The organism is Phycicoccus sp. M110.8 (assembly GCF_032464895.1).
GTDB lineage: Bacteria > Actinomycetota > Actinomycetes > Actinomycetales > Dermatophilaceae > Pedococcus.
Window position 1 is genome coordinate 455,052 of record NZ_JAWDIC010000001.1, and the last position, 55,084, is coordinate 510,135.

Genomic DNA, 55,084 nt, shown 5'->3' on the forward strand with positions numbered 1-55,084 from the left:
ATCGTCCAGGTGCGCGTCCATCCCGACCGCCAGGCCGGTGAAGTGCTCGATCCCGTCGACCCCCGCCGACAGCGCGTACTCCATCGCCAGGAGCGAGTGGGCGTGGGCGACCAGGGGCAGACCGGCACGGTGCGCCTCATCCGTCAGAGCCGACAGCTGGTCCGCGGTGAACTGGGCACCTAGCTGGTCGGAGTCCGGGGTGGCGAAGCCGCCGGACGCCATCACCTTGACGACGTCGACACCTCTCTCCGCCCGCTCCACGACAGCCGCGCGAAGGTCGCTCTCCGTCGTACCCCGAACGGCACCCCCGAGGAAGTGGCAGTGGCCCGCCGGGATGGTGATCGGCGGCCCGGCCACCACGACCCGGGGCAGCCCCGGGACCTCACGGAACGCCAGCGTCCGGTACCCGACGTCGCCCAGGTCCCGCACCGTCGTGACTCCCGAGGCGAGGTGTGCCCGTAGGGAGGCGAGAACGACGGCGTCGACCTCCTCGCCGGTCATCACCCCCGCACGCTCCAGGCCGCCCATCGTGCAGTCCGCCACGAGGTGGGTGTGGCAGTCGATGAGGCCGGGCAGCAAAGTTCCCCAGTGCTCCTCGACCCCCACCCCGGTCGGGACGACGTAGTCGAACGGCTCCACCGCCACGATCCGCCCCGCCTCCACCAGCACGGTCGCTCCGCCCGGCAGGAACCGCTCACCGTCGAAGGCGTGCACCGCGCGCACAGCGAACATGCGCCCATCGTCCTCCCGTGAACCGGCGGTGGCCAGAGCCTTCTGTCCACGCCACGGCCCCCCGGGGCTGCAAGATGCCGCAGTCACTCACACCCGTTTCCAAGCGCGCATGAGGGAGCCCACAACCCATTGCACTCAGCCGCGCGTCAGCGCACCTCTTCCTGCCGGGAGTGGATACCGACGAGGCGCGCCATATAGAAGCCGGCGGCACGGAGCACCCAGAGGAGGAGCAGCACCCAGACTCCGGCGTGCCCCACCAGTTCTTCGTAGTGATTCCGACAACGAGACCCAAGACGCCCACCCCGAGGACGAGCGGGTAGGAGAGGCGTCGCCCCAAGAGCCGAGTGGTCCCCGGAGACTAGGACCCGGCGACCTCGAGAATCGCAAATTCCCGTGGGACGGACGCGTCCTTCCGCCGCTTGACGGCGCTATGCCTGCTGATCAGGGCTCCAGCAGTTTGACCACAGACTCTCGACCAAACTTGACCAAGCTCCTGCTCAGACGCCCCGGCTGTCTCGCACCCGAGGAGGTGCCGCTCTTGTTGTGGACAGCCTGCGTCTACGACGCAGGGTGATGGTCTCGGATCTTCAGACAGGCTTCCGGGCGCCGGCCACGAGGCGTGCAGTAAGAAACCAGACGACTGTCCAGGCAATCGCTGCGACGCCCCACACGCGGCCGCCGCTCGACGGAACTTCGGGGTTGATGATCGACGCCACCCCGAACAGAAGCACAGCGACGGCCACGGACAGCGCCGAGATGCTTCGGTGGTTCGTGCGCTGAGTGGCTGCCAAGAGTGCGATCACGCCTGAAGCCAGCAGCATCGCTGTGACGACGGACCAGTGAGAAGGGACGAACGCGAACGAGTCGCGTGGTGGGAGGTCGTCTCGCCCGTGAGCTGCGTTCACTGCGGCGGCCGCCCACGCCGGCACGACGAGCACGAGCGCACAGCCCAGCATCCAACGACTGCCGCCCGCGCCCCACCCCCCTCGACGGAGGAGGAGGCTCCTCCGATTCGGGTGAAGAGCCCACAGGAGAGCAAGGGGCACAACCACGCCCAGGGCACCCATGACCCCGACGACCTCGGCGGTCGACACGGACGCGAACAGAAGTGCCAGGGCGAAGATCACCAGCTGGGCAAACGCCATGGCAGCGTCCGGGCCCCCGCGTGCCAGACGGGCGAAGGCCGGGCAGAGGAGGACTAAGCCGAGCACACCGAAGACCACGTCGCTCATTGCCGAACTCGTGGCTGCCCCCTCCCCCGCCGGCATGAGCCCCCCGACCAGGTCCAGCAACGCCAAGGACGGCACGCAGAACACGAACGCGCAGAGTGCCGCCACCCACTGAAAGGGCCGCCCGCGAACACGCATCAGAGGGAGAAGCCGCCGTCGCCAAGGTCATGGGGCGACGTCACATTCGGTGGGCGGTCACCGATCGTGGATCCACTGATGCTGTGCCGGCGATCCCACAACCACGCCCCAACCACAAGCAGCAGTAACACGATGCCCGCGATGCTCCAGAAACACATGGCAGGTCCCTTCCGCCACCCATGCGCCCGCTCCTTCCCCATCGTCCCACCGCCTCGACCGGCTGCCGACGATGTTCCATCGAGGTGCGAGCGGGCGCGCCCCGCGCTCGACCCTAGAGCTGGATGCGCCAGATCTCGCCATCCAGGGTGGTGACGTAACCGCTCCTTCCGATGAGCTCCAGCGACGTCGGACGGTCGAGCGCCGTGGCCACCGGTCGCATCGACCCGTCAGGCGCGACTTGCTGCAGGGTACCGGTGTCCGGCAGCGCCGGTGAGCCCGCCGGATCCCCGGAGTAGTCACCCTGGGACAACGCGTAAAGGCGATGTCCGGACCGTTCGACATCGACAAGAAGCGGAGCCCCCGAGGCGACGACCGACGCGGGATCCGTCTGACTGCGGAAGGCGAGCACGCGACCGTCCTGGGGCTGGTGCGGGACCGGCCCGGCCTGCGCCATCAGGATGGTGCCGCCCTGTCGTTCCAAACCGGTAGGCACCACGTTGGGGAAGGCCCGGTACTCGGTTACGGTCCCGTCGAGGCGGACATCCAGGAGGCGGTTGTGGTGCCCGTCGGTCACCAGGAAGCCGCCCCTCCACGGCTCCATGGCGTACAGCACCCCGGTGGGGACGTCGAACGGTGTAGCGGGTGGATGCGTCAGCGCCCATGCGCCGATGTCGGCAACCAGTACCGGCGGGCGCCCCGGCGTGATCCGGTACAGGCCGTCAGCGGAGGAGCCTCCCACCAACGGGTCCACCAGGGTGACGATCGCGTAGGCCGTGCCATCGAGGAACGCGACGTCCATCGCACCACCGATGCCGATGGCGGGATTCATGACAGGCAGGCCGCTGGCGAACGTCGAGACCGCCCCACTGTGCGGGTCGACCCGGGTCACCCTGCCGACAGCGCTCTCGGTGACGTAGAGCATGCCGTCGGGGCCAACGGTGCTGCCGAAGCCGTTGCTCAGCCCGGAGGTGAGGAGGGACCGCGCTCCGCGGTGCTCCGTGGTTTGGGTGGTCCCCCCGAAAGCTGGTCCGGCCGCGGCCGACAGCACAGCGAGCCCGGCGGCCAGAGCAACAAGAAGTCGTCGTGCAGTCATTGCTCCTCCAACAGATCAGTGCGGATGTCTGTGTGAGTCGCGGCCAGTGACCGCGAGGGCCCTGCACTCCAACCGGCCACACTAGCCATGGCCGTTTCCGAGCGCCTCGGGCAACAGTCGTACTCCCCTGGTGGCCCGCTGCGGGGCCACAGCTGCCCAACCTGCTGTCGTGAGCCACTGACCACGCTCAGGGCCGAAGTCCGCTGGTGCCGTGAACTCCTGCACGACCGCCTCCGCCAGCCACAGCACGGAACCCCCGCCCGAACACGACGACAGTGAGGACTGCCAGCGCTGGCACGCCTCAGTGCACAGTGCGGACGGCAACGCCCCTGGCATGAGCGGCTCCTACGGCGGCGGCGCATGATCGGAGTGCTTCGGCTCTGGCTCTGTGGCTTGAGAGCTGAGAGCCGGCAAGGGACGCGCCGGCGAGGGCGCGTCCTTCCGCCGCCTGTAGGCGGACCGATGCGTGGCGAAAGGCGATCAGACACCGTGACCGCTCACCTTCGGGCCCGTGCCATTGCGCTCGGCGAGTTCGGTTCCGAGGGGATCCGTGAGGCTCGGGGGCCGGCCGCCATGGCTCTCGGCCCGTCCTCGCCTCAGAGGTCGAACGGCACGCCCGTGAGCTCCTCGCTGACGGTCCACAGTCGACGGGCGAGGTCCGGGTCGGTCGCCAGCGAGCTGAGCTTCGCTGGGCCCACCTTGCCGCGGACCTCGCCGGGCCCTTGGGGCCCGCTGTACGAGCCCGGGGCTGCTGCAGTCGCGGCATACAGGATCGCTTCGGCTCCGCCCTCGGATCCCGGGAGCACGAGGCGCATGAGGGGCGGTGCGAAGGTGCGTACGATCCACCGCGCACCCATGCCGTCGCGACTCGCGACGAGGTTGGTGACGGCCACCCCCGGGTGGGCCGCTGTCGACGTCAGTGGCGACCCCGCGGCCGTGGCCCGGCGGTGGAGCTCCAGGGCGAACAGGAGGTTGGCCAGCTTCGTGCGACCGTACGAGACCCTCGGGTCGTAGTTTTCCGGAGGGTTGCCGTCGACGACCCGGGCGTCACCCTGGTGGTGTGCCAGCGAGGCCACGGTCGTCACTCGCGGCGAGGGAGCCGCCAGCAGTGCGGGCAGCAGCCGGGCCGTCAGCGCGAAGTGCCCGAGATGGTTCGTCCCGAACTGGAGCTCGTACCCGTCCACGGTGGTCCGGCGCGTCGGGGGCGCCATCACGCCGGCGTTGTTCACGAGCAGGTCGACCGGGCCGTCGATCCGCGCTGCGAACTCGCGCACCGACTCCTGGGACGCCAGGTCCAGAGCTACGACGGCGGTGCTGCCGTTGATCCTTGCGGCGGCCGCGCGGCCCGCGTCGAGGTTGCGGACCGCGAGGATGACGTGAGCGCCGTGTTCGGCCAGGGTCCGGGCTTCCACGAACCCGATTCCGGAGTTGGCGCCGGTGACGATGGCGGTCGTACCGCTCAGGTCGGCGATCTCGGTGGGCTTCCAAGCCATGGTCCACTCCTGCGGGTCGTCGGCGCCCGCGCGTGATCGCCGGCCCCAGCAGCGTATGCCGGGCGGTGGTCAGGGCTCGTCGCCACCTCCCGAAGGCATGTGGTGTGGACCCGTTCACCACCACCGGCCTGCCCGCTCACGAGGCGTCGGTGGAGACGCTTCAGGCGGGGAACACGCCGCTGGAGAGGTAGCGGTCGCCGCGGTCGCAGACCACGAAGACGATCGTCGCCCCCTCGACCTCCTTGGCAACCTGCAGGGCGGTCCAGCACGCGCCGGCCGCGGAGATGCCGCCGAAGATGCCCTCCTCGCGGGCCAGCCGGCGGGCCATCTCCTCGGCGTCGGCCTGGGTGACCTCCACGGTCCGGTCCACCGCCGACGGGTCGAAGATCTTCGGCACGTACTCCGGTGGCCAGGCGCGGATCCCGGGGATCTTCGATCCCTCCGCGGGCTGCGCCCCGACGATCTGGACGCCGGGGTTGCGCGACTTCAGGAACCGCGAGACCCCGGTGATCGTGCCGGTCGTGCCCATCGCGGATACGAAGTGCGTGATCCGGCCCTCGGTCTGCTGCCACAGCTCTGGGCCGGTGCCCTGCTCGTGGGCGCGCGGGTTGTCCGGGTTGCCGAACTGGTCCAGGACCCGGCCGCGGCCCTCCCGCTCCATCCGCGTCACGACGTCGCGGGCCTCCTCCATGCCGCCCTCTGCCGAGGTGAGGACCAGCTCGGCTCCGTACGCCTTCATCGTCTGGATCCGCTCGGTGGAGGCGTCCTCGGGCATCACGATGACCAGCGGGTAGCCGCTGATCGCCGCCGCCATCGCCAAGCCGATCCCGGTGTTCCCGGACGTGGCTTCCAGCAGGGTGTCGCCGGGAGAGATCTCCCCTCGCGCCTCGGCGCCGCGGATCATGCTGATCGCCGGTCGGTCCTTCACCGAGCCGGCCGGGTTGTTCCCTTCCAGCTTGGCGAGCAGCACGTTGCCGCGGCGTTCGTTCTCCGGCCCCGGCAGGCGCTGCAGACGCACCAGCGGGGTACCGCCGATGACGTCCTCCATCGTGGGGTATGCCGGGGGGTTGCTCACCCGCCGGAGTCTATGGCGGCGGTCGCCCAAGACTCGCAGCGGCCTCATCGACCTCCACCCATCGCTCGAGCACGAGGAGGCCCGAGTGGACGACGTCGGTCCGGGAGGCGCTGTCGGTCGCGTCGTGGCCCCCGGTCGGCCTACTCCAACGCTTCGGCCTACTCCAACGCTCGCAATCGTGCGAGCACACGCGATCTCAGGGTTTGGAGTCGCCTCGAAGCCAGCGCGCGGCCCGGCCCCCGAAGCTCTCGGGCGCTGGCCGGGCTGGCGACGGGGGCGCCTGCGGACCAGGTCGACCACCCTGCTCGTAGTAGCGGAGGGTCTCGACCACCTGGTCCAGGAAGTCGTCCACCTCGCGCTCGTCGTACCTACGGCGCAGCGAAGTCGGAGTGAAACTGCGGGTCATCACTTCGTGCGACGTGAGCATGGTCACCATGATGACGCTTCTCCGATCCCCTGATCCCGGAACGGGTGGATTTGTCGGAGATGCGGTGCGCGGCCGCCCGTGTCTAGCGTCTCAGCGTGCCGCGCGTCTTCGGAGGCAGCTCCGAGTACGCGACAGCGAAAGCGAGCAGCGCAATGACGAGGTTGACGGGGCCGGCGATGTACCACTCGGCGTCCATCTGCCCGGCGAAGCCGAGGACGGCCCCGCCAAGCCCTCCCCAGGCAACCCACTTCGCCCCGGTGCTCCCGACCTCGAACGGCACCCGCTCGCGCAGGTAGCCGACTCGGATGAGGAGCACGACGGCGGCAACGACGGCCAGGACACCCACGCCGACGGCGAAGACGAGGGACCTTGCCGGAGGTGGACCGTCACTCCCGACCGCGCGCAGCACTGCGTAGAACTGGACAGCGGCGACCGCGACCATGATCGCCGTCGCTGCCCAGGCGGCGGCACGAGCGTGACTCCAAGCGACCATCAGGCCTCCCCCGACAGTGTCAGGGTGATCCCCTGCTGGCTTCGTCGGTAAGGACGGAAGTCCTTGACGGCATGGGGCACGTGCGGGAGTGAAGACCTGGAGGGGCAAGGAGCACGTCGCCGCGAGCCCGAAGCATGCGTGTCCGCTGCTTCTCAGCCTCTGACGGTGACGACGACCTTCCCGGAGGCAGAACCGCTCTCGACGAGGGCGTGCGCGTCCATCACGGTCGCCAGGTCGTAGCCGTCCGGGTGCAGGATCGGGCGCAGCTGCCCTGCCTCGGCGAGGGCTGCGGCCGCACGCAGGATCTCGCCGTGGTGCGCGCGCCCCACGCCGGTGAGCAGCGGCAGCAGGGTGAAGACGCCCGAGTAGGTCGCACCGCGGAAGCTGAGCGGCGCCAGGCTGTGGGTGCCCCACCCGAGGATGCTCACGACGTGCCCGGTGTAGCGGCGTACGGCTGCGAAGGAGGCGTCGAGGGTCGCGCCACCGAGGGTGTCGAAGATGACGTCGAACCCCTCGCCGCCCGTGGCCTCCGCGACGTACTGCTCCACGGTGGTGGTGCGGTAGTCGATCGGCTCGGCGCCGAGCCGGCGGATGCGGTCGAGGTCGGCTCCGCTGCCCGTGGCATACACCGTGGCACCGCGCGCTGCCGCGAGCTGGACGGCGATGTGGCCGACTCCGCCGGCCCCTCCGTGGACGAGGACGGTCTGTCCCTCGTGCACGGCGGCCCGGTCGACGAGTCCCTCCCACGCGGTCACGACGGACAGCGGGAGTGCCGCGGCCTCCGCCATGGTGAGCGACGCGGGCTTGAGCGCGAGGAGCTCGGCGTCCACGGCGGCATACTCCGCCAGGGAGCCCTGGACGTCGCCCACTCCCCCGGTCAGTCCGAACACCTCGTCGCCCGCGCGGAAGGCCTCGACGCCCTCGCCGACCTCCTCGACGACGCCGGCCAGGTCGAGACCGAGCACGGCGGGTGGGCTGACGCGGGCATGTGCTGCACTGCCAGCGCGGATCTTGGTGTCGAGCGGGTTGACCCCGCTGGCGGCCACGCGCACGACCACCGTGCCGGGGGACGCCGAGGGCCGGGCGAGGCTGCGAACGGTCAGCTGCGCGCCGAACTCCTCGAGCACTGCGGCGGCCATCGTCGCCGGGCTTGCGTTGATGTTCTGGGGGTCCGTCATGGTGGCTCCTGGTGGGGGATCGCGGGGTATGCCGTTCGGTGCGGCCGCTCCCCTCATGGTCCGGCGGCTCGAGGCGGCACAACATCAGTCGATCGACGGTCCTGGGGAGGGAGAACCGAGCCGCCGTCCGGCAGCGGGATCGCGGCCTCGGCAGCCGCGACGCCGTCCGACAGCGTCGTCGTGGCGTCAGTGGCCGCGCGCCGTGAGGGCGTCCCGCAGCGCGGCCCTGGACGTGATCCCCAGCTTCGGGAAGACCCGGTAGAGATGGGCTCCGACGGTGCGGGGCGACAGGAACAGCTGCAGGCCGATCTCGCGGTTGCTCAGGCCGGTCGCGGCCAGGCGGGCGATCTGCAGCTCCTGGGGGGTGAGCTCGGTGGCCTGCTCGGCCCCGACCCGGCGGGTGGGGCCGGTTGCGGCCAGCATGGAGTCGGCCCGCTCGCACCACGGGGCAGCGCCGAGCAGCGAGAACCGCTGGCGGGCACGGCTCAGGATGGGACGAGCCTGCCGCATGGCACGGGCGCGTCTGAGGCGTTCCCCGTAGGCGAGCTCGAGCCGGCCGAGGTGGAACGGCCACCGCGTGGACGCCGGGTCCTCGAGGAGGGCGTCGAAGAGCTGCGGGTAGTCGGCGTCGTCGGCCGCGAGGGCTTGGGCTCCGCGCCAGAGGAAGTTGGACCGAGGCGACAGTGCCGGTATGCCGGCGTCGGCGGCGGCGCGCACGTGCAGTCGCGCGGCCTCGAGCTCGCCGCAGCGCACGGCGGCCTCGACAAGGTCCATGACCATCCTCGGCGCCTGCTGCCCATGGGGGGAAAAGTCCCGGCGGGGCTGATGGAGCCGTAGGCGTCGAATGCGTCCCGGTAGCGCGCCTGACCCAGGGCCGCCAGACCGTCCGCTTCAGCGGTGGAGGTGCGAACGGCCAGGGCGTTGCGTGGCAGGGCCCACTGTTGCGCACGGCTGCGGGCCTCGGCGAGGTGGGCGAGGTCCCCGCGCGCGGCGGCGAGCAGCATCCCGGGGAAGCGGGCACGCCACAACAGCATCGCGAAGCCGCGCTCCTCGCAGAGGCGGACGGCCTCCTCGGCGTGCGCGGCAGCCTCGTCCCATGCCCCGGCGAAGAAGTGGTCCACGGCGAGCATGAGGAGTGCTCGCACCGACTGCGCCTCGGTGTCATCGAGGCGGCCGGCTTCGACGAGCCGCTCGAGAGGCCCGCGCGGCAGGTCACCGATGTACCACCGTGCCTGAGCGACCTGGACCACGCGCAGCGGGCTCGTCGCCTCGTCGAGGGACTCGACCATCCGGTCCAGCTCCCTCAGCATCTCCGGGGTGGACCGGACCGGGTCAGCGTACGTCGTGGTCGCCACCCGCACCGGTGCCGACAGGACGTCGCTGAAGCGTGCGACGACCGCGTCGAACGCGGTCCAGAGCTGCGGCCGGCCGCCGAAGGAGCACACCGCCATCAGGGTCAGCACGGCATTCTCGATGGCCCGGACGTCGGTCTCTCCGTCCGTCGCAGAGACGGATGCCTGGTTCAAGGCGCCCACGAGGATCCCGTGGGTGGTGTCGACGTCTCCCTCGTTGTTGAGCAGGCGGGAGGCCGCGGCGACCGCGACCTGCAGGGTCCCTGTGGCGTCGGGGTCTTCTGCGCGGGCGCGGTCCAGGAGCGCCGCCGCGCCGCTCAGCGTGCCGGTGACGTGGGCACCGACGAACACCGCCTGCGCGAGCCGTCGAGCCCGTTGCGCCGGTGCCGGGCTCAGCTCGGCGGCACGCAGCAGCAGGGCGCTGGCGCGCACGCCGTCACCGCGGTCCAGGGTCCTGGTGGCGAGATCCTCCAGGAGGCCGGCCACGGTCTCGTCGGGCGCCAGGGCGCCGTCGGCGCGGTGGAGCGACCGGACGTCGTCGTCCTCGGCCAGCTCGGCCAGGCGCCGGTGCGCGGACCGCCTCTCGTTGGCCGAGGCCAGGTCGACGACGGCGGCGCGGACCAGCGGATGGGCGAAGACAACCCGGTTCCCGCCGCGGTCAACCGTGACGAGGCCGCTGGACTAGGCGGGCTCGAGGTCGGCCTCGGAGGCGGCGACCACTCGCATCAGGGCCGCCCCGGCCCCGTGGTCCAGGGCAGCGAGCAGGAGCAACCGCCGGGTCGGTGCCGGTAGTGCCGTCACCCGGTCGGCGAAGAGGCGGCGCAAGCGCACGGTGAGCGGCAGCGAGGCGGGCAGCGCGTCGGCTCCGGAGCGTTGGTCGGCGGTCAGTGCGCGCAGCAGCTCGAGGATGGCCAGGGGGTTGCCTCCGGCCTCGGCGACGATGCGGTGCCGGACCGCCGTGTGCAGGTCGGGGCGGGTCTCCCGGAGCAGGGCGGCAGCGGTCTCGTCGTCCAAGGGCGACACCCTGAGCTCGGGGATCGTGGAGCGGTCGAAGAAGCTCTCCTCGGTGTCACGCTGGGCCAGCAGCATGCCGGTTCGCGTGCCCTGCAGTCGACGCGCCACGAGGCTGAGGACGCCTGCCGTTGCGCGGTCCATCCAGTGGACGTCGTCGAGGACGAGCAGCACGGGGGCCGCCGCCGACAACTGTTGGAGCAGCGCCAGGATCGCGCTCGTGAGCAGGAGCCGCTCCGGGGGTGCGCCGGTGCGCAGGCCCAGCGCCGTCTCCAGGGCAGTGCGGTGCGGCGCGGACAGCGACGAGAGGTCCGCGGCATCGGCCATGAGCAGCTGGTGCAGTCCCGCGTAGCTGAGGTCGGCCTCGAACTCGGCTCCGGCGACGTGGCGAACGAGCGCTCCGCGGTCCTGATCAGCCCGGCGGGCGGCGAGCGCCAGCAGTGCGGACTTGCCGATGCCTGCCTCACCGGTGACGACCAGAGCCGCGCCGTCGGTCGCAGCCTGCTCCAGGAAGGCGTCGACGACCGCCATCTCGGCCGAACGGCCGGCGAGCGGCGGCGAGGGAGGTGCGGCCTCACCGGGTGCGAGCACCCGACCAGCGTGCCGCGTCCGCGGGCATCTGTGAAGCCGGCGGCCCACCAGCTGGCAGGCCGCCGGCGTGGCGGGTCAGGCCTTGATGAAGTCCAGCAGGGCGGGGTTCACGACCTCCGAATGGGTCCAGGCGATGTTGTGCGGACCTCCTGCGACGGTGACCACCTGCAGGTCGGCGATCATGCCCGGCAGCCGGGCAGCCGTCGCCTCGTAGGGCAGGATGCGATCCGCGTCGCCGTGGATGAGCAGGGTCGGGACGTCGATCTTCCCGACGTCCTCCCGGAAGTCGGTCAGCCACGTGTCGACACACGCCCACGTGGCATACGGACCGGCTGCCAGCGCCATCGCGAACGCGGCCTGCCACGCGGGCTCGCTGATCCGCGTCCCTCCGAGCACGTCGACGTTGAAGAAGTCGTCGAGGAACGCCTTGAAGTAGGCCGGGCGGTCCTCCACGATCGCCGCCTTGATCCCCTCGAAGACCGACCCGTCGACGCCTTCAGGGTTGTCGTCGGTCTTGAGCAGGAACGGCGGCACGGAAGCCATCAGGACGGCCTTCGCGACGCGGTCGGAGCCGTGCGTGCCCAGGTACCGGGTCACCTCGCCGGTGCCCATGGAGAACCCGACGAGCACGACGTCGCGCAGGTCGAGGTGGTCCAGCAGCGCGGCGAGGTCGTTGGCGAAGGTGTCGTAGTCGAACCCGACCGTTGCGTTGCTCGACTTGCCGAAGCCGCGCCGGTCGTAGGAGACCACGCGGTAGCCGGCGTCGAGCAGGACGCGCGCCTGCTTGTCCCAGGAGCGCCCGTCGAGCGGGAACCCGTGGATGAGCACCACGGGTTGGCCGGTCCCGTGGTCCTCGTAGTAGAGCTCGATGGCGTGGTCGTTCTCGTGGCCGACGGTGACGGTGGGCATGGGGACCTCCTGGGGAGCGATGTCGGCGGCGAGTAGATGAACCCTCGCCGGGGTCCGGACAGGACGGGCACCGACCGGTGCCGACCTGGACCTGCCTCCGACTGTGCAGCCGACCGGTGAAGGCGGTCATCAGTCACCTGACTGCATCGCGCGACTCCGACAGCGCGACTCGGACAGCGCGGCTCCGACTGCGCGACGCCCACACGGGAAGGGGTGCGTCCTGTCTGCGAGTTGGGGAGTGCGCAAGGCGGGACTCGAACCCGCACGCCCGAAGGCACCAGATCCTAAGTCTGGCGCGTATACCTGTTTCGCCACTTGCGCGCGGTGTGGATTGTATGCGCGCGGCGCTGGGTCACTGATGCACTGAGCGCATCAGTGACCCAGCGTGGCGCCACGACCGAGGGCCCGGCAACCGGCGACAAGCCAGGATGCCGGCCACCCGGGCGGGTATCGCCTCGCCGGGCTCAGCCCAGGAGCTCACGCAGGTGCGGCACCATCGCGCGGAACGCCTTGCCGCGGTGGGAGATCGCGTTCTTCTCCTCCGGGCTCAGCTCGGCCGCGGTGCGCGTGTCGCCCTCGACGACGAGCAGCGGGTCATAGCCGAACCCGTTGGCACCACGGGGCTCCCGGGCCAGCGTCCCGCGGAAGTGGCCCTCCGCCGACCGCAGCGTTCCGTCGGGCAGCGCCAGCACCGCCGCGCAGACGAAGCCAGCCGCACGGTGCTCATCCTTGACGTCGGCGAGCTGGTCGAGGAGCAGCTGCAGGTTGGCGAGGTCGTCGCCGTGCCGCCCAGCCCAGCGGGCCGAGAAGATGCCCGGCGCACCGCCGAGCACGTCGACCGCCAGGCCGGAGTCGTCCGCCAGCGCCGGCAGCCCGGTGTGCCGAGCCAGGGCGACCGCCTTGAGCCGCGCGTTTCCCTCGAACGTGACCTCGTCCTCGACCACGTCCGGCGCGCCCTCGAACTCCGAGGCACCGACGATCTCGAGCCCGAGCTCCTCGACCACGTCGGAAAGGATGTGCCGCAGCTCGACGACCTTGTGCTGGTTGCGGGTGGCGAGGACGACGCGGGTCACGGTCGCGCTCACAGCTCGCGCGTGCGCGGCGTCGCGGCGAGTGCGGCCTGCTGGGCGGCCGTGAGCGCGGCGCACCCGGCCGTCGCCTTGTCGAGCAGCGCGTCGAGCATGGCCCGGTCGAAGGCGCCGTTCTCGGCGGTGCCCTGCACCTCCACGAACCGGCCGTCGCCCGTCATCACGACGTTCATGTCGGTCTCGGCGGTCGAGTCCTCCGGGTAGTCCAGGTCGATCACCGGCTGCCCGTTGACGATGCCGACCGACACGGCCGCGACCGACCCGGTCAGCGGCTTCGCGTCCTTGGCGATGAGCCCCTTGGCCCGCGCGTCTTCGATCGCGTCGACGAGGGCGACGTACGCACCGGTGATCGACGCCGTGCGCGTGCCGCCGTCGGCCTGCAGCACGTCGCAGTCGAGCACGATCGTGTTCTCCCCCAGCGCCTTCGTGTCGATGATCGCGCGCAGCGACCGGCCGACCAGGCGGCTGATCTCGTGGGTCCGCCCACCGACCTTGCCCTTGCGCGACTCACGGTCCGAGCGCGTGTTGGTCGAGCGCGGCAGCATCTCGTACTCCGCCGTCACCCAGCCGGTCCCCTTGCCCTTGAGCCAGCGCGGCACGCCCTCGGTGAAGGACGCCGCGCACAGCACGCGGGTGCGCCCGAACTCCACGAGCACGCTCCCCTCGGCGTGGTCGAGCCAGTTGCGGGTGATCCGCACCTCCCGGGTCTCGTCGGGGGTGCGCCCGTCGTGGCGGGCCTGCTGCGTGGTCGTGTCAGTCACACGGCCAAGGCTAGCCGCGTCGGTGGGCCGCCCTAGGCTGGCCCCATGGCAGCCACGACCGTCCGCATGGGAGCCCACGTCGACTCGACCGACCCGGTCGCCGCCGCCCAGGAGCGCGGAGCTGGGCTCAGCCAGTTCTTCCTCGGCAACCCGCAGAGCTACAAGGGCCCGGTCGTGGAGTATGCCGGGGGCGCAGCTGCCCTGCGCGAGGCCGCCGAGGCGGCCGGCGTCGACCTCTACGTCCACGCCCCCTACCTGATCAACGTCGCCTCGACGAACAACCGCATCCGCATCCCGAGCCGCAAGCTGCTCCAGCAGTTCATCGACGCCGCGGCCGAGGTCGGCGCCAAGGGCCTCATCGTCCACGGCGGCCACGTCGAGTCCGAGGCCGACGTCGAGAAGGGCTTCGACAACTGGCGCAAGGCGGTCGACGCCACGGACCTCAAGGTGCCGCTGCTGCTGGAGAACACCGCCGGCGGCGACAACGCCATGGCGCGCACGCTCGACCGCATCGCCCGCACCTGGGAGGCGATCTCCGCGGCCGAGGGCGCGGAGAACGTCGGGTTCTGCCTCGACACCTGCCACGCGCACGCGGGCGGCATACCCCTGGCCACGGCCGCCGAGCAGGTCCGCGCGATCACCGGCCGCATCGACCTCGTGCACTGCAACGACAGCCGCGACGAGTTCGACTCCGGTGCCGACCGCCACACCAACCTCGGCGAGGGCCTCATCGACCCCGACGAGCTCGTGGCCGCCGTGCGCTCGGCCGGGTCGCCCGTGGTCATCGAGACCCGCGGCGGCCTCGAAGGACAGATCGCCGACCTCGACTGGCTGCGCGAGCGCCTCTAACGCCCGCACCCGCGCCCCTCGCGGCCGCTCAGTCCTGCGGCACCGGCTGCTTGGCCAGGAAGCCGCGGATCTCCTCGCGGGCGGTGAGCCGGATCTCCGGCCCGTGCGTGAACGCCGCCGTCGTGTACTCCAGGTCGGCCAGCCGTTGCGCGGTCTGCTGGGTCAGGCGAAAGCTCGTGCAGAACGACTTGATCGGCCACCGCAGCCCGCGCACGTTGAAGATCGAGTCACCCGTGATCAGCACCCCCGACGAGCGGTGCAGGTATGCCGCGTGGCCGGGCGAGTGCCCCGGCGTGTGCACGACCTCGAGCCCGCCCGCGACGGGGACGACCTGGCCGTCGGTGAACGTCTCGCCAACGCGAACGGCGTCGAACTTCCCTCCCCCGAGGCGGTTCATCAGGCGGCCGAGCGCGATGCACGGGTCGCGCTGCGGCGACTTCCCGGCCCGCGCATACATGGCGTCGTCCTCGTGGATGCCGAAGTCCAGCCCGGTCGCCTCCGCCACGTGCGCCGCACCGCCGGCGTGGTCGGGGTGGGCATGGGTGAGCAGCAGCCGGGTCACGTCGGAAGGACCCGAGCCGATCGAGGCGAGCGCGGCGAGCACCTTCGGGCCGGACTGCTTGACGCCCATGTCGACGAGCGTCACCTGGCCGTCGTCGTCGCGCAGGATGAAGCCGTTCACGTAGTCCCCGACGAGGGGGATGCGCCACACACCGGGCGCGAGCTGGACGGTCGCCGACTTCGCCATGCCCGCAGCGTAAGCCGGGCCGCCCTCCCCCGCGATTGGGTGCCCAGCCGGTCGGATCTCCGACCGTCTGGGCACCCAAATGCGGGAGGATGCGGGTCAGTCGGCCAGGGCGGGCGGCCAGACGACCCGGAACCGCTCGAAGCAGACCTCGAGGTCGTCGGAGAACTCGACCCCGATCCGCTCGCACTCCCGCCGGAAGAAGGTGCGGTGCCCGTCGAGCCAGGTCGCCAGGGTCCGGTCGTACTCGCCCTCGTCCCACGCGAACTGCTCGTCGACGCTGTGCAGCGGCCCGACCCGCAGCTCGGTGGCCCGCAGGACGGCGCGCGGACGCCCGCTCCCGTCGCAGGCCACCCAGTGCGAGCCGATGCGCGGCAGCGCCTCGGAGTCCGCGGCATACCCGGCCACCAGCCCGGCCGTCGCGCGCTTGGGGCCGTCGACGACGAAGGCGATGAGCTCGTCCGCCAGCTCGGGGCTGTCGCCGAAGCAGGCCACGACGAGGTCGTCCTCCGGTGGCAGGCCGGGTGTCGCCTCGCGGTATGCCGCGAACATCGCCGCACCCGCGGCGTGGTCGATCGGGACGGGCTCGTTCATGCCCGCCACCCTAGGCGCCCCGTGCTCCGTCACTGATCCGCATCCGGATCAGTGACGTAGCACGCGGACATGGTGGTCCCGTCCGGTGCGCCCCAGTCCCACGAGGCCCCCGAAGCGCCCGAGGCGCCGGTTCGAGGGCCCGCGGTCAGAGCTCCCAGACAGCACCGGAGGTGGCGACCTCGAGCGGGCCGTCCCAGACCGCCGCCGCCTGCGCCCGGCACACCTCGGGGTCGTTCCAGGCGGGGATGTGTGTCAGCACCAGCCGCTTGACGCCCCCGGCCTCGACCGCTGCGGCAGCGGCCCGGCTGCCGGACAGGTGGATCCCCGTCGCGGTGTCGCGGTCGTCGACGAAGGCGCTGTCGGCAAGGGCGAGGTGGGCACCCGTCAGCAGCGGGGTGAGCGCGTCGCAGGCGTCGGTGTCGCCGGTGTAGGCGAGCACTGCACCGTCGGCCTCGACCCGGAAGCCGTAGGCCTCGACCGGGTGGTTGACCCGGTGGGACGTGACCGTGAACGGCCCGACCGTGGTGACGAGCGTGTCGGACAGCTCGTGCACGGCGAACTCGGCCGTCATGCCGCCGTGCTCGAGGCCGTGGTACATCAGCGCGAACCGCTCCCCCGCCCCCGTCGGCGCGTGGATGGGCAGCTGTCCCGGCACCGGGCCGGACGGGCGGTACTTGCGGGTGACGTAGAGGCCGGTGACGTCGACGCAGTGGTCGGGGTGCAGGTGGCTGATGAAGACGGCGTCGAGGTCGGCCGGGTCGACGTGGCGCTGCAGGTGCCCGAGGGCGCCGTTGCCGAGGTCGAGGACGATCGACCAGGTGCGGCCCTCGTGCTCGGCCTGCACGAGGTAGGAGGAGGCGGGCGACTCGGGGCCGGCGAAGGAGCCGGAGCAGCCGACGACCGTGAGCCTCACCGGGTCACCACCGCGGAGTGCCGGACGACCGAGCCGCCGTAGACGTCGCCGACCTCCGGCCCGAGGAAGCGGCGCGCGAGCACCCGGAACTCCTCGGCGTCGCCGGTGGTCGTGAAGCCGTGGCTGGGCGGCGGCAGGTCGGCCGGCCGCAGCGCGTCGCGGTCGGCGAGCACCCGGTAGACGTCCTTGGCGGTCTCGTCGGCGGACGACACGAGGGTGACGCCGTCGCCCATGACGTAGGAGATCGCACCCGTCAGCAGCGGGTAGTGCGTGCAGCCCAGGACCAGGGTGTCGACGTCCCGCTCGACGAGGGGGGCCAGGTACTCGCGCGCCGTGGCGATCACTTCCGGGCCGCTCGTCACGCCCGCCTCGACGAACTCGACGAACCGCGGGCACGCCACGCTCGTCACGTCGAGGTGCGGCGCGGCGGCGAAGGCGTCGAGGTAGGCGCCGGACTGGTGGGTGCCCTTCGTCGAGATCACGCCGACCCGGTGGTTGCGGGTGGCGCGGGCGGCGCGCCTCACCGCAGGCCGGATGACCTCGACGACCGGGACCTCGTACCGCTCGCGGGCGTCGTGCAGGACGGCCGCGCTCGCGGTGTTGCACGCGATGACGAGGACCTTGACCCCGTGGTCGACGAGCCGGTCGAGGCACTCCAGCGCGTACTCGCGGGTCTCGGCGATGGGCCGCGGGCCGTAGGGCGCGCGGGCGGTGTCACCGAAGTAGGCGACGGTCTCGTGCGGCAGCTGGTCGAGCACGGCCCGGGCGACGGTCAGCCCGCCGTAGCCCGAGTCGAAGATCCCGATGGGTGCATCAGCCACGGGTCAAGGCTAGGGCTGCGGCACCCGAGCCCCGGCATCGACGCCCCGTCTGCTTGCTCACACGTGGGCTGCCGTCAGGGCGTCAGCGCGTGCGCGAGGGTCTCCTGCAGCCAGGTGAGGAAGTCGTAGACCGCGAGCGCGTACACGGCCGGGTCGTCGCCCGGCAGGCTGCGGGACTTCTCCTCGAGCAGGTCGAAGTCCTCGTCGGCGCGCAGCTCCAGCCGCTCGCCCAGCACCAGCCGGACGTCGGTGAGCGCGACGAGCAGCGCGAGCGCCTCCTGCTGGTCGAGGCTGATCTTCTGGTCCTCGAACCCGGACAGCGCGGCGATCGCCGTCGACAGGTTGGCCGCCTTGCGCGAGCGCAGGCCGTCCTCGGTCAGGCGCCGGAACTCCGCCGCCACCTGCTCGTCCTGCCGGTTCGCGGTCGGAAAGATCCGGTCGAGGGCGGGGTCGCGCGGCTGCGGCACGGACCCGCCGAGCTCGGGCACCTGGTCCTCGGCCGACAGCGAGACGCCCATGCCGATGCCGCCGAGCCCGGCCACGATCTGGTCGAACTCGTCCGGCCCGTCGGCCGGGTCACCCGCCTCCCGCCCCGCCCCGGGGGCCGGGTCGGGCTTCGCCGGGGCGATGAGCTCGAGCACCTGCTCCATCAGCCCGACGACCAGCCCGCGCTCGACGGCGTCGAGCTTCGCGGCATACCGGCCGTCACGGCGCTTGAAACCCCGGGCCACTCAGGAGTCCTTCTGGAAGGTCGCCCAGAGCCCGTAGCCCTGCAGCGCCTCGGTGTCGGTCTCCATCTTCTCCCGCGTGCCGGTCGAGACGACGGCGCGGCCCTTGACGTGGACGTCCATCATCAGCCGCTCGGCCTTGGCCTTGGGGTAGCCGAAGTAGGACTGGAAGACGAACGTCACGTACGACATGAGGTTCACCGGGTCGTTCCACACCAGGGTGATCCAGGGGACGTCGACCTCGGCCACCTCGTCGGTCGAGGCGCTCTGCTGCTCGACGGGGGCGATGGACACGGCACCACCATAGGCTGCCGGAGTGACCTCCCGAACACCCGGCAGCGCACCGGCTCCCCGCCCCAGCAGCGCCCTGCTCACGGACCACTACGAGCTCACGATGGTCGAGGCGGCCCTGCGCTCCGGGGCGGCATCGCGGCGGTGCGTCTTCGAGGTCTTCGCGCGCCGCCTGCCGGACGGCCGCCGCTACGGCGTCGTCGCCGGCACGGGCCGGTTGCTCGAGGCGATCGAGGCGTTCCGGTTCGGCGAGGCCGAGCTCGAGTGGCTGGGCGGCGTCGTCGACGCGGACACCCTCGCCTTCCTCGCGGACTTCCGCTTCGACGGCGACGTGTGGGGGTATGCCGAGGGCGAGTGCTACTTCCCCGGGTCGCCGGTGCTCGTGGTCGAGGCCGACTTCGCGCACGCCGTCGTGCTCGAGACCGTCGTGCTCAGCATCCTCAACCACGACAGCGCGGTCGCCTCGGCGGCCTCACGGATGACCGCCGCGGCCGGGCAGCGGCCCTGCATCGAGATGGGGTCGCGGCGCACGCACGAGGAGGCGGCGGTCGCCGCCGCGCGCGCGGCATACGTCGCAGGCTTCGCCTCCACCTCGAACCTGGAGGCGGGCCGGCGGTACGGCGTCCCGACCGGCGGCACCGCGGCCCACGCGTTCACGCTGCTGCACGACGACGAGCGCGCCGCGTTCGCCGCGCAGATCGCCTCGCTCGGGAAGGCGACGACCCTGCTCGTCGACACGTACGACGTCACGCGGGCGGTGGAGACCGCGGTCGAGCTGGCCGGCCCCGGCCTCGGTGCCGTGCGGATCGACTCGGGCGACCTGCTCGCGCAGGCGCGCGAGGTGCGCGCCCAGCTCGACCGGCTCGGCGCCACCGACACCCAGGTCGTCGTCACCTCGGACCTCGACGAGTACGCCATCGCGGCCCTGGGCGCCGCGCCCGTCGACCGGTACGGCGTCGGCACCTCGCTCGTCACCGGGTCCGGGGCGCCGACCGCCGGGATGGTCTACAAGCTCGTCGCGCGGGAGGACGCGAGCGGCGAGCTCGTCGGCGTGGCCAAGAAGAGCAAGGACAAGGCGTCGGTCGGTGGCCGCAAGTACGCCCTGCGCCGCCGCAACCCGCGCGGCGTCGCGGAGGCCGAGGTGATCGGCATCGGCGAGCGCCCGGTGGACGACGGTGACGACCGCGAGCTGCTGGTCCCGCTGATGCACCGCGGGGAGGTCGTCGACGGTCCGCACTCCGGCCTCGACGCTGCGCGGGCCCGGCACCGTGAGTCCCGCGCCGAGCTGCCGCCCGCGGCACTGCGCCTGCAGCGGGGCGAGCCGGCGATCCCGACCGTCTACGAGGACTGAGTCAGGGCACAGGACGGCTGCCCGGCGCTACACGCGCGTCCGTAGGATGCGGGCATGACCGCATCGGACGTCACCGCCGACTTCCGCGCCGAGGCCACCGAGCTCGACGCCCGCGACCCGCTCGCCGCCTTCCGCGACCGGTTCCTCACCCCGGAGGGCAGCGACCTCGTCGCGTACTTCGACGGCAACTCGCTCGGCCGCCCGGTGGCAGAGGTGGCGAAGCGGCTGGCCGACTTCGTCGCGGGCCCGTGGGGCAACCGGCTCATCCGCTCCTGGGACGAGGCGTGGCTCGACCGGCCGATGCAGGTCGGCGACCGGCTCGGGCGGCTGTGCCTGGGCGCCGGCCCCGGCCAGGTGTTCGTCGGCGACTCCACGACCGTGCTGCTCTACAAGCTGTGCCGCGCCGCCGTCGACGCCATGGCCGCCCAGGGGCGCACCGAGATCGTGCTCGACACCGACAACTTCCCCACCGACCGCTACGTCCTCGAGGGCATCGCCGCCGAGCGCGGCCTCACCCTGCGCTGGATCGAGACCGACCCGGCCGCCGGGGTGACCCTGGAGCAGGTGCGCGAGGTCGTCGGCCCGCAGACCGGCCTGGCGGTGTTCAGCCACGTCGCCTACCGGTCCGGCCACATCGCCGACGGCCCCGGCATCACCGCGGCCGTCCACGACGCCGGTGGCGTCGTCCTGTGGGACCTCAGCCACACGGTGGGCTCGGTGCCGGCGGAGCTCGACGCCTGGGGCGCGGACCTCGCGGTCGGCTGCTCGTACAAGTACCTCAACGGCGGTCCGGGCGCGCCGGCCTGGGCGTATGTCGCGACGCGCCACCAGGACGCGCTGCAGCAGCCGATCTGGGGCTGGCTCGGCCGCCGCGACGCCTTCGAGATGGCGGCCGGGTACGAGCCGGCAGCCGGTCTCCGGTCGTTCGTCTCCGGCACCCCGCCGATCCTCGCGATGGTCCCGCTCGACACGACGCTTGACCTGATCGAGGAGGCCGGGATGGCCGCGATCCGCGCCAAGTCGGTGGAGCTGACCGAGTTCGCGCTGCGCATCGCCGACGCCGAGCTCGCCCCGCTCGGGGTCGAGGTGACCAGCCCTCGCGACCCCGCCCTGCGCGGCGGTCACGTGACGCTGCGCCGCCGCGGCTTCCGGGCCGTGACGGCGACGCTGTGGGAGGAGGGCGTCATCCCCGACTACCGCGACCCCGACGGGATCCGGATCGGCCTGTCGCCCCTGTCGACCAGCTTCGCCGAGGTCGTCGACGGCATGTCCGCGCTGCGCGACACCGTCGAACGGATCGACGCCTTCCAGTAGCGTCGCGCCATGTCGCCCGCCCGCCGCGCCCTGGTCCTCGTCGACGTCCAGAACGACTTCTGCGAGGGCGGCTCCCTGGCCGTGGCCGGGGGTGCCGAGGTGGCACACCGGATCAGCGCCCACGTGCGCGACCACCACGACGAGTATGCCGCCGTGGCAGCCACCGCCGACTGGCACGAGGACCCCGGCGCCCACTTCAGCGATTCCCCCGACTACGTCGACACCTGGCCGGTGCACTGCCGCGTCGGCACCGACGGTGCGTTGTTCCACCCCGCTGCCGAGGAGGCGTTCGAGCACGTCGACGCGGTCTTCCGCAAGGGCCGGCACAGCGCGGCCTACAGCGGCTTCGAGGGCTCCACGGCCGAGGGTGACCGGCGCGTGGGGCTCGCGGACTGGCTGCGCGAGCGCGGCGTCGAGGAGGTCGACGTCGCCGGCATCGCCACCGACCACTGCGTCCGGGCGACCGCGCTCGACGCGGCGCACGAGGGCTTCGCCACGACGGTCCTGCTCGACCTCACCGCAGGCGTGGCGCCGCAGACGACCGCGGCAGCGCTCGAAGAGCTGGCGGGCGCCGGCGTCGCCCTGACCGGCCAGCCTGTGGGCGCCTGAGCGCACACCCCGTGGGCGCCTGAGGCCCACACCCCGCGGGTCGCGCCCGACGGCCATGGGAGGCGTGCCCGCTTAGCCGGCGGTGAGGAACTCCCGGCCGCCGCGGATCCGTGTGTGCAGCAGGGCCCGTGTGCGGGAGCCGTCGAGGACCAGGCGGGCCGCTCCGCCGACTCCCGCCTCGGCTCGGGTCGTGCCGCTCAGGCGCGAGGCGTCGAGCCCGTCCCGCGCCGCGACGAGGAGGCCGATCTCGTGCCGGCTCAGCGCGTCCGGCCCGACGGCGTGCAGCACCCCGGAGAGCTCCCGCTCGACCACCTCGAGCAGCACGTCGGCGAGGTCCTCGACGTGCACCGGGCACTTCACGTCGTCGGTGAACAGCGCGCCCTCCCGGGCACCCGTGGCCAGGTCGTGGACGAGCCGCTCCGTCGGCGACAGGCGCCCACCCGACGCACCGAGGACGATCGACGGCCGGACGACCGCAGCCCCGGGGGCACACTCGAGCACGGCCTGCTCCGCGGCCACCTTCGACCGGCCGTAGGGCTCGACGGCATCCGGCTCGTCGTCCTCGGTGTAGTGGTCCCGGTCGCCCCGGAAGACCACGTCGCTGGAGACGTGCACGAGCCGCGCGTCGTAATCGGCGCAGGCGAGGGCCACGTGTGCCGCGCCGCCCGCCGTGGTCGCCCAGTCGTCCTGCCGGTATGCCGTGTGCACGACGACGTCCGGGCGCACCTGGGCGAGCAGGGCACTGATCGCCGCGAGCTCGCGCAGGTCGACCCGCCTCACCTCGCGCCCCGCTGCGTCCGCGGGGCGCGAGGTGAGGACGGTGCCGACGACGTCGTGGCCGGCGGCCTGCGCGCGCTCGGCCACCACCCGCCCCAGCGCCCCGCTGGCGCCGGTGACGAGCAGACGGCTCAGTGGCGACCGCCCTCGGAGGCGCCCTCGACGATGACCGGCTGGCCGTTGGCGACGAGCTTCCAGTCGTACGTGGTGAAGGTGGTCGGGTCGATCGTCCCCTGCTCGGTGACCCAGTCGATGATGAGCTGGCGGATCTCCTGCTGGGCGTTGTAGACGACCGGAGCCGTGGTCACGCCGGGGAAGCCGCCGCCACCGGACTGGCGGTAGTTGTTGATGGCGATGACGAACTGCGCCGCCGGGTCGATCGCCTTGCCGTCGTAGGTCAGGTTGGTGATCCGCGAGCCGACGGGCTGGGCGATGTCGATGTCGTAGGCCAGCGACGCGTCGAGGCCGCCCATCACGTCGTAGTTGTAGTCCGGCGTGCCGTTCGGCGCCGTGGGCGTGACGGCCCGGGTCACCTGGTCGGGGTTGTACGGACCCGTGCCGGTGACCTGCTGGAAGTAGCGCGCGGAGTACTCGAGGTAGTCCTTGACCTGGGCGCCCGTGAAGACGATCCCCAGCAGGGTGTTGTCGTAGATGTACAGGCCCGCGACGTCGCGGACGGTGACGTTGCCGGCCGGGATCGCGGCGTCGGGGTTGAACGGCGCGGCGATCGAGAGCACCGGCAGCGACTCCTGCGGCGTCCCCACGAGGGCGGCCTTCACGGCCTGGCCCTGCACGTGGTTGATGAAGTCGAGCGCGGCGGTGTCCTCGAACCGCGCGGTCGCCGCGGACATCGCGATGGTGCAGGTACCGATGACCGAGTTGACGTACGTGCGCACCACCGCGTGGTCGTCCGCGAGGAGGGCCGCCACGGTGTCGTCCTCGGGCACGTCCTTCGAGTCCAGGAGGTGGGAGTGCACGTCCTGCAGCACGTAGCGCTTGCCGTCGTGGGTGACGTCGAAGTCGATGACCGACAGGCGCATGCCCCACTTGAGCGGCTCGGTGAGCAGGACCTGCTTGTCCTTCGTGACCTTGCTGGCGACGAAGCGCTCGACGATCTCGACGTGCGCGTGGCCCACGAGCACCGCGTCGATGCCGGGGACCTGCTCGGCCAGCTGGGTCGAGGCGTTCTCCGGGTAGGGCAGCGCGTCGCCGTACGACGAGGTGCCGTCGGCGCCGGAGTGGCAGGACACGATGACGAGGTCGCAGCCGGCCTGCTTCAGCTTCGGCACGAACACCTTGGCCTGCTCGACGATGCCCGGGAAGCGGAGCTGGCCGTCGACGTTCGCCTTGTCCCAGATGGCCACACCAGGCGTGACCAGCCCGAGGATGCCGACCTTGAGCGGCTTGGCGACCCCCGGCACCTTGAAGCTGCGGATGAGGAACGGCTTGAACGCCGGGGCACCGGTGGTCCAGTCGACCGTGTTGGCCGACAGGAGCGGGAAGTCGCACTGGGACTCGAACGTGCGCAGCGTGTCGATGCCGTAGTTGAACTCGTGGTTGCCCAGGGCGGCGGCGTCGTAGCCGATCTGGTTCATGGCGATCGCCATCGGGTGCTTGGAGCCGCTCGTGATGGGGTCGATCCGGGCGTAGTAGTACGACAGCGGCGTGCCCTGGATGGTGTCACCGGCATCGAGCATCAGGGTGCGGTCAGCACCCCGCTCGGCACGGACGGCCGAGACGAGCGTGGCGATCTTGGCCAGGCCGACGTCGTTGTGCTTGGAGTCGTCGTACTCGGCGTCCTTGAAGTAGTCCCAGTTGAGGACGTTGCCGTGCGTGTCGGTGGTGCCCATCACCGTGAGCCGGTAGGACGCGGCCCCACCCTGCTTGGGCCCCTTCTCCTGGGCCGCGTGGGCGGTGCCGCTGCCCAGGAACGCGGCGCCGGCACCGGCGCCACCGACGGCGGCCAGGGCCAGCATCTCCCTGCGGGTGCGCTCGGTGGCGACCAGACGGGCGACGGCGGAGTCGGGAGTGGGCATCAGGACCTCCTGGGACCTCGGTGACCTCGTGGGTCGGTGGGCGTCCGCGACGGCATACGGGTGCGACGTCGGCAACGCGGCGGGAGGATCCACCCTAGCCGCGGCCCGGCGCCCCCGGGAGACCCCCGACGGTATGGATTCGGCCAGCACGAAAGGGCCGCCCAGGGGTCGCCGGGAGGCCACCCGGGGTTGGCGGCAGGGTCACCCGGCGTCGTCGGGCAGGCCCCTCAGGGGTAGGCCGCGCGAACCCCGGCGACCAGGGCCCGGTGCTCGGCGACCCAGCCCGGCGCCGGCCGCACCGGCACACCGACCTCGATGCCGGTGGTCGCCTCGTCCCACACCCGCACGTCGACCCGGTCCCCCGCCGGCCACGGCGTCAGCCGCAGCGCGACCCCGCTGCCGCCGTCACGCCACGACACCGGGCGGCCCTGCTCGAGCTCGTCCAGGCCGGCCTCCCACTCGGCCAGGTCGGCGCGGGACACCACGTCGGGCCAGCTCGCCCTCACCGCGCCGACGACCTCGACGACGACGTCGAGCACGTCGCAGAGGTGCCCGGCGTCCCCCTGCCGGGGCCCCACGACCCGGACCACGAGTCCGGCCGTCGGGTCGACGAGCCGGACGAGGTCCAGCGGGCCCCGCTCCACGGTCAGCCGATCGAGTAGTCGGAGCCGTCCCGGGAGCGCCCGGCGCTCCACGACAGCGCGTACTTGCCGTCGTCGACGGCCAGCCCCGCCTCCCCCAGCTCCAGCGGCCGGAACGTGTCCACCATGACGGCCAGCTCGTCGAAGTACTCCACGCCGATCGACGCCTCGGACGCACCGGGCTGCGGCCCGTGGGCGTGGCCGCCGGGGTGCACCGAGATCGAGCCCTTGCCGATGCCCGAGCCCTTGCGCGCCTCGTAGTCACCGTCGACGTAGAACATGATCTCGTCGCTGTCGACGTTGGAGTGGTAGTACGGCACCGGGATCGACAGCGGGTGGTAGTCGACCTTGCGCGGCACGAAGTTGCAGATGACGAAGTTCCAGCCCTCGAAGACCTGGTGCACCGGCGGCGGCTGGTGCACGCGGCCGGTGATCGGCTCGAAGTCGCGGACGTTGAAGGCGTAGGGGTACAGGCAGCCGTCCCAGCCGACGACGTCGAGCGGGTGGAAGGGCAGCTCGTGGACCGTGCCGACGATGCCCGACGGGCCGTTGCCGCGGTGCTTGATGAACACCTCGGACTCGTCGGTCGCCTTCTCCCCCACGTCCTCCGCGAGCAGCGGTCCCTGCGGTGCGCGCAGGTCGCGCTCGCAGTACGGCGCGTGCTCGAGCAGCTGGCCGTACTTGGACAGGTACCGCTTCGGCGGCGTGATGTGGCTGTTGGCCTCGATGCAGTACGCCCGCAGCGGGTCCTTGGTGGAGCGCTTGGGGATCCAGCGGTGGGTCGTCGCGCGGGGGATGACGAGGTAGTCCCCCTCCGCCACGTCGAACGCCCCGAAGACCGTCTCGACCCGCGCCCGGCCGCGCTCGACGTAGACGCACTCGTCGCCGATCCCGTTGCGGTACCAGGGACTCGGCGCACCGGCCACGGCATACGAGATGCGCACGTCGCCGTTGCCGAGGACGAGCCGGCGCCCCGTCACCACGTCGGTGTCCTTGACCTGCTTGGGGGTGAACAGGTCGTGCAGCTTGAGGTGCCGCGGCTGGAGCGGGTGGTTCGGCGTGCTGGAGAGGTCGGGCAGCACCCACTCGCGCGCCCCGGAGACGGTCGAGGGGATGTTGCGGTGGTACAGCAGCGAGGAGTCCGAGGAGAAGCCCTCCTCCCCCATGAGCTCCTCGTAGTACAGCTCACCGGGCTTGCCGCGGCCGCCGGGACGCCGGTGCTGGGTGTGCCGCTTGGGCGGGATGCTGCCCATCGCCTGGTAGTGCGCCATCGCTCGCTCTCTCGTCGTCGAAAGGGGTGCTGGGTCCGAGCATGTCACGCCCGTCGAGCGCCCGTGGGCCGACTCCCCCACGCCCGGCGGCGACGGCGCAGGTGGGCGCTACTGCACCTGGATGAGCCCGACCACAGGGCATCGCGCCACACTCGTGCCAACCCCCTCCAAGGCCACCGATCCGGTGGCGCCGCCTTCGAGAAAAAGGGGTTCGACCCATGTCCATCGACGACCTGGTCGCGGCGACGTCGCGACCGTACCGATCGCTGCTGTGGGACCTGGACTGGTGGGGGACGTTGTTCCAATCCCGCCAGCTCGGGTTCGACATGCAGGCGCAGACCCAGTCCAACTGGTGCTGGGCCGCCACCGCGACGAGCGTCTCGCACTACTACTGGTTCTGGAGCTCGTGGACCCAGTGCCGCGTCGCGAACGCCGAGCTCGGACGCACGGACGCCTGCAACACCCCGGTCCCCGCCGCGGCCAACGTGCCGTGGTACCTCGACCGCGCCCTCACCCGCACGGACAACTTCGTCAGCATCACCGGCCCGGCGACCTTCAGCCAGGTCAAGGCGGAGATCGACGCCGGCCGGCCCGTCGGTGCCCGCATCGGCTGGAGCGGCGGCGGCGGCCACTTCATGTGCATCTACGGCTACAGCCGGTTCCTCGGCCACGAGTACTTTGACATCGACGACCCGATCTACGGCAAGTCGCACCTGAGCGTCGCCGACTTCTCCACGAGCTACCAGGGCAGCGGCACCTGGACCCACACGTACTACACGAAGAGGTACTTCAGGTTGCCCATCATCCCGATCCTCGTGGCCGAGCCGATCCTGCGGAAGATCTGGGACGTGCGCCCGCTGCTCAAGCTCAAGCAGGCGCCGTATGCCGAGGCCGCCCGCGAGTCCGCCGGCGAAACCAGCGCGTCGCTGGGCCTGGCCCAGCCGGTCTACTCCGTCGGCCTCGACGCCCTCACCGGGCGGCGCAAGGAGGCGCCGACCGGCGAGCCCGTCGGCCTGCGGGTCTACGAGATGCTGGAGGGCGTGCCGCAGGCCTGGTTCGACGTCGACGACAGCCGGGAGGGCGAGGTCCGCGGGATGTCGTCGTCCGCGCACCACCTCGAGCCCTTCCGCACCGCGCTCGAGGTCGCGGTCGACCGCGCCGGGCAGGACGAGCGGGAGTGCCAGCTGCGGCTCTACCGCGTACCCGCGCTGAACTTCGAGGCGCTGTGGCTGAGCTACGAGGGCGGCGAGGGCGACCAGCTCGTCCCGCTGACCGCCGTCGGGCCACTGCCGGCCGGTGAGCCGGTGCCGTTCGCGGACGCGGTCGGGTCGCTGCGCGAGGCCGCGCGTGCCCTCGGCGACATGGACGACACCATGGGCGCCTGACGGTCCTGCCACCGGCCCACCGGGGTCGGGTCGGCGCCGCGCGGCCGGTCCGCGCGGCGCCGACGCGCGCCAGTAGGGTGCGCGTCATGACGAGGTTGTCGGACGCCGCCGCACCCCGCCCCGCCGAGCCCGGCCTGTTCGCCGGCCTCGTCGACGACGCGGCGGTGTTCCCGCCGGGCAACGCCCCCCTCGACGAGGCCGTGCGGATGCACCGGGTGCACCGCACCAGCTGGTATGCCGGGCTCGTCGGACCGCTCCTCGTGCCCGCCTCCGCGGCGGCGGACCTCGTGCCGCTGGTCGCCGGCGCGGGTGCCGGCGCCGAGACCGACCCTCTGGGGGTGGCGGTGATCGGGCGCCCGGGCACCCCCGCCGACCAGGTGCTCGAGGCCGTCGCCCTGCTGCAGGCGGCCGACGGCGTCCGGGTCGTCGGGGTCGAGCGCGGCTGGGAGCCGTCCTGGCGCGATGTCCCCGATTCCGGTGTCCCGCAGACCCTCGAGGTGCCGCGCGGCGACGCGCAGGCCGGGGCGGTCGCCGACATCGCGGCGGACGCCTCGGACGACCGAGCGCTGCAGGCGAAGTTCCGCACCGGGGCCACCGACACGTGGGCGTGGCCCGACGAGCAGGAGCTCGCGACGTTCGTGCGCACCGCGGTCGACCACGACCTCGGCTTCAAGCTCACCGGCGGCCTGCACCACGCCGTCCGCGGCACCCACGACGGGCAGGAGCAGCACGGGCTGCTCAACGTCCTCGTCGCGGTGCGCTGGGCCCTCAACGGCGACGACGTCGACGACCTGGTGCCGCTGCTGGCCGAGCGCGACCCGGCCGTCCTGGTCCCCCACGTCACCCGCATGAGTGCCGCCGACGCCGCCATCGTGCGGGCCTTCTTCCCGGCATACGGCTGCTGCGGCGTCACCGACCCGATCACCGAGCTGGCCGCCCTCGGCCTCCTGGAGGAGCACGCATGACCACGTCCTGGATCGACCTCGCCGAGGACGACGCGTTCGGTCTCGACAACCTGCCGTACGGCGTCTTCTCCACCGACGGCACCGAGCCCCGCGTCGGCGTGCGCGTCGGCGAGTGGGTGCTCGACGCCGGCGCGGTGGCGGGGATCGGCCGGGACGCGGTCGGCGTCGGCGACGGCCCGGACCTCGCTGCCGCGTGGGAGCGCCCCAGCCTCAACGCGTTCCTCGAGCTCGGGCGTCCCGCCTGGACGGTCGCCCGGTCGTGGCTGCAGGAGGTCCTCACCGACCCGGTGCACGAGGCGCGCACCCGGCCCCACCTCGTGCCGCTCGCCGACGTGACCATGCACCTGCCGATCGAGGTCGCGGACTACGTCGACTTCTACGCCGGAGAGCACCACGCGACGAACGTCGGCCGGATCTTCCGCCCCGACTCCGAGCCGCTGACGCCCAACTGGAAGCACCTGCCCATCGGCTACCACGGCCGCTCGGGCACGGTCGTCGTCTCGGGGACCGACGTCGTGCGCCCCAGCGGGCAGCGCAAGGCCCCCAGCGACCCGGCGCCGACGTTCGGCCCGAGCCGCAAGCTCGACATCGAGGCCGAGCTGGGCTTCGTCGTCGGCGGCTCGTCCCGGGTCGGCCACCCGGTGCCGATCGAGCAGGCCGGCGACCACCTCTTCGGCGTCGTGCTGCTCAACGACTGGAGCGCCCGCGACATCCAGGCGTGGGAGTACGTCCCGCTCGGCCCGTTCCTCGGCAAGTCGTTCGCCACCTCGATCTCGCCGTGGGTCGTCACCCTGGACGCGCTGGCCGCAGCACGGGTGGACGTCCCGGGCCAGGACCCCGAGCCACTGCCGTACCTGCGCGGCACCGGCGACGCGGCCCTCGGCCTCGACGTCCACTACGAGGTCGTCTGGAACGGCACCGTGGTGTCGCGCCCCGAGTACCGCGACATGTACTGGTCACCGGCGCAGATGCTGGCGCACCTGACGGTCAACGGCGCCTCGCTGCGCAGCGGGGACCTCTTCGGGTCCGGGACCATCTCGGGCACGGACCCGCGCACCCGCGGCAGCTTCCTCGAGCTGACTTGGAACGGCACCGAGCCGGTGGCCCTCGACGACGGCAGCACCCGGTCGTTCATCGAGGACGGCGACACCCTCGTCCTGCGGGCCTGGGCGCCCGGACCCGGCGGCACACGGATCGGGCTCGGCGAGGTGAGCGGGACGGTCGTGCCGGCCGCCGGTTAGGCCGCCGCCCGCCGCTACCGGGCCGGGCGTGCGCCGCGGTTGGGCCGCTCGCCGCTACCGGGCGGCGCGCTCGGCGCGGTGCTGCTTGCCGACCACGACGTTGGTGGCGGCGACCTTGTCGTGCCAGGCCTGGCGGTTGGCGTCCCACGCCGGCCACAGAAGGTCGAGCAGGGCGGCGATCGACGCGAACGTGCCGATGAGCGGGATGTTGCCGAGCATCCCCAGCACCGCCTGCACCGAGGCGCGCCGCGCCGCGTCGGCGAGGGACAGCGGGCCGGGCCGCTCGCGGAGGCGGACGGAGATGCCCGAGATCGCCTTGCCGGGGGTCGCCCCGCTGCGCGTCAGGAAGAACACCTGGTACGCGAAGGCCACCACGCCCGCGACGAGGCTGAAGCCGGCCAGGTAGCCGTAGTCGATCTCGGAGGTGATGCGGTTCATCGTGGCGGTGTCCCCGGAGCGGAGCGCTGCGGAGAACCCGTCGAAGAACGGCTGCATCGCCCGGTAGAGCAGCCAGCCGCCGAGGACGAAGCTCGCGATGCCGGTGATGATGGCGTCGATGATGTACGCCCCGACGCGCTGCCAGTAGGAGGCGAGCGGCTGACCGTCCGGCGTGGTGGGGCCCACCGGGTAGCCGTACTGCATCGGCGGCGCGTTCCACTGGTGCTGCTGCGGCGCGCCGGGGAACTGCGGGGTTGGGTTTCCGGGCTGCCCGCCCTGCCCACCGGGCACACCGCCCTGCGCGCCCGGCATACCGCCCTGCGCGCCGGCCGGCGGCCGTGCGGTGCCACCGGGGGCACCCGGGTGCGTCCCGTGCCCACCGGGCGCCGTCCAGTGCCGGGCGGCCTCCGCGCCCGCCGCCGCGGCCTGCTCGGCCGTGGTCGCCGGGCGGGTGCTCTTGGGCGCCGTGTGCCGGGTCCAGACCACGCCGTCGAAGTACCGCAGGAGGGCGGCGTCCTCCGGGTCGTCGTACCAGCCCGGGCTCGATGGCGTGCTCATGGCGACAGCCTCTCACGCACGGCGGCCCGTCCCGCGCCACGGCCCCGCCGCGCGCTCCCGCTCCCCCGCACCTAGGGTGAATCGCCATGAGCAGCAACGACTCCGTCCTGCGGACCAAACCCGTCGAGGACGTCCTCGCCCAGGCCGGCGACGCCGGCAGCGAGGGCGACGGCACCCGCCTGGCGCGCCGCCTCGGGGCCAAGGACCTCATGGGCTTCGGCATCGGCATCGTGATCGGCACGGGCATCTTCACCCTGACCGGCATCGAGGCCAAGAACCACGCCGGTCCCGGGGTCGTCATCTCCTTCGCCGTCGCGGGCGTCGTGAGCCTGCTCGCCGCCCTCTGCTACGCCGAGCTCGCCTCGGCGGTGCCGACCGCCGGCAGCGCCTACACCTACGCCTACGCGACGATCGGCGAGGTCTTCGCCTGGATCATCGGCTGGGACCTCATCCTCGAGTTCGCCCTCGGCGCGGCCGTGGTGGCCCGCGGCTGGTCCGGCTACATGCAGGAGCTGTTCGACCTGCCCACGAGCCTGTTCGGCGAGACCTCGACCGTGAACGTGGGAGCGGTCGCCATCGTGCTCGTCCTCGGCGTCGTGGCGATCATCGGCATCCGCGAGAGCGCCCGGGTGACGAACACGCTGGTGCTCATCAAGGTCGCCATCTGTGTCTTCGTCATCATCGCCGGGGCGTTCTTCGTCAAGGCATCCAACCTCACGCCGTTCATCCCGCCGGCCCAGCCGGTGAAGGCCGGCACGTCCGGCCTCGCCCAGCCGCTGAGCCAGGCCGTGTTCGGCATCCAGCCGACCGCCTTCGGCTTCGCCGGCGTGCTGACCGCTGCGGCCGTGGTGTTCTTCTCCTACACCGGGTTCGAGGCGGTGGCCAACCTCGGTGAGGAGACGCGCAAGCCCGCCCGCGACCTGCCCCTCGGGCTGCTCGGCACCCTCGGCATCTGCACGGTCCTCTACGTCGGCGTCTCGCTCGTCCTGACCGGCATGGTCGACTACCGCAAGCTCAACGAGGGTGCGCCGATCGCAAGCGCCTTCGAGGCCGTCGGGGCGCACTGGGCCGCCAACCTCATCGCCGTGGCAGCCGTCGCCGGCCTGACGTCGGTCATCCTCGTCGACATCGTCGCCATGGGCCGGATCGGCTTCTCCATGGGCCGCGACCGCCTGCTGCCCCCCGCCGTGGCCAAGGTCCACCCCAAGTGGGGCACGCCGTACCGCATCACCATGGGCACCATCGTCCTCGTGGCGCTGCTCGCCGGGCTGGTGCCGCTCAAGGCGCTGGCCGACCTGGTGAGCATCGGGACGCTGTTCGCGTTCGTCGTCGTGTCGATCGCCGTGCCGATCCTGCGCCGCACCAAGCCGGACCTGCCGCGGCCCTTCCGCACGCCCCTGTCGCCCGTCGTGCCGCTCCTGTCGGCGCTGGCCTGCCTCTACCTCATGACGAACCTGTCGCTGGAGACGTGGCTGCGCTTCGCTGTGTGGATGGTGCTGGGACTGGTGCTGTATGCCGTGTACGGCCGCCGCAACGCCCGCCTGGCCCATCGCGTCTGACCTGCCGCAGGCCCGCGAACCCGCTGCAGCCCGCGAACCCGCGGCGGTGCCCAGCCGAACGAACGATCGGAGGTGTGGGGGTGACGGATCCGTCACCCCCACACCCCCGATGTCGTGGGGCGCGGCAGGTCAGAGGTTGCCGCGCGCGTCCTGCTCGCGCTCGATGGCCTCGAACAGCGCCTTGAAGTTGCCCTTGCCGAACCCGAGCGAGCCGTGCCGCTCGATGATCTCGAAGAAGACGGTCGGCCGGTCGCCGAGCGGCTTGGTGAAGATCTGCAGCAGGTACCCGTCCTCGTCCCGGTCGACGAGGATCTTGCGCTTCTGCAGCTCCTCGATCGGCACGCGGACCTCACCGATGCGGGCGCGCAGCTCGGCGTCCTCGTAGTACGAGTCCGGGGTGTCGAGGAACTCGATCCCGTTGGCGCGCAGCTCGTCGACGGTGCGCAGGATGTCGCCGGTCGCGAGCGCGAGGTGCTGGGCACCGGGTCCGCGGTAGAACTCGAGGTACTCGTCGATCTGGCTCTTCTTCTTGGCGATCGCCGGCTCGTTGAGCGGGAACTTCACCCGGTGGTTGCCGTTGGCGACGACCTTGGACATCAGCGCCGAGTAGTCGGTGGCGATGTCGTCGCCGATGAACTCGGCCATGTTCACGAAGCCCATGACCTTGTTGTAGAAGGTCACCCACTCGTCCATCTTGCCGAGCTCGACGTTGCCGACGATGTGGTCGAGGGCCTGGAACAGCCGCTTCGGGGCGCCCTCGCGCTTGACCCAGGTCGACTCCTTGGCGACGTAGCCGGGCAGGTACGGGCCGTCGTACCGCGAGCGGTCGACGAGGGTGTGCACCGTCTCGCCGTAGGTCGCGATCGAGGCGATCCGCACCGTGCCGTGCTCGTCGGTGAGGTCCTCGGGCTCGCGCACGACGCGGGCACCGGCGGAGCGCGCCTGGGCGATGCACTTGTCGACGTCGGGCACCTCGAGGGCGATGTCGACGACCCCGTCACCGTGCTTGGCGTGGTGCTCGACGAGCGGGCTGTCGGGGTCGACGGCCCCGTTGAGCACGAACCGGATCGAGCCGGACTTCAGGACGAAGGACTTGTGGTCGCGCTGGCCGTTCTCCGGGCCGCGGTAGGCGACGAGCTCCATCCCCCACGCGGACTGGTAGTACTGCGCCGCCTGGGTGGCGTTGCCCACGACGAAGACGATGGCGTCCCAGCCCGTGACCGGGAACGGGTCCTTCGTCTCGTCGTACTCGACGAGGCCGACGAGCTGCTTGAGCTGCTCGAGGTCAAGGTTGGCCTCACGCTCCTGCGGCGTGAGGTCGAGGTTCGTGTCGCTGGTGGTCGTCATGGCGGCAGGGTGCCGCGGGGCTGCCGAGGTGTGCAACCGTATGCCGTGGCGCTGCGCAGAGTGTGCGAAGTGGTCGCCTCGATCGCGGATCCAGTGGACAATGTGCCCATGCCCCTCGACGACCTGGACCGCAGACTGGTCACCCTCTTCACCGAGCAGCCGCAGATCGGGGTGCTCGGCGCGTCCCGCGAGCTGGGCGTGGCCCGGGGCACGGTGCAGGCCCGGCTCGACCGGCTGGCCCAGCGCGGCGTGATCCGGTCGTGGGCGCCCCAGCTCGACCCCGCGGCGATGGGGTACCCCGTCTCGGCGTTCTGCACGCTCGAGATCCGGCAGGGCCGGGGGCACTCCCCCGTCGTGGAGCACCTGGCCCGCATCCCCGAGGTGCTGGAGGCCCACACCATCACCGGCTCCGGGGACCTCTTCATCTCTGTCGTCGCCCGCGACAACGCCGACCTCCAGCGGGTCATCGACGCGGTCGTCGACGACCGCCACGTCGTCCGGGCCAACACCGCGATCTCGCTGGCCACGCGCATACCGCTGCGGACGCTGCCGCTCGTGCAGGCGGCGGCGCCGCCCGTCAGCGACGCAGGGAGCTGACGGCCTCGGCCACGACGTCGGGGTCCGCCCAGAAGCGGCCGCCGGGCTCCCCGACCGGTGCGTAGACGACGACCTCGTCGAAGCCTGCCTCCGCCGCCTCGCCCACCGTGTCGGCCAGGGCCTGGGCCGACGCGAGCGGGCGCAGCGTGCCCCAGCCCACGAGCACCGCGCGGCCGATGGCCGCGGGGTCGCGCCCGATGCGCTCACACGCCACCGTCACCCGTCGCGACTGCCGGGCCAGGGCCTTCCACCAGCCCGCACCGTCCAGCTCCGCCAGCGCGGCCCCTCCGAACGTCACCCAGCCGTCGCCCTGCCGGGCCGCGAGGTCGAAGCCACGGGGCCCACCCGCGGAGATGACCACCGGGGGCGGGAGCCGCCCGGGTGCGTGCGCGGACGGCTGCACGCCCTCGACCCGCACGACCCTGCCCTCCCACGTCGACCCGCCCAGCCACAGGGCCCGAAGCGCCGAGACCGACTCCTCGTAGCGGTCCCAGAGGTCGCGCACCCCGACCAGCTCACCGCGGTCGGCCAGCACGTCTGCGGGCAGCCCGGCGCCGAGCCCCAGGACGAAGCGGCCGTCGCTGATGTCCTGCAGCGTGGCCGACGCCCGGGCCAGGACTGCCGGGCTGCGGACCGCGGCGGAGGCCACCAGGGTCCCCAGGCGCATCGTGTCCGTGACCCCGGCCGCCGCCGCGAGCGTGGTCCACCCGTCCGCCCACCAGCGGCCGGCTACGGTGGGGTGGGTGAGGTGGTCGGCGGAGTACCCGACGTCGAAGCCCAGCTCCTCCAGGCGCGTCCACGTGTGCCGCGCCTCCCGCCACGACTGCTGCGGGAGCACCAGGGCACCGAGCCGCATCGGACCTCCTCCGGCACTGGGCGGTCCGCAGCGGCAGGGACTGGGCCGCTGCGGAGTCGGCCACGTCGGGACGATCGTTCCATCCGCGCCTCGGGTCGCGTGCCGGAATCAGCGCAACTGGCCCCGCCGTCCAGGCTCTGGGCAGGCGGACGTGACCCACCGCGGGGCCGGGCGGCCGGCGTTAGGAGGCGTTGCCCAGGGCGAAGGACACGAAGACGGACGCCACGATGAGCAGGCCGCCCAGCGACATCACGGCGTTGCCCGACTCGCCGCGGGTGGCGATCCGCCGGCGGCTGCCCACGAGGACCAGCGCGATCGCCAGGGCGTTGAGCGGCAGGGCCGCGTACCAACCGGGCTCGGGCACGGCGACGGCACCCCACGTGAAGAGCGCTGCGATCAGGACGCCGAGCACGACGAGCAGGACCCGGGTGACCTTGATGCGGGTCTCGATGTAGGCGTTCGCCACGGTGCTACCTCTCGGTGGAAGGACGTCGGTCACGGGGACCGGTGGGCAGGACGGTCGGGGGCAGGCCCGTCACCACACGCCGCCCCCGCCGGGGCGCCGTCGCGGGCCGTCGGACGCGTTCCCCGGACCGCGGTGCGGCGAGGTGTCGCCGGACGGGCCCAGCGCGCCGGGGCGCAGCGGGTCGATGCGGTCGTCGACCGGCGGGTCGGGGAACTCGACCGGGGAGTCGGGGCCGAACCGGTCGAACGCCGAGCCCCACTCCGGGTCCTCCTCCCGGAGCCGGTCGACCACGGCGCGGGCCTGCACGCCGACCGCCTCGCGGTAGGCCACGGCGCTCTCGTGCTCGTCGGCACCGGAGAGCACCGCCCGCCACGTCGTCTGCTCGGCGTCGAGCCGGCGCTGGAGCACCTGCCGGTCGTGCCCGTGCTCACCCCTGCGGGCCTCGTCCTCCTCGGCCCGACGGTCGGCGGCGTCCTGAGCCCGCTCCTGCTCGATCTCGACCCGGGCGCGCTCGGTCAGCGACCTGGCCCGCTCGACGCCGGCGAGGACCTCGGCGATCTCGGACTCCTGCCTGCGCAGGGCCGCCTCCGCGCGGTGGACGAGCTCGTCGAGCTCGCGGTCGCCCGGTGTCGCCGACATCAGAGGTCACCCGGCCCGGTGCCGGGGAAGCCCGCGCCCGCGGTCTCGTCGACGTGCGAGCCGGCCTTGCCGTGGGTCGCGGCGGCCGTCCCGGCGAGCACGACGTTCACCCCCTGCATGACGAGGGCGAAGATGCCGCACGCCTCGACCAGGGCGGGGATGAGCTTGGACAGGTTGACGATGAGGTCGATGGCCTGGTTGATGAGCGAGATCGCCCGGCGGATGCCCGAACCCATGGTGATGAGCTCCTTGGCGAGCTTGGCCACGCTGAGGGTGACCACCCACTCCTCGACGAGGCCGAGGATGCCCGCCACGGCCTGCACGACCTGCGAGGTCGCGGACAGCATGTTGCCCAGCTGGCGGCTCATCAGGCTGGTGGCGGTGCTCTGCCGCCCGTGGGCCGAGGCGAGGTCGAGCAGCTCGGCCCTCGCCAGGGTGGCCGAGTGCGCGCGCCAGGCCTGGTCGACGTGTCCGGCCATGCGCCGGTAGTTCTCCGAGACCTCGTGCAGCGCCTTGCTGGTCGACTCCCAGTTGCTGCGCATGTCGTCGACGCCGTTGAAGTCGCCCGCGATCGGGCTCATGATCGCCTCGATCGGCGACCAGTGCAGGATCTTCACCATCGCCCAGTCGATGCCCTGCAGGATGGGCCCGCAGTTGCCCTTGGCGTTCTCGATGACGTCCCCGAAGGCCTGCGAGCCACTGGCCCCGTGGAGGTACCCGGCCGGGTCGCTGAGGGCGAGGGTGCTCACTTCTCCCCCGCCTCGAACGCGTCGTAGTCCTCGAGGTCGTCACCCACGCTCGCGGCGTCCGCGGTGGTGTTGACGGCGCTCTCGATCTCGCCGGCGAGGGCGATGGGCGAGAACGGGTTGAGGCTCTTCGGCCCGTCGTCCCAGGCGTGGGCCGGCACGTGCGGGTTGAACAGGTTCTCGCCCTCGCGCGTCACGTCAGCCACGACGCCGGTGCCGCCCGCGATGTTCTTGTCACCGCGGGAGACGAACGGCCCCGGGTCGCCGGGCGCCATCGGGCCGGCGGGTCCCATCGTCGGCAGCCCTGCGGTGGTGATCTTCGTCTCGAATGCCTTCATCCGGTCCGAGGCGGCGATGTCCTTGTCGCGGAAGTTGGCCGCCGTCGTGCGGATCTTCGAGGCCATGCCCTGGGCCGCCTCGGGACTCTGCGACAGGCTGGCCTCGGCGTCGGAGTAGGCCGAGCGGTACTGGCCGGCGAAGATGGTCATGAAGCCGCTGAAGGCCCCGAAGTTCGCGCAGCTCCCGGCCACGAACGAGTGGACCGAACGCAGGTACGAGCGCTGCTGCTCGGCCGCGTGGGCCAGCTCGCGCATGCCGGCGTAGTTCACCTCGATGGTCATCGTCTCCCCCTCAGGCGGTGGTCTCGGCGCCGCGGACCCCTTCCGCCGACGCCGTGCCCGACCCTACCGGGGAGCGCGGCGCGGCACCGTGGGGAGCACTCCCCACCGCGTCTCCGGGCGTCCTCACCGCGGCGTCGCGCGTGGACGGAGGGGACCACCCCGCTAGCGGCGCCCGACGAGCCAGGCGCGGATCTTCTCGATGCGCGCAGCCACCTCGGACGACGTCGCCGCGTCGAGGGACGGGCCACCGCACGCGCGGCGCAGGTCGTTGTGCACCACGCCGTGCGGTGCGTTGGTCTTGCGGGCGTATGCCGCGACGAGCCCGTTGAGCTCCTTGCGCTGGGCTGCGAGGGCGCGGTGGGCCGACACCGGCTGCGGCGCGGCCTTGGTCCGCCGGCCGCTCTGGGCGGTCTGCCGCTCGTGCAGCAGCAGCGCCACCTGGTCGGGCTCGAGCAGCCCCGGCAGGCCGAGGTACTCCTGCTCGTCCTCCGAGCCCACGGCAGCACCGAGGCCGAACTGCTTGGCGTCGAAGAGCACGTGGTCGAACTCGGCGTCGGACTCCAGCGCCTCGAAGGTGCTCTCGTCGAGCCCGGCCGTCTTCTCGGTGCGGTTGGCGGCAGCGACCAGGGCGTCCTCCTCGGCCCACATCGACGCCTCGGAGTCGTCCTTGGTCACCCGGTCGAGGGCGTGGTCGCGCTCGTCCTCCAGGCGGGCCGCGTGCTCGAGGATGACCGGCACCGACGGCAGGAAGACCGAGGCGGTCTCGCCGCGGCGCCGGGCGCGGACGAACCGGCCGACCGCCTGGGCGAAGAAGAGCGGGGTCGACGTCGACGTCGCATACACGCCGACGCACAGGCGGGGCACGTCGACGCCCTCGGAGACCATCCGCACCGCCACCATCCAGCGGGAGTCGCTGGAGGCGAACTCCTCGATGCGGGCGGAGGCACCGGCGTCGTCGGAGAGGACGACGGTCGGCTTGGTGCCGGTGATGGACTCCAGGATCCGGGCGTACGCGCGGGCGCTGGTCTGGTTCGAGGCGATGACGAGGGCGCCGGCGTCGGGCACGCCGCGACGCACCTCCGTCAGCCGCTTGTCGGCCGCGGCGAGCACGGCGGGGATCCACTCGCCCTTGGGGTCCAGGGCGGTGCGCCACGCGTGCGCCATCGCGTCCTTGGTCAGCGGCTCCCCGAGGCGTGCTGCGATCTCGTCGCCGGCCTTGGTGCGCCAGCGCATGGCCCCGCCGTAGGCCATGAACAGCACGGGGCGCACGACGCCGTCGCGCAGCGCCTCGGCATACCCGTAGGTGTAGTCCGCCGCGGAGCGCCGGATGCCGGCCTGGTCCATCTCGTAGCGGACGAACGGGATGGGCGAGGTGTCGGAGCGGAAGGGCGTCCCGGTCAGGGCGAGCCGGCGGGTCGCGGGCTCGAACGCCTCGCGGATGGCGTCGCCCCACGAGAGGTTGTCGCCGCCGTGGTGCACCTCGTCGAGGATGACCAGGGTCGGCGCGGTCTCCGTGCGGGTCCGGTGCAGCGAGGGGCGGCTGGCGACCTGGGCGTAGGTGAGGGCGACGCCGTCGTACTCGCTGGAGTGCCGGGCCGAGGAGTTGGAGAACCGCGGGTCGATGTGGATGCCCACCCGCGCGGCCGCCTCGGCCCACTGCACCTTGAGGTGCTCGGTGGGGGCGACGATCGTCACCGCCGAGATCGTCCCGCGCCCGAGCAGCTCGGTGGCCAGGCGCAGGGCGTAGGTCGTCTTGCCGGCGCCGGGCGTCGCCACGGCGAGGAAGTCCCGGGGCGCAGACCGGAGGTAGGTCGTGAGCGCCTCCTGCTGCCAGGCACGCAGCTTGGACGCCGTCCCCCAGGCCGCCCGCTCCGGGAACGCTGGTGACAGGTGGGAGGCGGCGGCGGTACTCATAGGCCCGCCACGATAACCGTTGCCCGACAACGACATGCCGAGGCCCCGGCATGTCTGCCGGGGCCTCGGGGGTGTGCTAGGGCGTGTCGCTACTTCCCCTGGCGGTAGGTCACCCAGGCGTTCTGCGCCCGGGTGGTCTGGCCCGGGCTGAAGGTGTCCATGCAGGCGTCGTCGGTGTAGTCCATGAAGTTCTTGATCGGGTCCAGGCCGGGCGAACGCGTGCAGCTGTCACGACCGGTGGGGCAGCCGAAGGCCGGGGAGGCCTCGGCCGGGGTGTCGTCGACGGAGTCGCCCTGACCCGTGCAGCCGCCCTGGAACGTGTGGTAGAGCCCGAACCAGTGGCCGGCCTCGTGGGTGGCGGTGTCACCGAGGTTGTACGGGGAGGCCGTGCCGCCGGGCAGGCTCTGGTCGAGGACGACGACGCCGTCCATGACGTCGTAGCTGGACTTGGGGAAGGTCGCCCAGCCGAGCAGGCCGCCGGACAGGTTGGCCGTGTAGATGTTGAGGTCGTCCATCGTGCCCTTGCGCAGGGCCGTCTTCATCGAGCGCTCGGCGCTGCTGCCCTGGGAGAGGTTGTACCAGGAGGCGTTGTTCGTGATGTCGACCCCGGCGTTGGCGAAGGAGAAGCCCGTCCCGCTGTAGGCGCCGTTGAGCACCGACATCTGCTTGGACACCAGGCCAGAGACGTCACCGCTGGAGCCGTCGGTGATGATGTGGAAGTAGACGTTCACCGTGGTCGGGGAGAACGCGCCGCCCCCTCCGGGCTTCCTCGCGGAGCCGTTGGCGTTCTTGGTGTAACCCTTGGCCGCCATGGCCTTCGCGAACGCGTCCTCGTAGGCGCGGACCTGCGCCGCCGACAGCTCGTTGCCGTCCTTGCGGTTGCCACCCTGGGCCGAGCGCGCGGCGTTGACGGGGTCGGAGTGCGTCGCGCACTCGGCGGCGACGGTCGACTCGCCCGCCATGGGCTGGGCGACCGCACTGCCCTGCCCCAGGGCGAGGGCCGCGGCCCCCAGGACCAGGGACGACAGCGCGAGACGGGATCGAAGCTTCATGGGCGTCCTTTCGCAGGCAGACCACCACGCCCGGTGCGGCGGGCGGCTCTGCGTCGACGCTAGGAGCGCGTTCGTCTACGGCACTGCCTCGAAAGCACAGGCACAGGTAAAGAGTCAGCCATGCTTGGGGCAGGTGCAGAGGCGACCGGAGGCAAACGCACCCGTCAGGGGGCTCAGTCCTCGCCGTCCTGCGGGGCACGCAGGCCCTCGTAGATCTCCTTGCAGGTCGGGCACACCGGGAACCTGTCAGGGTTGCGGCCCGGCACCCAGACCTTGCCGCACAGGGCGGTCACCGGCTCCCCCGACAGTGCGCTCTCGAGGATCTTCTCCTTGCGCACGTAGTGGGAGAAGCGCTCGTGGTCGCCCGGCTCCTGCAGCTGCTCCTGCACCTCTTCGCGCTCGAGCACCGCCGTGCTCGTCTGCTGCTGCGGCTGCGCCTGCGGCGCGTGCGGGTCGTCCAGGGGGATCTGGGGCTCGCTCATCCCCCGAGTGTATGCCGGGTCCCTCAGTTCATCTCCGGGTCCACCGGGAAGGTGGCCACGAAGGCGAGGTGGTCTCGCTGGCGGCGCAGCACGCGCACCCACAGGCTCTGCGGGTCGTCGTCGAAGGCGTCGCGACCCTCGGCCTCCACGACGTACCAGGACCCGCTGTCGACCTCGTCCTCGAGCTGCCCGGGCGACCACCCGGCATACCCGGCGAAGATCCGCATCCCAGCGACCTCGGGCATGACGAGCTCGGGCGGGGTGTCGAGGTCGACCAGGCCGACCCCGCCGAAGAGCCGCTTGACGCCCATCGGCTCGACGTCACCGGGCGCGGTCACCAGCCCCAGCGCACTGTCCAGGCCGACCGGGCCGCCCTCGAAGAGGACCCGGGGCGCGGTCACGTGGTCCTGCCACTCGGGGAGGACGGCGTCGACGCGGGCGTCGAGGGGGCGGTTGAGCACCACACCCTGCGCGCCCTCCGCGTCGTGGTGGAGCAGGAGCACGACGCTGCGGCGGAACACCCCTTCCTCGATCTGGGGTGTCGCGAGCAGCAGGCTGCCGGACAGGTCCTCGGTCTCCACCCCTCCATTCTGCCCACAAAGCCACAGCCCCGGTCACGCGGACCGGGGCTGTGGCGGAACGGCTGACGTGGAGGTCAGTCGCGCGGGCCGCGACGGGCGCCGCCGTACGGGCGACCCCCCTGGCGGCCGCGGGGACCACCGGAGCGCGGGCCGCGCGGACCACCGCGGTGCTGGCGCTTCTCGCCCTCGAGGAGCCGCTTGAACCTCTCCTCCGAGACCGGGATGCCGCTGGGGGCGCTGGCGCCCGTGGCGGCGAGCCGCTCGTCACCGGGGACGGCGCGGGTGGGCACCGCCTCGATGCCGGCCTCGCGGGCCATGCGCTCCATGGTGCGCCGCTGGTGCGGCAGCGCCAGGGTCACGACGGTGCCCTTGTCACCGGCGCGGGCCGTGCGGCCCGAGCGGTGCAGGTAGTCCTTGTGGTCGGCCGGCGGGTCGACCTGCAGGACCACCGAGACGTCGTCGACGTGGATGCCGCGGGCCGCGACGTCCGTGGCGACGAGCACCGGCAGGCTGCCGTCGCGGAAGGCGCCGAGCACGCGGTTGCGCGCACCCTGGCCGAGACCGCCGTGCAGCGCCGCGGCGAAGACACCCTGCTCGCGCAGCTGCATCGCCACGCGGTCGGCACCGAGCTTGGTGCGCACGAACACGACGGTGCGGCCCTCGCGGTTGGCGACCTCGGCGGTGATGACCTTCTTGTGGACCGGCTCGATGAGCAGGACGTGGTGCTCCATGGTCGTCACGGAGGCCTTGGCGTCGTCGGTGGAGTGCGTCACCGGGTCGGTGAGGTAGCGCTCCACGAGCGTGTCGATGCCGTTGTCGAGGGTGGCCGAGAACAGCAGCCGCTGGCCGCCCTCGGGCATGCGGTCGAGGATCGCGGTGACCTCGGGCATGAAGCCCATGTCGGCCATGTGGTCGGCCTCGTCGAGCACCGCGACCTCGACGTCGCCGAGCTCGACGGCCTCGCGCTCGAGCAGGTCCTTGAGGCGGCCCGGGGTCGCGATGAGGACATCGACGCCGCGGTTCAGGGCGTTGATCTGCGTGGTGTACGACAGGCCGCCGGCGACCAGCTTGTGCCGCAGGCCGAGCACGTGCACGAGCGGCTCGAGGGCGTCCGACACCTGCATGGCGAGCTCGCGGGTCGGGACCAGGACGAGGGCGCGCGGGCGGCGCGGGGCCGCCTTGGGGCGCTCGGCGAGGCGGGCCAGCATCGGCAGGCCGAAGGCCAGGGTCTTGCCCGAGCCCGTCTGGCCACGGCCGAGGACGTCGCGGCCGGCGAGGGCGTCCGGGATGGTCGCCGCCTGGATCGGGAACGGGGTGGTGATCCCGTCGCGGGCGAGCCGCTCGACGAGGCGCTCGGTCAGCCCGAGTGCGGCGAAGCCGTTGTCGGCCTCGACGGTCACGGGTCCGTCGACCGACTTGCGGGTCGCCTTGACCCAGGTGTCGGCCTCCATGCGCTCGGCCTCCGGGTCCACCTGGTCCTCGAAGCGGTCGGTGCGCTCGAACCGGTCCGTGCGCTCGAAGCGCCGGGCGGGGCGGTCGTCACGGTCGAAACGACGCGCGGGGCGGTCGTCACGGTCGAAGCGACGCGCGGGGCGGTCGTCTCGGTCGTACTGGCGCGGGCCACGGTTCTCGTCACGGTCGAAACGCCTCGCCGGGCGGTCGTCACGGTCGAAACGCTTCGCCGGGCGGTCGTCACGGTCGAAACGGCGGGCCGGGCGGTCGTCGCGGTCGTACCGTCGCGGGCCACGGTTCTCGTCGCGGTCGAAACGCTTCGCGGGGCGGTCGTCACGGTCAAACTGGCGCGGGCCGCGGTTCTCGTCACGGTCGAAACGCTTCGCCGGACGGTCGTCACGGTCGAAACGACGGGCCGGGCGGTCGTCACGGTCGTACTGGCGCGGGCCACGGTTCTCGTCGCGGTCGAAACGCTTGGCCGGACGGTCGTCGCGGTCGAAACGCTTGGCCGGACGGTCGTCACGGTCGAACCGCTTGGCCGGACGGTCGTCGCGGTCGAACCGCTTGGCCGGACGGTCGTCACGGTCGAACTCGCGGCGGACGAGGCGGTCGGCGTCACGCGCCGGGCGGTTGGTCGACTGTCCGCGGTGGGCCTTCTTGGGACCCTTCTTGGCGGCAGCCTTCTGGTCAGCAGTCCAGCGGGCCTTCTTGGGCGCGGCGGATCGCAGGTTCTTGGGCACAGATGTTCAACTCACTTCAGGTACTCGAGGTAGACACGTCTCGAGCCACCTGGCGAGGGAGACCGGGAAAGACGAGCCTCAGGCCACGAAGGGCCCGGTGGACCGGATCGACGGTCGTCATCCGGTGGGCGTCAGTCGGCATCGGGGACATCGGTGCGGCTTCACTGCCGCGGGTGGCGCTGCCAGGCGCCGCCGAACTGAGCCCCACCAGTCTACCAGCGGCGCCGAGCCCTCCCGACCACGACGAGCGTGACCCCGAGCACCACCCCCGACAGGTCCGCCACGGCGTCCCACACGTCCCCGTCCCGGTGCGGCAGCAGGTAGTGCTGCACGAGCTCGCTGACCGGTGCGTGCAGGGCGAGCAGCCCCACGACCCACGCCGGCCGGAACCCGGCGAGCAGCCCGACCACGGTCGGGACCCCGAAGAGCAGGAGGTGGACGACCTTGTCGGTCCACGTCACCGGCCCCTGCACGTCGACGCGCGGCCAGTACAGGCAGCACAGGTGGACCACGACGAGGAGCGCGAACACGACGCGCACCACGGAGGTCGACCGCGTGGAGGGGGTCCGGGTCGTCGTGTCGCTCACCCGGTGCAGCGTAGACGGGCGGAATCGCCGGCGGGTGGCGGGTGTTGGCACCGGACGTGACCACCCCGACCCCCGGAACCCCGCGCCCGCTGTCCCTGCTCGACTTCGTCGACGTGCCCTCCGGCATGACCGCCCAGCAGGCCATCGCCCGCAGCGAGCGCACCGTCCAGGCGGCGGACCGGCTCGGCTACGCGCGGTACTGGATCAGCGAGCACCACAGCTTCGCCGGGCTGGCGAGCAGCTCACCCGAGATCCTCATCGCCCACCTCGCGTCGCTCACCACCGGCATCCGCGTGGGGGCGGCGGGCATCATGCTCCCCAACCACTCCCCCCTCAAGGTGGCGGAGTGGTTCAAGACGCTGGAGATGCTGCACCCGGGGCGGATCGACCTCGGCCTGGGCCGGGCGCCGGGCACCGACCAGCTCACGGCGTTCGCCCTGCGGCGCTCCCGCGAGGCGCTCACCGCCGACGACTTCCCGCAGCAGGCGGCCGAGCTCATCGCGTTCCTGTCGGACAGCTGGCCCGACGACCACCCGTTCACAGCCGTCCGCGCCACCCCCGTCGTCGACACCAGCCCCGAGCTGCTCATGCTCGGCTCGAGCGGCTGGGGCTCCTCGTTCGCGGCCGTGAACGGGATGACCACGGTCTTCGCCCACCACATGAGCCCGGGCCTCGCCGTCGAGGCGCTGCAGGCATACCGCCGCGACTTCCGGCCCGGCCCCCTCGGGGACACGCCGCGCGTGATCATCTCGGTCCTCGCCCTGGCGACCGAGGACCCGGACGTCGCCGCGGACTTCCGCGCCGGCTGGGCGCTGCAGATGCAGCGCATCCGCAGCGGTGCCACGACGCGCCCGAGCGCGGAGGAGATCCGTGCCTTCCGGCTCAGCGCGGAGTTCGCCGCCGTCGAGCCCAGCCTGGAGGGCCGCGTGTATGCCGGGCCGCCGGCCGAGGTGGCCGCCGGCCTCATCACGCTGGCCGACGAGGCCGGTGCGGACGAGGTCACCCTCGTCGCGCCGACCCCCGACCTGGACGCGAAGCTGCGCAGCCTCGAGCTGCTGGCGACGGAGTTCGGGCTCTCCCCGCGCGGCTGACCCGCGCGCAGGGTCTCACGCGCCGGCTGCCCGGGTCACGCCGGGCATGGAGGGCGCACGCGCCCGTGCCCGGCGTCGACCGGCGGTCAGCCGATGAGCTCGGCCTCGTCGGTCGCGACCGACGCCGTCCGCTCGACCACCTCGGGCGCGGTGCCCAGCACGGCCGCCTTCACCGCGGCCGCCACCACCTTCGACACGTCGGGGTGGAAGACGCTGGGGATGATGTAGGCCGGGTTCAGCTCGTCGGGGTGGACGACCTCCGACAGGGCGGTGGCCGCGGCCAGCATGACGTCCTCGTCGATGGTGCGCGACGCCGCGTCGAGCAGACCACGGAAGACGCCGGGGAACACGAGCACGTTGTTGATCTGGTTGGCGAAGTCGGACCGGCCGGTCGCGACCACGGCGGCGTGCTGGGCGGCGGCGATGGGGTCGACCTCGGGCTCGGGGTTGGCCATCGCGAAGACGATCGCACCGTCGGCCATGGTGGCGATGTCGTCGCCGGTGAGGATGCCGGGGGCGGAGACGCCGATGAAGACGTCCGCGCCCGCGACGGCCGCCTTGAGCGTCCCGCTCACCCGACGCGGGTTGGTGTGCTCGGCCGACCACGCCAGCTGCGGGTGGTCGCCGGAGGCGATGTCCTCGCGGTCGGGGTGCAGCACGCCGAACTGGTCCGCCACGACGACGTCACGCGCGCCGGCCTTCAGCAGCAGCTTGAGGATCGCGGTGCCGGCCGCGCCCGCACCCGACATCACGACGCGGCACTCCGCCAGCTCCTTGCCCACGACCCGCAGGGCGTTGCGCAGCGCGGCCAGCGTGACGATCGCCGTGCCGTGCTGGTCGTCGTGGAAGACCGGGATGTCCAGCTCCTCACGCAGCCGGTGCTCGATCTCGAAGCAGCGCGGGGCCGAGATGTCCTCGAGGTTGATCCCCGCGAAGACCGGGCTGATCGCCTTGACCGTGCGGATGATCTCCTCGGTGTCCTGGGTGTCCAGGCAGATCGGGAAGGCGTCGATGTCGGCGAACCGCTTGAACAGCGCCGCCTTGCCCTCCATGACCGGCAGCGCCCCCAGCGGGCCGATGTTGCCCAGCCCCAGCACCGCCGACCCGTCGGTCACCACCGCCACGGTGTTGCGCTTGATCGTGAGCCGGCGGGCGTCCTCGGGGTTCTCCGCGATCGCCATGCAGACCCGGGCCACGCCCGGCGTGTAGATGAGCGACAGGTCGTCGCGGTTGCGGATCGGGACCTTGGACTCGACCTTGAGCTTGCCGCCGAGGTGGACGAGGAAGGTGCGGTCGGAGACCTTGCCGATGTCCACGCCGTGCACGCCGCGCATGGCCTCGACGAGCTCGTCGGCGTGGGCGGTGTCGCGGGCCGCGGCCGTCACGTCCACCCGCAGGCGGTCGGCGCCCGAGGCGGTCACGTCGAGGCCGGTGACCAGGCCGCCCCCCGCCTCGATGACCCCGGTGAGCTCGGACACCGCGGTGGCGCGGGCCGGGAGGGTGAGGCGGACGGTGATGGAGTTGGACACGGAGGGCACGGCGGTCATGCCGGCATTCTCCTGATTACTCAGCGGTACGCCGAAACGCGACCGCCCCCTGGGCAGGAGCAGCTGCGGGATGCTCCCCGCGGGTGCGGGCGACGCCGATCGCCACGATGACGGCCGCGAGCGCCAGGCTCAGGCCGAGCTCGAGGCGGTGCCCCTCCTGGACCAGCATGAGGACGAGCACGAACGCGATGAAGCCGATCGTGGCGTACGTCAGGGCGGGGTACAGCCACATCCGCACCGCCGGGCTGTGGCCCTCGGCGTCGAGCTGGCGGCGCATCCGCAGCTGCGACAGCGCGATGACGAGGTAGACGAACAGGGCGATCGCCCCGGAGCTCGCGAGCAGGTAGCCGAAGATCTTCTCCGGCAGCAGGTAGTTGCCGATGACCCCGAGGAAGCCGACGACCGAGCTGGCCAGGATCGCCCAGGCGGGGACGCCCCGCTCCGTCGTGCGCGACCACGCCGCCGGGGCGTCACCGCGGGTCGACAGGGAGAAGGCCATGCGCGAGGCCGTGTAGAGCGCGGAGTTCAGGCACGAGGCGACGGCGGTGAGGATGACGAACTCCAGCACCGTGGTCAGGCTGCCCAGGCCCATCCGCTCCAGCGTGTACTGGTACGACCCGGATCCTTCGGCCGCGAGGCCCTTGGCGTTCCACGGCACGAGCGCCACGACGACGAAGATGGAGCCGAGGTAGAAGAGGCTGATCCGCCAGATCACCGAGTTGACCGCCTTGCGGATGCCGGCCTCGGGGTTCGGCGACTCGGCTGCGGCGATGGTGACGATCTCGGTGCCCATGAAGGTGAACATCGTGATGAGCATCGCGGCGAAGACCGCGCCGAGGCCGTTGGGCAGGAACCCGCCGTCCTGCCACAGGTGCCCGACCCCCGAGGACTTCGAGCCGGGCAGCACACCGAGCATGGCGAGCACGCCCAGGCCGATGAACAGCACGATCGCGATGACCTTCACCAGGGCGAACCAGAACTCGAACTCGCCGTAGTTGCCGACGCTGAACAGGTTGGTCCCGACGAGCAGCCCGGTGATGACGAGTGCGAAGAGCCACTGCGGCACCGCGGGGAACCAGTCCCCGAGGATCAGCGCACCGGCGGTCGCCTCGACCGGGATGACGATGACCCAGAACCACCAGTACAGCCAGCCGATGGAGAAGCCGGCCCACCGACCGAGCGAGCGGTCGGCATACGTCGAGAACGAGCCGGTGTCGGGCTGCGCTGTCGCCATCTCGCCGAGCATCCGCATCACGAGGACGACCAGCGTCCCCGCCAGGGCGTAGGCGATGAGGACCGCCGGACCGGCCGTGGCGATGGCGTTGGCCGACCCGACGAACAGGCCGGCCCCGATGACCCCGGCGATCGAGATCATCGTGATGTGCCGTGGCTTCAGGCCCGCCTTCAGCTGGCTGGGTGCCGGCTCGTCGCCGGGGACGTCTGGCTGGTGCTTCGTCGTCGCGCTCACCCGGGCAGCGTGGACCCGGGTGACGTATGCCGCAAATCGACTAGAAACGCTGCAGGTCAGGGGGTTCGACGACGTCGGGCTCGGGCGTGCCGGTGGCCGCGACGACCGGCGGCGGGACCATGCCGCCGGGCATCGCCCGGCGCTGCTGGCGCCAGACGCGGCGCAGCAGGCGGCGCCGGAGCAGCTGCTGCCCGGTCACGGCGAGCCAGAGGCACACGGCGGCCAGCGGCAGCTCGACCACCACGGCCATGGCGACCGCGAGCCAGCGCTCGCCGGAGGTCGGGGCGGTGACGACGTCGAACCAGGCGTCGACGAGCAGCATCGTGCCGTTCACCGCCGCGATGGCCGGCAGCCAGGGGGTGAGCCGGACCGCGGCCCAGGCGGTCGCGAGCAGGACGACCACGAGGGCGGCGTCGAAGCCGCCCCACGCGAGGTCGTAGTGGGCAGCCGGCTTGGACGAGGGCAGCTGGACGGCGAGCCACACGGTCCACGGCACGGTGAGCAGCGCGAGCACCGCGAAGACCACGCCGACGCGCCGGATGGGTCGTCCGTGGACCGGGCCCGTGGGCTCGGGCAGCGGCACCTCGCCCGGCTCCGCCAGTGGCACCTCCCCCGGCTCCAGCGCGGTCATGGCCGTGGGCTCCCGGCCCCGACGGGGGCGCTGGACGTGGCGGTCAGGAGGTAGCGCTCGTGCTCCAGCTCCTTGCCCCAGTAGACGGTGTCCCAGAGCGGGACCACGGTCGGCTCCCCCACCAGGTCGCGCACGACGGCGGCGAGCTCCTGCGAGGGCACCCCGGCCCGCCAGGGCAGGTCAGGCTTCTCCCCCGCGGCCTCGATGCCCCACCGGCCCTCGATCAGGACCATCCGGCCGCCGGGACGCAGGAGCCGGGTCCAGCGGCGCAGCGCGTCCTGCGGGTCGGGCAGCGTCCACAGGATGTGCCGGGCGAAGACGACGTCGAGGCTGCCCTCCTCCCACGGCGGGTCCCCGGCGTCGCCCTGCTCGATCTGCACCGCGCCCCCGAACGGGGCGGTCTTCGCGCGGGCCCGGGCCACCATCTCCCCCGACAGGTCGATCCCGCGGACCTGGTGGCCGAGCTCGGCGAGCAGCACGCTCATCGTCCCGGTGCCGCAGGCGAGGTCGCCGACGTCGGACGGCGTGGTGGGCAGCCACGTGCGCACCAGGTCCTTCCAGGCCGCCCGGACGTCGGAGTCGAGCAGGCCGTGGTCCACGAACGTGTCGTACTCCGGTGCGGCATCGTCCCAGTACTGGCGGATCTGCTCGGTGTCCATGTCCTCAGCCTAGGCTTGCGCCATGACGGAGCACATCGACGTGACCGGCTCGGGCCGGGCGTCCGCGCCGCCGGACGTGGTGCGCGTCAGCGCCGGCGTGCGGTGCGAGGCCCCCGACGTCTCCGCCGCGCTGTCGGACGCCGCCGGCCGGGCGGCCGCCCTGGCGCAGGCGGCCCGGGACCACGGCGTCGACCCGCGCGACCTGCGGACCACCACCAGCGGCGTGCAGCCGCGCTACGACCGCGACGGCACATCGGTGCTCGGCTACACCGCGCAGCAGGGCCTGGCCGTCACCGTGCGCGACCCGGCGCTCGTCGGTGCCCTCGTCGACGCGTTCGCGGGCGCTGCGGGCAACGCCCTCACCATCGACTCCGTCGGCACCGACCTCGCCGACCCGGCGCCGCTGCTGGCCGCCGCGCGCGAGGCCGCCTTCGCGGACGCCCGGGCCAAGGCGGAGCAGTACGCGGCGCTCGCGGGCCGCGGCCTCGGGAAGGTTGTGCGCGTGAGCGACGTTGTCGAGGGTGGTGCCCAGCCCCGGTTCGCCCGGATGACGGCCGGCACGGGGACCCCCTCGCTCGAGCTGGGCGAGAACACGGTGACCGCGACCGTCGCGGTCCGATGGGAGCTGAGCTGACATGGCGAGCGTCGAGCTGACCGCCGACACCTTCGAGAAGACCGTCCTGCAGGGCGGCACGGTCTTCGTGGACTTCTGGGCCGAGTGGTGCGGCCCGTGCAAGCGGTTCGCGCCGGTCTACGAGGCAGCGTCCGAGCAGCACTCCGACATCGTCTTCGGCAAGGTCGACACCGAGGCCGAGCAGGCCTTGGCCGCCGCGGCGAACATCACCTCGATCCCGACCCTCATGGGCTTCCGCGACGGCATCCTCGTCTTCGCGCAGGCCGGGGCCCTCCCCGCGCCCATGCTGGCCGACGTCATCGGCAAGGTGCAGGCCCTGGACATGGACGAGGTCCGGGCGCAGGTCGAGCAGCAGCGGTCCGGGGCCCAGTCCGGCTGAGCCGCGACCGGGCGCCGTCGCCAGGCGGCGTCGACGGGCGCCGTCACCGGGTGGCGGGCGCCCCGCGGCTCGCCGCCTCGCGGCGGACCGCCAGGAACATCCGGTGGGCGGTCACGACGACCGTGGCCCAGGCGAGTCCGAGGACCCAGCCCATGACCACGTCCGACAGCCAGTGGTGGCCGAGGAAGACCCGGCTCAGCCCCATGGTGAGCGCGAAGGCGGCCCCGAGCACGACGACGGTCGTGCGCACCCACGTGCGGCGGACCTTGCGCAGCAGCAGGTAGACGACCACGGCGGCGATGACGGTCGCGTTGAGCGTGTGCCCGCTGGGGAACGAGGGCGAGGACTCGTACGGGGGCACGGCGAACATGCGGGGCGGCCGCGCCCGGCCGACGAGGTCCTTTCCCGCGACCGTGAGCGCGAGCGAGCCGGCGGCGGCCAGCACCAGGAGCACCACCGGCGTCCACGACCGCCACGCCCAGACCATCACCGCCACGACGGCCAGGGTCAGGAGCGGCATGCCGATCGGCCCCCCGACGTCGGTGTATGCCGTGACGGCGCGGTCCAGCCCGGGCGAGCGCCAGGAGACCGCCTGGTCGAGCGCGGGCTGGTCGAGCAGGGCGACGCCGTCCGCGTCGACGACGGACTCGTAGACGTCCTCCGCCAGCGTGGTGAGGGCGGCCGTCAGCGCGAGGCCCACGACCGCCGTGACGAGCAGGACCCAGTTCGCGACGGTCCACCAGCCCAGCCGCTCGGCATACCGGCCCGCGGTGTGCAGCGCCCGCTCGCGCACGTCGGTGTCGGCCATGCCCCACCCTAAGCCGGGGCGCGCGCGAGGGCCCGGTCACGACGTGACCGGGCCCTCGAGGCTCAACGGCGATGTGCGAGCACCACGGTGGTGGAGGTGGCGGGAATCGAACCCGCGTCCACTGACGACTTACCAGGGCTTCTCCGGGTGCAGTGCGCTACGGATTTTCTCGGCCCCAGCGCTCGCACGCACACGTCCGCTGACAGGCCCAGCCGAGTAGGAGTCCCGCGCAGCCCCTCGGCATGACTGCGCAGCGAGTTCCCTAGCTGACGCCAGGCACTGAGACGGGAACTAGCTCAGGCTGACGGACTTCGAGGCTCGCTCAGGCGGCGAGGGCGAAGTCGGTGCGCTTGGAATTGGCACCTATTGGTTTGCAAGGAGCGTTGACGAGATGACCTTGCATCCTCGACCCGCTTCCCCTGGACAACCGACCAATGTCGAAACCGATCACCCCCGTGCTCCTGCGAGTGCAGGGGTGCTCACACATCCGCTGTTGAGTTGTGGGACCAGCGTACCGTCCAACGCCGGGGGGCCCGACAACATTTCCTCCCCCTCGGACCAATCCGGTTCCGCGACGGCACCGAACCGGCGTCGAGGGATGAACCGGGGAGTGGCGCCGGCGGCGGCCACGGCAGGGCCCCGGAAGGAGCCGCTGTCCGCACACTGGAGACTCCCATGCACGTACGACGCGTCGTGGCCGCCCTGGCCACCGCCACCCTCGCCGGCGCCCTGACCCTGGTCGGGGCCGGAAGCGCCTCGGCCCACGAGGGCACCCCGCCCGCACCGACCGGCACCCGCAGCCTCGCGGCCGTGCTCGCCAGGGACGGGTCGGGCTTCGACGACAACTGGAACGACTTCGACATCGTCGACAATGCGGTCCAGGCCGTCCTGGCCGCCAAGCCCTCCTCCCCCGTGGCCGTGCTCGCCGACGGCTCCGTGCCGCTGACCGCGTTCCTGCCCACGGACGCCGCCTTCCGCCGACTCGCCACGGACCTGACCCACCAGCGGTACACCAGCGAGAGCGCGGTCTTCGCCGCGGTCGCCTCGCTCGGGATCGACACGGTCGAGGCCGTGCTCCTCTACCACGTCGTGCCGGGCGCCACGATCGACTACCGCGCGGCCCGGGCCGCCGACGGCGCCCAGCTCACCACCGCCTCCGGTGGCACCCTGACGGTGGACGTGCGCTGGCACCGCTGGGTGACCCTCGTGGACGCCGACCCGAACGACGCCAACGCGTGGGTCGTGCGGCCGAATATCAACAAGGGCAACGTGCAGATCGCCCACGGCATCTCCCAGGTCCTGCGACCCGTGGACCTGTGACCAACCGGGTCACACCGGGCCGGTGACCACCCGGCCCGCACCCTGACTCCACCAGTGGAGCCCGTGGCCGTCGCCCGCACCGGGGCGGCGGCCACGTCGGTGACCGGGTTGCCACGGGCCGGCGGCGCCGGGGGCCGTGCCACCCGCCGCTGCAGCGTCGTCGACCGCCTGCCCCGCCTCCCCCGCGGCTCCGTCAGCCGCGTGCCGCCTCGGCCGTGGCGCGCTCGTACTCCTCCCGGGCGCGCAGGATCCGGCCGACGTGGGTCTCGGCCCAGTCGGTGAGCGCGGCGAGCGGGCCGCTGAGGGACCGCCCCAGCTCGGTGACCTCGTAGTCGACCCGCGGGGGCACCTGGGCGTGGACGGTTCGGGTCAGCAGCCCGTCTCGCTCGAGCGTGCGCAGCGTCTGGGTCAGCACCTTGGGCGCCACGCCGCCGATCCGGTCGCGGAGCTGGGTGAAGCGCAGCGGCCCGTCGGAGAGCGCGTCGATGACGAGCACCGTCCACTTGTCCCCGACCCGGTCGAGGACGAGACGGGTCGGGCAGTCGGGGTCGAAGGCGTCGCCACGGTCGATGGTAACCACGAGGTACTTATAGCACTTTGAAGTGCTTGGTTACCAATGGTTACCGTCGAGACGTTCGCTCGACCCCGACCCCAGGAGCTGACCCCATGAAGATCGCAATGTTCGGTGCCACCGGCATGATCGGCTCGCGCATCGTGCGCGAGGCCCTGTCCCGCGGGCACCACGTCACCGGGTGGTCCCGCAGCGGGGGCGACGTGCCGCAGGGCGCGCACGCCGCCACCGGTGACCTCGCCGACCCCGCCACCGTCGATGCAGCCGCGGCCGGCCACGACGTGCTCGTGTCGGCGACCGGGCCGGACCGCAGCGGAGGCCCGCACGAGCCGTGGCTCGAGGCCGTGCAGACCCTCGTCGACCACGCGGGTGGGGCCCGGGTCCTGTTCGTCGGCGGCGCCGGGTCGCTCGTCGGCCCCGACGGCACCCGCCTGCTCGACGGCCCGGACTTCCCGGCCGAGTACCTCGCCGAGGCCCGTAGTGGCGCGGCGGCGCTCGACGTGTTCCGCACGGCGCCCGAGTCGCTCGACTGGACGTTCCTGTCCCCTGCCCCGGTCATCGCACCGGGCGAGCGGACCGACACCTACCGCACCGCCCTCGACACCCCCGCCGGGCCGTCGGTGTCGGCCGAGAACTACGCCGCGGCCCTGCTCGACGAGATCGAGCAGCCGCGCCACCGCCGGCAGCGCTTCACCGTCGCCGACTGACCGCGCGGGTCACTTCCGCGGGGGCGGGGTCGTCGGCCGCCCGGGCGGTCCCGTCGGCTTGCCGGTCCGCTTCGTCGGTGACGGGAGGAGCGTCGCCGAGGTGGTGGGGGCGGTCGAGGAGGTCGGGACGCGCGTCCCGGTCGGTGAGCCGGTCGTCGTGGTCCGGGGTGGCGTCGTCGTCGTGGTGGTCGTGCTCGAGGTCGTCGAGCTCGACGTGCCGCTGGTGGAGGGCGTCGTCACCGCGCCGGGCGTGGACGTCCCGGGGACGGTGGGCACCGAGGGCGCGGGGGCGTCCGACCGGCCGAACGGGCCCACCACGACGACCATGGCCGCGACGGCCACCAGCGTGGCTGCGACGAGCAGGCGGACCGGCGT

General features: G+C 72.4%; 58 protein-coding genes, 1 tRNA gene and 1 other RNA gene (2 of these 60 only partly in view). 15 read left to right on the top strand and 45 right to left on the bottom strand.

The features are described 5' to 3' along the window. From RKE38_RS02205 to RKE38_RS02245, 9 genes are all read right to left on the bottom strand, one after another. On the bottom strand, positions 1-732 hold the 5' portion of the coding sequence (locus tag RKE38_RS02205) for an amidohydrolase family protein (RefSeq protein ID WP_316005821.1). The gene continues 504 nt to the left of window position 1, outside the view; 732 of the gene's 1,236 nt are visible here — the first part of the coding sequence; it begins with the start codon at positions 730-732; its stop codon lies off the left edge, out of view. Between the two features lie 587 nt (positions 733-1,319). Beyond that, positions 1,320-1,964 (bottom strand): hypothetical protein, encoded by a 645-nt coding sequence (locus tag RKE38_RS02210; RefSeq protein WP_316005822.1) that lies wholly within the window; start codon positions 1,962-1,964, stop codon positions 1,320-1,322. Between the two features lie 406 nt (positions 1,965-2,370). Next, complete coding sequence (locus RKE38_RS02215; protein ID WP_316005823.1) at positions 2,371-3,351, bottom strand: ScyD/ScyE family protein; 981 nt, start codon at positions 3,349-3,351, stop codon at positions 2,371-2,373. A 596-nt stretch (positions 3,352-3,947) separates the two neighbouring features. Next, positions 3,948-4,844: an oxidoreductase gene (locus RKE38_RS02220; RefSeq protein ID WP_316005824.1), complete on the bottom strand. Its 897-nt coding sequence runs from the start codon at positions 4,842-4,844 to the stop codon at positions 3,948-3,950. Positions 4,845-5,004: 160 nt separating this feature from the next. Continuing rightward, positions 5,005-5,892, bottom strand: a complete 888-nt coding sequence (gene cysM / locus RKE38_RS02225) for a cysteine synthase CysM (protein ID WP_410055445.1) — start codon at positions 5,890-5,892, stop codon at positions 5,005-5,007. A 223-nt stretch (positions 5,893-6,115) separates the two neighbouring features. Beyond that, entirely contained in the window at positions 6,116-6,355 is a 240-nt protein-coding gene (locus RKE38_RS02230; RefSeq protein ID WP_316005826.1) for a DivIVA domain-containing protein, read from the bottom strand. 73 nt (positions 6,356-6,428) lie between these two features. Continuing rightward, positions 6,429-6,839 carry a hypothetical protein gene (locus RKE38_RS02235; RefSeq protein ID WP_316005827.1) on the bottom strand — a complete coding sequence of 137 codons (411 nt, stop codon included), beginning with the start codon at positions 6,837-6,839 and terminating at the stop codon, positions 6,429-6,431. Positions 6,840-6,991: 152 nt separating this feature from the next. Then, entirely contained in the window at positions 6,992-8,017 is a 1,026-nt protein-coding gene (locus RKE38_RS02240) for a zinc-dependent alcohol dehydrogenase family protein (protein WP_316005828.1), read from the bottom strand. A 186-nt stretch (positions 8,018-8,203) separates the two neighbouring features. After that, positions 8,204-8,791, bottom strand: coding sequence for a helix-turn-helix transcriptional regulator (locus RKE38_RS02245; protein ID WP_316005829.1), 588 nt, complete (start codon positions 8,789-8,791; stop codon positions 8,204-8,206). 167 nt (positions 8,792-8,958) lie between these two features. Between RKE38_RS02245 and RKE38_RS02250 the strand changes: the two genes are divergently transcribed. Beyond that, positions 8,959-10,161 (top strand): hypothetical protein, encoded by a 1,203-nt coding sequence (locus RKE38_RS02250; protein WP_316005830.1) that lies wholly within the window; start codon positions 8,959-8,961, stop codon positions 10,159-10,161. On the opposite strand, the gene RKE38_RS02255 is transcribed toward RKE38_RS02250, so the two are convergent. The 5 genes from RKE38_RS02255 to rph form a co-directional block, all read right to left on the bottom strand. After that, on the bottom strand, positions 10,051-10,971 hold the full coding sequence (locus RKE38_RS02255; RefSeq protein WP_316005831.1) for an AAA family ATPase: 921 nt from the start codon (positions 10,969-10,971) through the stop codon (positions 10,051-10,053). The genes RKE38_RS02250 and RKE38_RS02255 overlap by 111 nt on opposite strands. 75 nt (positions 10,972-11,046) lie before the next feature. After that, the gene (locus tag RKE38_RS02260) at positions 11,047-11,880 is read right to left on the bottom strand and encodes an alpha/beta hydrolase (protein WP_316005832.1); all 834 of its coding nucleotides are present in this window, start codon (positions 11,878-11,880) and stop codon (positions 11,047-11,049) included. 239 nt (positions 11,881-12,119) lie between these two features. After that, positions 12,120-12,201 (bottom strand) — tRNA-Leu (locus RKE38_RS02265). A gap of 143 nt (positions 12,202-12,344) precedes the next feature. Then, positions 12,345-12,965 carry an RdgB/HAM1 family non-canonical purine NTP pyrophosphatase gene (gene rdgB, locus RKE38_RS02270; protein WP_316005833.1) on the bottom strand — a complete coding sequence of 207 codons (621 nt, stop codon included), beginning with the start codon at positions 12,963-12,965 and terminating at the stop codon, positions 12,345-12,347. Then, positions 12,962-13,729 (bottom strand): ribonuclease PH, encoded by a 768-nt coding sequence (gene rph / locus RKE38_RS02275; protein WP_316005834.1) that lies wholly within the window; start codon positions 13,727-13,729, stop codon positions 12,962-12,964. The genes rdgB and rph overlap by 4 nt, the downstream gene beginning before the upstream one ends. A 45-nt stretch (positions 13,730-13,774) precedes the next feature. On the opposite strand from rph, the gene RKE38_RS02280 reads away from it, so the two are divergent. Continuing rightward, a complete protein-coding gene (locus RKE38_RS02280; RefSeq protein ID WP_316005835.1) occupies positions 13,775-14,578 on the top strand; it encodes a deoxyribonuclease IV in 804 nt (267 codons plus the stop codon). 28 nt (positions 14,579-14,606) lie between these two features. Here RKE38_RS02280 and RKE38_RS02285 read toward each other — a convergent pair whose 3' ends face one another. The 6 genes from RKE38_RS02285 to clpS all read right to left on the bottom strand — a co-directional run bounded on the left by RKE38_RS02285 (position 14,607) and on the right by clpS (position 18,673). Next, the gene (locus RKE38_RS02285; RefSeq protein ID WP_316005836.1) at positions 14,607-15,326 is read right to left on the bottom strand and encodes an MBL fold metallo-hydrolase; all 720 of its coding nucleotides are present in this window, start codon (positions 15,324-15,326) and stop codon (positions 14,607-14,609) included. Positions 15,327-15,422: 96 nt separating this feature from the next. Then, on the bottom strand, positions 15,423-15,917 hold the full coding sequence (locus RKE38_RS02290) for an ASCH domain-containing protein (protein ID WP_316005837.1): 495 nt from the start codon (positions 15,915-15,917) through the stop codon (positions 15,423-15,425). Positions 15,918-16,062: 145 nt separating this feature from the next. Then, a complete protein-coding gene (locus RKE38_RS02295; protein WP_316005838.1) occupies positions 16,063-16,830 on the bottom strand; it encodes an MBL fold metallo-hydrolase in 768 nt (255 codons plus the stop codon). Further along, the gene (gene murI / locus RKE38_RS02300; protein ID WP_316005839.1) at positions 16,827-17,651 is read right to left on the bottom strand and encodes a glutamate racemase; all 825 of its coding nucleotides are present in this window, start codon (positions 17,649-17,651) and stop codon (positions 16,827-16,829) included. Before murI ends, RKE38_RS02295 begins: the two co-directional genes overlap by 4 nt. Before the next feature lie 74 nt (positions 17,652-17,725). Further along, entirely contained in the window at positions 17,726-18,382 is a 657-nt protein-coding gene (locus tag RKE38_RS02305; protein WP_316005840.1) for a DUF2017 domain-containing protein, read from the bottom strand. Next, on the bottom strand, positions 18,383-18,673 hold the full coding sequence (gene clpS / locus RKE38_RS02310) for an ATP-dependent Clp protease adapter ClpS (RefSeq protein ID WP_316005841.1): 291 nt from the start codon (positions 18,671-18,673) through the stop codon (positions 18,383-18,385). Between the two features lie 22 nt (positions 18,674-18,695). On the opposite strand from clpS, the gene RKE38_RS02315 reads away from it, so the two are divergent. Genes RKE38_RS02315 through RKE38_RS02325 form a run of 3 tightly spaced genes read left to right on the top strand, consistent with a single transcriptional unit; the run spans position 18,696 to position 21,944 of the window. Next, on the top strand, positions 18,696-20,021 hold the full coding sequence (locus tag RKE38_RS02315) for a nicotinate phosphoribosyltransferase (RefSeq protein ID WP_316005842.1): 1,326 nt from the start codon (positions 18,696-18,698) through the stop codon (positions 20,019-20,021). A 54-nt stretch (positions 20,022-20,075) separates the two neighbouring features. Beyond that, the gene (locus RKE38_RS02320) at positions 20,076-21,335 is read left to right on the top strand and encodes a kynureninase (protein WP_316005843.1); all 1,260 of its coding nucleotides are present in this window, start codon (positions 20,076-20,078) and stop codon (positions 21,333-21,335) included. Positions 21,336-21,344: 9 nt separating this feature from the next. Beyond that, a complete protein-coding gene (locus RKE38_RS02325) occupies positions 21,345-21,944 on the top strand; it encodes an isochorismatase family protein (RefSeq protein WP_316005844.1) in 600 nt (199 codons plus the stop codon). A gap of 72 nt (positions 21,945-22,016) precedes the next feature. Here the strand turns inward: RKE38_RS02325 and RKE38_RS02330 are convergent, their stop codons facing one another. From RKE38_RS02330 to RKE38_RS02345, 4 genes are all read right to left on the bottom strand, one after another. Next, the gene (locus tag RKE38_RS02330; protein WP_316007581.1) at positions 22,017-22,970 is read right to left on the bottom strand and encodes an SDR family oxidoreductase; all 954 of its coding nucleotides are present in this window, start codon (positions 22,968-22,970) and stop codon (positions 22,017-22,019) included. Next, positions 22,853-24,757 (bottom strand): bifunctional metallophosphatase/5'-nucleotidase, encoded by a 1,905-nt coding sequence (locus RKE38_RS02335; RefSeq protein ID WP_316005845.1) that lies wholly within the window; start codon positions 24,755-24,757, stop codon positions 22,853-22,855. The genes RKE38_RS02330 and RKE38_RS02335 overlap by 118 nt, the downstream gene beginning before the upstream one ends. A 227-nt stretch (positions 24,758-24,984) precedes the next feature. Continuing rightward, a complete protein-coding gene (locus RKE38_RS02340) occupies positions 24,985-25,401 on the bottom strand; it encodes a DUF5959 family protein (RefSeq protein WP_316005846.1) in 417 nt (138 codons plus the stop codon). A 2-nt stretch (positions 25,402-25,403) separates the two neighbouring features. Further along, complete coding sequence (locus RKE38_RS02345; protein WP_316005847.1) at positions 25,404-26,669, bottom strand: homogentisate 1,2-dioxygenase; 1,266 nt, start codon at positions 26,667-26,669, stop codon at positions 25,404-25,406. 218 nt (positions 26,670-26,887) lie between these two features. On the opposite strand from RKE38_RS02345, the gene RKE38_RS02350 reads away from it, so the two are divergent. The 3 genes from RKE38_RS02350 to fahA all read left to right on the top strand — a co-directional run bounded on the left by RKE38_RS02350 (position 26,888) and on the right by fahA (position 30,260). Continuing rightward, entirely contained in the window at positions 26,888-28,054 is a 1,167-nt protein-coding gene (locus RKE38_RS02350; protein ID WP_316005848.1) for a papain-like cysteine protease family protein, read from the top strand. 86 nt (positions 28,055-28,140) lie between these two features. After that, complete coding sequence (locus RKE38_RS02355; RefSeq protein ID WP_316005849.1) at positions 28,141-29,019, top strand: hypothetical protein; 879 nt, start codon at positions 28,141-28,143, stop codon at positions 29,017-29,019. Continuing rightward, entirely contained in the window at positions 29,016-30,260 is a 1,245-nt protein-coding gene (gene fahA / locus RKE38_RS02360; RefSeq protein WP_316005850.1) for a fumarylacetoacetase, read from the top strand. Before RKE38_RS02355 ends, fahA begins: the two co-directional genes overlap by 4 nt. Positions 30,261-30,314: 54 nt before the next feature. On the opposite strand, the gene RKE38_RS02365 is transcribed toward fahA, so the two are convergent. Next, positions 30,315-31,256 (bottom strand): RDD family protein, encoded by a 942-nt coding sequence (locus RKE38_RS02365; RefSeq protein ID WP_316005851.1) that lies wholly within the window; start codon positions 31,254-31,256, stop codon positions 30,315-30,317. A gap of 86 nt (positions 31,257-31,342) precedes the next feature. On the opposite strand from RKE38_RS02365, the gene RKE38_RS02370 reads away from it, so the two are divergent. After that, positions 31,343-32,815 (top strand): amino acid permease, encoded by a 1,473-nt coding sequence (locus RKE38_RS02370; protein ID WP_316005852.1) that lies wholly within the window; start codon positions 31,343-31,345, stop codon positions 32,813-32,815. 129 nt (positions 32,816-32,944) lie between these two features. Here the strand turns inward: RKE38_RS02370 and hppD are convergent, their stop codons facing one another. Continuing rightward, on the bottom strand, positions 32,945-34,162 hold the full coding sequence (gene hppD, locus RKE38_RS02375; RefSeq protein ID WP_316005853.1) for a 4-hydroxyphenylpyruvate dioxygenase: 1,218 nt from the start codon (positions 34,160-34,162) through the stop codon (positions 32,945-32,947). Positions 34,163-34,270: 108 nt separating this feature from the next. Between hppD and RKE38_RS02380 the strand changes: the two genes are divergently transcribed. Next, positions 34,271-34,759 (top strand): Lrp/AsnC family transcriptional regulator, encoded by a 489-nt coding sequence (locus RKE38_RS02380; protein WP_316005854.1) that lies wholly within the window; start codon positions 34,271-34,273, stop codon positions 34,757-34,759. Here the strand turns inward: RKE38_RS02380 and RKE38_RS02385 are convergent. The 11 genes from RKE38_RS02385 to RKE38_RS02435 all read right to left on the bottom strand — a co-directional run bounded on the left by RKE38_RS02385 (position 34,740) and on the right by RKE38_RS02435 (position 44,894). Then, the gene (locus RKE38_RS02385) at positions 34,740-35,615 is read right to left on the bottom strand and encodes an LLM class flavin-dependent oxidoreductase (protein ID WP_316005855.1); all 876 of its coding nucleotides are present in this window, start codon (positions 35,613-35,615) and stop codon (positions 34,740-34,742) included. The two genes, RKE38_RS02380 and RKE38_RS02385, sit on opposite strands and share 20 nt — an antisense overlap. A 181-nt stretch (positions 35,616-35,796) precedes the next feature. Then, positions 35,797-36,081: a hypothetical protein gene (locus RKE38_RS02390; protein ID WP_316005856.1), complete on the bottom strand. Its 285-nt coding sequence runs from the start codon at positions 36,079-36,081 to the stop codon at positions 35,797-35,799. 69 nt (positions 36,082-36,150) lie between these two features. Further along, positions 36,151-36,720, bottom strand: coding sequence for a hypothetical protein (locus RKE38_RS02395; RefSeq protein WP_316005857.1), 570 nt, complete (start codon positions 36,718-36,720; stop codon positions 36,151-36,153). Then, positions 36,720-37,469, bottom strand: coding sequence for a hypothetical protein (locus RKE38_RS02400; protein ID WP_316005858.1), 750 nt, complete (start codon positions 37,467-37,469; stop codon positions 36,720-36,722). The genes RKE38_RS02395 and RKE38_RS02400 overlap by 1 nt, the downstream gene beginning before the upstream one ends. Continuing rightward, complete coding sequence (locus RKE38_RS02405; protein WP_316005859.1) at positions 37,466-38,086, bottom strand: hypothetical protein; 621 nt, start codon at positions 38,084-38,086, stop codon at positions 37,466-37,468. Before RKE38_RS02405 ends, RKE38_RS02400 begins: the two co-directional genes overlap by 4 nt. Positions 38,087-38,248: 162 nt before the next feature. Next, positions 38,249-40,000 (bottom strand): DEAD/DEAH box helicase, encoded by a 1,752-nt coding sequence (locus RKE38_RS02410; protein WP_316005860.1) that lies wholly within the window; start codon positions 39,998-40,000, stop codon positions 38,249-38,251. Between the two features lie 89 nt (positions 40,001-40,089). Next, positions 40,090-41,052: a zinc metalloprotease gene (locus tag RKE38_RS02415; protein ID WP_316005861.1), complete on the bottom strand. Its 963-nt coding sequence runs from the start codon at positions 41,050-41,052 to the stop codon at positions 40,090-40,092. A 173-nt stretch (positions 41,053-41,225) separates the two neighbouring features. Next, on the bottom strand, positions 41,226-41,534 hold the full coding sequence (locus tag RKE38_RS02420) for a DUF3039 domain-containing protein (RefSeq protein ID WP_310148980.1): 309 nt from the start codon (positions 41,532-41,534) through the stop codon (positions 41,226-41,228). Positions 41,535-41,557: 23 nt separating this feature from the next. Further along, positions 41,558-42,115, bottom strand: coding sequence for a YqgE/AlgH family protein (locus RKE38_RS02425; protein ID WP_316005862.1), 558 nt, complete (start codon positions 42,113-42,115; stop codon positions 41,558-41,560). Between the two features lie 74 nt (positions 42,116-42,189). Continuing rightward, positions 42,190-44,307 carry a DEAD/DEAH box helicase gene (locus RKE38_RS02430; protein WP_316005863.1) on the bottom strand — a complete coding sequence of 706 codons (2,118 nt, stop codon included), beginning with the start codon at positions 44,305-44,307 and terminating at the stop codon, positions 42,190-42,192. Between the two features lie 212 nt (positions 44,308-44,519). Then, a complete protein-coding gene (locus tag RKE38_RS02435) occupies positions 44,520-44,894 on the bottom strand; it encodes a VanZ family protein (RefSeq protein WP_316005864.1) in 375 nt (124 codons plus the stop codon). 56 nt (positions 44,895-44,950) lie between these two features. On the opposite strand from RKE38_RS02435, the gene RKE38_RS02440 reads away from it, so the two are divergent. Next, complete coding sequence (locus tag RKE38_RS02440; RefSeq protein ID WP_316005865.1) at positions 44,951-45,985, top strand: LLM class flavin-dependent oxidoreductase; 1,035 nt, start codon at positions 44,951-44,953, stop codon at positions 45,983-45,985. An 86-nt stretch (positions 45,986-46,071) separates the two neighbouring features. Here the strand turns inward: RKE38_RS02440 and RKE38_RS02445 are convergent, their stop codons facing one another. The 4 genes from RKE38_RS02445 to RKE38_RS02460 all read right to left on the bottom strand — a co-directional run bounded on the left by RKE38_RS02445 (position 46,072) and on the right by RKE38_RS02460 (position 50,290). After that, positions 46,072-47,532 (bottom strand): NAD-dependent malic enzyme, encoded by a 1,461-nt coding sequence (locus RKE38_RS02445; protein ID WP_316005866.1) that lies wholly within the window; start codon positions 47,530-47,532, stop codon positions 46,072-46,074. A 16-nt stretch (positions 47,533-47,548) separates the two neighbouring features. Next, on the bottom strand, positions 47,549-48,907 hold the full coding sequence (locus tag RKE38_RS02450) for an amino acid permease (RefSeq protein WP_410055446.1): 1,359 nt from the start codon (positions 48,905-48,907) through the stop codon (positions 47,549-47,551). 133 nt (positions 48,908-49,040) lie between these two features. Further along, a complete protein-coding gene (locus RKE38_RS02455) occupies positions 49,041-49,631 on the bottom strand; it encodes a hypothetical protein (protein ID WP_316005868.1) in 591 nt (196 codons plus the stop codon). Then, a complete protein-coding gene (locus RKE38_RS02460; RefSeq protein WP_316005869.1) occupies positions 49,628-50,290 on the bottom strand; it encodes a class I SAM-dependent methyltransferase in 663 nt (220 codons plus the stop codon). The genes RKE38_RS02455 and RKE38_RS02460 overlap by 4 nt, the downstream gene beginning before the upstream one ends. A 22-nt stretch (positions 50,291-50,312) precedes the next feature. Between RKE38_RS02460 and RKE38_RS02465 the strand changes: the two genes are divergently transcribed. Further along, positions 50,313-50,924, top strand: coding sequence for an SIMPL domain-containing protein (locus tag RKE38_RS02465; protein WP_316005870.1), 612 nt, complete (start codon positions 50,313-50,315; stop codon positions 50,922-50,924). Position 50,925: 1 nt separating this feature from the next. Continuing rightward, positions 50,926-51,303, top strand: coding sequence for a thioredoxin family protein (locus RKE38_RS02470; RefSeq protein WP_316005871.1), 378 nt, complete (start codon positions 50,926-50,928; stop codon positions 51,301-51,303). Between the two features lie 43 nt (positions 51,304-51,346). On the opposite strand, the gene RKE38_RS02475 is transcribed toward RKE38_RS02470, so the two are convergent. Further along, positions 51,347-52,111, bottom strand: a complete 765-nt coding sequence (locus RKE38_RS02475) for a phosphatase PAP2 family protein (protein WP_316005872.1) — start codon at positions 52,109-52,111, stop codon at positions 51,347-51,349. An 88-nt stretch (positions 52,112-52,199) separates the two neighbouring features. Then, positions 52,200-52,566: a transfer-messenger RNA gene (ssrA, locus tag RKE38_RS02480) on the bottom strand. A gap of 220 nt (positions 52,567-52,786) precedes the next feature. Between ssrA and RKE38_RS02485 the strand changes: the two genes are divergently transcribed. Further along, positions 52,787-53,431 carry a fasciclin domain-containing protein gene (locus tag RKE38_RS02485; protein ID WP_316005873.1) on the top strand — a complete coding sequence of 215 codons (645 nt, stop codon included), beginning with the start codon at positions 52,787-52,789 and terminating at the stop codon, positions 53,429-53,431. A 193-nt stretch (positions 53,432-53,624) separates the two neighbouring features. On the opposite strand, the gene RKE38_RS02490 is transcribed toward RKE38_RS02485, so the two are convergent. Continuing rightward, entirely contained in the window at positions 53,625-54,011 is a 387-nt protein-coding gene (locus RKE38_RS02490) for a winged helix-turn-helix transcriptional regulator (RefSeq protein WP_410055422.1), read from the bottom strand. An 86-nt stretch (positions 54,012-54,097) separates the two neighbouring features. Between RKE38_RS02490 and RKE38_RS02495 the strand changes: the two genes are divergently transcribed. After that, a complete protein-coding gene (locus tag RKE38_RS02495) occupies positions 54,098-54,709 on the top strand; it encodes an NAD(P)-dependent oxidoreductase (protein ID WP_316005874.1) in 612 nt (203 codons plus the stop codon). A gap of 9 nt (positions 54,710-54,718) precedes the next feature. On the opposite strand, the gene RKE38_RS02500 is transcribed toward RKE38_RS02495, so the two are convergent. Further along, positions 54,719-55,084 carry the 3' portion of a hypothetical protein gene (locus RKE38_RS02500; protein ID WP_316005875.1) on the bottom strand. The gene runs 36 nt beyond the window's last position, so the window shows 366 of its 402 coding nt (coding positions 37-402); its start codon lies beyond the right edge, outside the window — the gene reads right to left on this strand; it ends in the stop codon at positions 54,719-54,721.

Bases quoted from the DNA above. Each gene is read 5' to 3' on its own strand.
- RKE38_RS02455 (WP_316005868.1), bottom strand. From the start codon at position 49,631: ATGACCGCGCTGGAGCCGGGGGAGGTGCCACTGGCGGAGCCGGGCGAG.
- RKE38_RS02485 (WP_316005873.1), top strand. From the start codon at position 52,787: ATGCACGTACGACGCGTCGTGGCCGCCCTGGCCACCGCCACCCTCGCC.
- RKE38_RS02325 (WP_316005844.1), top strand. From the start codon at position 21,345: ATGTCGCCCGCCCGCCGCGCCCTGGTCCTCGTCGACGTCCAGAACGAC.
- RKE38_RS02495 (WP_316005874.1), top strand. From the start codon at position 54,098: ATGAAGATCGCAATGTTCGGTGCCACCGGCATGATCGGCTCGCGCATC.
- RKE38_RS02285 (WP_316005836.1), bottom strand. From the start codon at position 15,326: ATGGCGAAGTCGGCGACCGTCCAGCTCGCGCCCGGTGTGTGGCGCATC.
- RKE38_RS02260 (WP_316005832.1), bottom strand. From the start codon at position 11,880: ATGCCCACCGTCACCGTCGGCCACGAGAACGACCACGCCATCGAGCTC.
- RKE38_RS02280 (WP_316005835.1), top strand. From the start codon at position 13,775: ATGGCAGCCACGACCGTCCGCATGGGAGCCCACGTCGACTCGACCGAC.
- fahA (WP_316005850.1), top strand. From the start codon at position 29,016: ATGACCACGTCCTGGATCGACCTCGCCGAGGACGACGCGTTCGGTCTC.
- RKE38_RS02460 (WP_316005869.1), bottom strand. From the start codon at position 50,290: ATGGACACCGAGCAGATCCGCCAGTACTGGGACGATGCCGCACCGGAG.
- RKE38_RS02355 (WP_316005849.1), top strand. From the start codon at position 28,141: ATGACGAGGTTGTCGGACGCCGCCGCACCCCGCCCCGCCGAGCCCGGC.
- RKE38_RS02230 (WP_316005826.1), bottom strand. From the start codon at position 6,355: ATGGTGACCATGCTCACGTCGCACGAAGTGATGACCCGCAGTTTCACT.
- RKE38_RS02410 (WP_316005860.1), bottom strand. From the start codon at position 40,000: ATGAGTACCGCCGCCGCCTCCCACCTGTCACCAGCGTTCCCGGAGCGG.
- RKE38_RS02385 (WP_316005855.1), bottom strand. From the start codon at position 35,615: ATGCGGCTCGGTGCCCTGGTGCTCCCGCAGCAGTCGTGGCGGGAGGCG.
- hppD (WP_316005853.1), bottom strand. From the start codon at position 34,162: ATGACGACCACCAGCGACACGAACCTCGACCTCACGCCGCAGGAGCGT.
- RKE38_RS02370 (WP_316005852.1), top strand. From the start codon at position 31,343: ATGAGCAGCAACGACTCCGTCCTGCGGACCAAACCCGTCGAGGACGTC.
- RKE38_RS02470 (WP_316005871.1), top strand. From the start codon at position 50,926: ATGGCGAGCGTCGAGCTGACCGCCGACACCTTCGAGAAGACCGTCCTG.
- RKE38_RS02365 (WP_316005851.1), bottom strand. From the start codon at position 31,256: ATGAGCACGCCATCGAGCCCGGGCTGGTACGACGACCCGGAGGACGCC.
- RKE38_RS02450 (WP_410055446.1), bottom strand. From the start codon at position 48,907: ATGATCTCGATCGCCGGGGTCATCGGGGCCGGCCTGTTCGTCGGGTCG.
- RKE38_RS02335 (WP_316005845.1), bottom strand. From the start codon at position 24,757: ATGCCCACTCCCGACTCCGCCGTCGCCCGTCTGGTCGCCACCGAGCGC.
- RKE38_RS02240 (WP_316005828.1), bottom strand. From the start codon at position 8,017: ATGACGGACCCCCAGAACATCAACGCAAGCCCGGCGACGATGGCCGCC.
- RKE38_RS02465 (WP_316005870.1), top strand. From the start codon at position 50,313: ATGACGGAGCACATCGACGTGACCGGCTCGGGCCGGGCGTCCGCGCCG.
- RKE38_RS02475 (WP_316005872.1), bottom strand. From the start codon at position 52,111: ATGGCCGACACCGACGTGCGCGAGCGGGCGCTGCACACCGCGGGCCGG.
- RKE38_RS02245 (WP_316005829.1), bottom strand. From the start codon at position 8,791: ATGGACCTTGTCGAGGCCGCCGTGCGCTGCGGCGAGCTCGAGGCCGCG.
- RKE38_RS02405 (WP_316005859.1), bottom strand. From the start codon at position 38,086: ATGACCATCGAGGTGAACTACGCCGGCATGCGCGAGCTGGCCCACGCG.
- RKE38_RS02395 (WP_316005857.1), bottom strand. From the start codon at position 36,720: ATGTCGGCGACACCGGGCGACCGCGAGCTCGACGAGCTCGTCCACCGC.
- RKE38_RS02215 (WP_316005823.1), bottom strand. From the start codon at position 3,351: ATGACTGCACGACGACTTCTTGTTGCTCTGGCCGCCGGGCTCGCTGTG.
- RKE38_RS02290 (WP_316005837.1), bottom strand. From the start codon at position 15,917: ATGAACGAGCCCGTCCCGATCGACCACGCCGCGGGTGCGGCGATGTTC.
- RKE38_RS02220 (WP_316005824.1), bottom strand. From the start codon at position 4,844: ATGGCTTGGAAGCCCACCGAGATCGCCGACCTGAGCGGTACGACCGCC.
- RKE38_RS02380 (WP_316005854.1), top strand. From the start codon at position 34,271: ATGCCCCTCGACGACCTGGACCGCAGACTGGTCACCCTCTTCACCGAG.
- RKE38_RS02345 (WP_316005847.1), bottom strand. From the start codon at position 26,669: ATGGCGCACTACCAGGCGATGGGCAGCATCCCGCCCAAGCGGCACACC.
- RKE38_RS02320 (WP_316005843.1), top strand. From the start codon at position 20,076: ATGACCGCATCGGACGTCACCGCCGACTTCCGCGCCGAGGCCACCGAG.
- RKE38_RS02420 (WP_310148980.1), bottom strand. From the start codon at position 41,534: ATGAGCGAGCCCCAGATCCCCCTGGACGACCCGCACGCGCCGCAGGCG.
- RKE38_RS02210 (WP_316005822.1), bottom strand. From the start codon at position 1,964: ATGAGCGACGTGGTCTTCGGTGTGCTCGGCTTAGTCCTCCTCTGCCCG.
- cysM (WP_410055445.1), bottom strand. From the start codon at position 5,892: ATGGAGGACGTCATCGGCGGTACCCCGCTGGTGCGTCTGCAGCGCCTG.
- RKE38_RS02415 (WP_316005861.1), bottom strand. From the start codon at position 41,052: ATGAAGCTTCGATCCCGTCTCGCGCTGTCGTCCCTGGTCCTGGGGGCC.
- RKE38_RS02235 (WP_316005827.1), bottom strand. From the start codon at position 6,839: ATGGTCGCTTGGAGTCACGCTCGTGCCGCCGCCTGGGCAGCGACGGCG.
- RKE38_RS02445 (WP_316005866.1), bottom strand. From the start codon at position 47,532: ATGACCGCCGTGCCCTCCGTGTCCAACTCCATCACCGTCCGCCTCACC.
- RKE38_RS02350 (WP_316005848.1), top strand. From the start codon at position 26,888: ATGTCCATCGACGACCTGGTCGCGGCGACGTCGCGACCGTACCGATCG.